At 34.1% G+C, this 42,086-nt stretch carries 37 protein-coding genes and 1 pseudogene; 11 read left to right on the forward strand and 27 right to left on the reverse strand.

What is annotated here, in order from left to right; translation table 11 throughout:
- Positions 1-382: 382 nt before the first annotated feature.
- The gene (locus BJ095_RS03255; RefSeq protein WP_107931555.1) at positions 383-799 is read left to right on the forward strand and encodes an NUDIX hydrolase; all 417 of its coding nucleotides are present in this window, start codon (positions 383-385) and stop codon (positions 797-799) included.
- A gap of 48 nt (positions 800-847) precedes the next feature.
- On the opposite strand, the gene BJ095_RS03260 is transcribed toward BJ095_RS03255, so the two are convergent.
- Entirely contained in the window at positions 848-1,843 is a 996-nt protein-coding gene (locus BJ095_RS03260) for an LLM class flavin-dependent oxidoreductase (protein ID WP_107931553.1), read from the reverse strand.
- A gap of 988 nt (positions 1,844-2,831) precedes the next feature.
- Between BJ095_RS03260 and BJ095_RS03265 the strand changes: the two genes are divergently transcribed.
- Positions 2,832-3,767: an aldo/keto reductase gene (locus BJ095_RS03265; RefSeq protein ID WP_107931552.1), complete on the forward strand. Its 936-nt coding sequence runs from the start codon at positions 2,832-2,834 to the stop codon at positions 3,765-3,767.
- 47 nt (positions 3,768-3,814) lie between these two features.
- Here BJ095_RS03265 and BJ095_RS03270 read toward each other — a convergent pair whose 3' ends face one another.
- From BJ095_RS03270 to BJ095_RS03290, 5 genes are all read right to left on the reverse strand, one after another.
- Positions 3,815-4,756, reverse strand: a complete 942-nt coding sequence (locus BJ095_RS03270; protein ID WP_107931550.1) for a ring-cleaving dioxygenase — start codon at positions 4,754-4,756, stop codon at positions 3,815-3,817.
- 153 nt (positions 4,757-4,909) lie between these two features.
- Entirely contained in the window at positions 4,910-5,821 is a 912-nt protein-coding gene (locus tag BJ095_RS03275) for a 1,4-dihydroxy-2-naphthoate polyprenyltransferase (protein WP_107931548.1), read from the reverse strand.
- Positions 5,822-6,096: 275 nt separating this feature from the next.
- On the reverse strand, positions 6,097-6,975 hold the full coding sequence (locus BJ095_RS03280; RefSeq protein WP_107931546.1) for a GNAT family N-acetyltransferase: 879 nt from the start codon (positions 6,973-6,975) through the stop codon (positions 6,097-6,099).
- Positions 6,976-7,078: 103 nt separating this feature from the next.
- Positions 7,079-8,908 carry an ABC transporter ATP-binding protein gene (locus BJ095_RS03285; RefSeq protein WP_107931544.1) on the reverse strand — a complete coding sequence of 610 codons (1,830 nt, stop codon included), beginning with the start codon at positions 8,906-8,908 and terminating at the stop codon, positions 7,079-7,081.
- The gene (locus BJ095_RS03290) at positions 8,908-10,641 is read right to left on the reverse strand and encodes an ABC transporter ATP-binding protein (RefSeq protein WP_107931542.1); all 1,734 of its coding nucleotides are present in this window, start codon (positions 10,639-10,641) and stop codon (positions 8,908-8,910) included. Before BJ095_RS03290 ends, BJ095_RS03285 begins: the two co-directional genes overlap by 1 nt.
- A 433-nt stretch (positions 10,642-11,074) precedes the next feature.
- Here BJ095_RS03290 and BJ095_RS03295 point away from each other — a divergent pair, with 433 nt between their 5' ends.
- Positions 11,075-13,102, forward strand: coding sequence for a GGDEF domain-containing phosphodiesterase (locus tag BJ095_RS03295; RefSeq protein ID WP_107931540.1), 2,028 nt, complete (start codon positions 11,075-11,077; stop codon positions 13,100-13,102).
- A 57-nt stretch (positions 13,103-13,159) separates the two neighbouring features.
- On the opposite strand, the gene BJ095_RS03300 is transcribed toward BJ095_RS03295, so the two are convergent.
- The 3 genes from BJ095_RS03300 to BJ095_RS03310 all read right to left on the reverse strand — a co-directional run bounded on the left by BJ095_RS03300 (position 13,160) and on the right by BJ095_RS03310 (position 15,848).
- Positions 13,160-13,642 carry a threonine/serine exporter family protein gene (locus BJ095_RS03300; protein WP_107931538.1) on the reverse strand — a complete coding sequence of 161 codons (483 nt, stop codon included), beginning with the start codon at positions 13,640-13,642 and terminating at the stop codon, positions 13,160-13,162.
- 10 nt (positions 13,643-13,652) lie between these two features.
- Complete coding sequence (locus BJ095_RS03305) at positions 13,653-14,402, reverse strand: threonine/serine exporter family protein (protein WP_107931536.1); 750 nt, start codon at positions 14,400-14,402, stop codon at positions 13,653-13,655.
- Positions 14,403-14,591: 189 nt separating this feature from the next.
- Positions 14,592-15,848 carry a beta-propeller domain-containing protein gene (locus tag BJ095_RS03310; protein WP_181417946.1) on the reverse strand — a complete coding sequence of 419 codons (1,257 nt, stop codon included), beginning with the start codon at positions 15,846-15,848 and terminating at the stop codon, positions 14,592-14,594.
- Positions 15,849-16,609: 761 nt separating this feature from the next.
- On the opposite strand from BJ095_RS03310, the gene BJ095_RS03315 reads away from it, so the two are divergent.
- The 4 genes from BJ095_RS03315 to BJ095_RS03330 are packed head-to-tail and all read left to right on the forward strand — an operon-like array spanning position 16,610 to position 23,040.
- The gene (locus tag BJ095_RS03315; protein ID WP_052126317.1) at positions 16,610-17,926 is read left to right on the forward strand and encodes a hypothetical protein; all 1,317 of its coding nucleotides are present in this window, start codon (positions 16,610-16,612) and stop codon (positions 17,924-17,926) included.
- The gene (locus tag BJ095_RS03320) at positions 17,923-20,601 is read left to right on the forward strand and encodes a hypothetical protein (RefSeq protein ID WP_036180258.1); all 2,679 of its coding nucleotides are present in this window, start codon (positions 17,923-17,925) and stop codon (positions 20,599-20,601) included. Before BJ095_RS03315 ends, BJ095_RS03320 begins: the two co-directional genes overlap by 4 nt.
- On the forward strand, positions 20,601-22,349 hold the full coding sequence (locus tag BJ095_RS03325) for a site-specific integrase (RefSeq protein WP_036180261.1): 1,749 nt from the start codon (positions 20,601-20,603) through the stop codon (positions 22,347-22,349). The genes BJ095_RS03320 and BJ095_RS03325 overlap by 1 nt, the downstream gene beginning before the upstream one ends.
- The gene (locus tag BJ095_RS03330; RefSeq protein WP_052126318.1) at positions 22,300-23,040 is read left to right on the forward strand and encodes a hypothetical protein; all 741 of its coding nucleotides are present in this window, start codon (positions 22,300-22,302) and stop codon (positions 23,038-23,040) included. The genes BJ095_RS03325 and BJ095_RS03330 overlap by 50 nt, the downstream gene beginning before the upstream one ends.
- 128 nt (positions 23,041-23,168) lie before the next feature.
- On the opposite strand, the gene BJ095_RS18945 is transcribed toward BJ095_RS03330, so the two are convergent.
- The 8 genes from BJ095_RS18945 to BJ095_RS03365 form a co-directional block, all read right to left on the reverse strand.
- Positions 23,169-23,312, reverse strand: a complete 144-nt coding sequence (locus BJ095_RS18945; protein ID WP_156962317.1) for a hypothetical protein — start codon at positions 23,310-23,312, stop codon at positions 23,169-23,171.
- A 221-nt stretch (positions 23,313-23,533) separates the two neighbouring features.
- The gene (locus BJ095_RS03335; RefSeq protein WP_181417947.1) at positions 23,534-25,426 is read right to left on the reverse strand and encodes an ATP-binding protein; all 1,893 of its coding nucleotides are present in this window, start codon (positions 25,424-25,426) and stop codon (positions 23,534-23,536) included.
- 395 nt (positions 25,427-25,821) lie between these two features.
- Positions 25,822-26,151 carry a DUF6678 family protein gene (locus BJ095_RS03340; RefSeq protein ID WP_036179376.1) on the reverse strand — a complete coding sequence of 110 codons (330 nt, stop codon included), beginning with the start codon at positions 26,149-26,151 and terminating at the stop codon, positions 25,822-25,824.
- Positions 26,152-26,307: 156 nt separating this feature from the next.
- Complete coding sequence (locus tag BJ095_RS03345) at positions 26,308-26,604, reverse strand: hypothetical protein (protein WP_036179374.1); 297 nt, start codon at positions 26,602-26,604, stop codon at positions 26,308-26,310.
- A 124-nt stretch (positions 26,605-26,728) separates the two neighbouring features.
- On the reverse strand, positions 26,729-27,085 hold the full coding sequence (locus BJ095_RS03350; RefSeq protein WP_036179372.1) for a hypothetical protein: 357 nt from the start codon (positions 27,083-27,085) through the stop codon (positions 26,729-26,731).
- 379 nt (positions 27,086-27,464) lie between these two features.
- Positions 27,465-28,472, reverse strand: coding sequence for an LCP family protein (locus tag BJ095_RS03355; RefSeq protein ID WP_036179369.1), 1,008 nt, complete (start codon positions 28,470-28,472; stop codon positions 27,465-27,467).
- Positions 28,462-28,989, reverse strand: a complete 528-nt coding sequence (locus BJ095_RS03360) for a sigma-70 family RNA polymerase sigma factor (protein ID WP_036179365.1) — start codon at positions 28,987-28,989, stop codon at positions 28,462-28,464. The genes BJ095_RS03355 and BJ095_RS03360 overlap by 11 nt, the downstream gene beginning before the upstream one ends.
- A 470-nt stretch (positions 28,990-29,459) precedes the next feature.
- On the reverse strand, positions 29,460-30,062 hold the full coding sequence (locus BJ095_RS03365; protein ID WP_036179362.1) for a hypothetical protein: 603 nt from the start codon (positions 30,060-30,062) through the stop codon (positions 29,460-29,462).
- A 369-nt stretch (positions 30,063-30,431) separates the two neighbouring features.
- Between BJ095_RS03365 and BJ095_RS18950 the strand changes: the two genes are divergently transcribed.
- Together BJ095_RS18950 and BJ095_RS18955 are read left to right on the forward strand one after the other, a co-directional pair.
- The gene (locus BJ095_RS18950) at positions 30,432-30,575 is read left to right on the forward strand and encodes a hypothetical protein (protein ID WP_156962315.1); all 144 of its coding nucleotides are present in this window, start codon (positions 30,432-30,434) and stop codon (positions 30,573-30,575) included.
- Positions 30,576-30,697: 122 nt separating this feature from the next.
- On the forward strand, positions 30,698-30,835 hold the full coding sequence (locus BJ095_RS18955; RefSeq protein ID WP_170215869.1) for a hypothetical protein: 138 nt from the start codon (positions 30,698-30,700) through the stop codon (positions 30,833-30,835).
- 5 nt (positions 30,836-30,840) lie between these two features.
- Here BJ095_RS18955 and BJ095_RS03370 read toward each other — a convergent pair whose 3' ends face one another.
- The 4 genes from BJ095_RS03370 to BJ095_RS03385 all read right to left on the reverse strand — a co-directional run bounded on the left by BJ095_RS03370 (position 30,841) and on the right by BJ095_RS03385 (position 33,175).
- Complete coding sequence (locus BJ095_RS03370; protein WP_141096071.1) at positions 30,841-31,158, reverse strand: hypothetical protein; 318 nt, start codon at positions 31,156-31,158, stop codon at positions 30,841-30,843.
- Complete coding sequence (gene xerA, locus BJ095_RS03375) at positions 31,155-31,997, reverse strand: site-specific tyrosine recombinase/integron integrase (RefSeq protein WP_036179355.1); 843 nt, start codon at positions 31,995-31,997, stop codon at positions 31,155-31,157. Before xerA ends, BJ095_RS03370 begins: the two co-directional genes overlap by 4 nt.
- Before the next feature lie 201 nt (positions 31,998-32,198).
- On the reverse strand, positions 32,199-32,612 hold the full coding sequence (locus BJ095_RS03380) for a hypothetical protein (protein WP_036179352.1): 414 nt from the start codon (positions 32,610-32,612) through the stop codon (positions 32,199-32,201).
- 242 nt (positions 32,613-32,854) lie between these two features.
- Positions 32,855-33,175 carry a hypothetical protein gene (locus BJ095_RS03385; protein ID WP_036179349.1) on the reverse strand — a complete coding sequence of 107 codons (321 nt, stop codon included), beginning with the start codon at positions 33,173-33,175 and terminating at the stop codon, positions 32,855-32,857.
- 410 nt (positions 33,176-33,585) lie between these two features.
- On the opposite strand from BJ095_RS03385, the gene BJ095_RS03390 reads away from it, so the two are divergent.
- Positions 33,586-34,821, forward strand: coding sequence for an IS110 family RNA-guided transposase (locus BJ095_RS03390; protein ID WP_036179346.1), 1,236 nt, complete (start codon positions 33,586-33,588; stop codon positions 34,819-34,821).
- 316 nt (positions 34,822-35,137) lie between these two features.
- Here BJ095_RS03390 and BJ095_RS03395 read toward each other — a convergent pair whose 3' ends face one another.
- The 6 genes and pseudogenes from BJ095_RS03395 to BJ095_RS03420 all read right to left on the reverse strand — a co-directional run bounded on the left by BJ095_RS03395 (position 35,138) and on the right by BJ095_RS03420 (position 41,301).
- Positions 35,138-35,488: a thiol reductase thioredoxin gene (locus BJ095_RS03395; protein WP_036179343.1), complete on the reverse strand. Its 351-nt coding sequence runs from the start codon at positions 35,486-35,488 to the stop codon at positions 35,138-35,140.
- 391 nt (positions 35,489-35,879) lie between these two features.
- A complete protein-coding gene (gshAB, locus tag BJ095_RS03400; RefSeq protein WP_036179340.1) occupies positions 35,880-38,144 on the reverse strand; it encodes a bifunctional glutamate--cysteine ligase GshA/glutathione synthetase GshB in 2,265 nt (754 codons plus the stop codon).
- A gap of 60 nt (positions 38,145-38,204) precedes the next feature.
- Positions 38,205-38,627: pseudogene (locus BJ095_RS19205) on the reverse strand (alpha/beta hydrolase-fold protein); the annotation flags it as partial.
- A 111-nt stretch (positions 38,628-38,738) separates the two neighbouring features.
- A complete protein-coding gene (gfa, locus tag BJ095_RS03410; RefSeq protein ID WP_036179337.1) occupies positions 38,739-39,320 on the reverse strand; it encodes an S-(hydroxymethyl)glutathione synthase in 582 nt (193 codons plus the stop codon).
- A 21-nt stretch (positions 39,321-39,341) separates the two neighbouring features.
- On the reverse strand, positions 39,342-40,181 hold the full coding sequence (fghA, locus tag BJ095_RS03415; protein WP_036179334.1) for an S-formylglutathione hydrolase: 840 nt from the start codon (positions 40,179-40,181) through the stop codon (positions 39,342-39,344).
- 4 nt (positions 40,182-40,185) lie between these two features.
- A complete protein-coding gene (locus BJ095_RS03420; RefSeq protein WP_036179331.1) occupies positions 40,186-41,301 on the reverse strand; it encodes an S-(hydroxymethyl)glutathione dehydrogenase/class III alcohol dehydrogenase in 1,116 nt (371 codons plus the stop codon).
- A 125-nt stretch (positions 41,302-41,426) separates the two neighbouring features.
- Between BJ095_RS03420 and BJ095_RS03425 the strand changes: the two genes are divergently transcribed.
- Positions 41,427-41,795, forward strand: coding sequence for a winged helix-turn-helix transcriptional regulator (locus BJ095_RS03425; protein ID WP_036179328.1), 369 nt, complete (start codon positions 41,427-41,429; stop codon positions 41,793-41,795).
- The last annotated feature ends 291 nt before the right edge of the window (positions 41,796-42,086 follow it).

Raw genomic sequence — 42,086 nt, forward strand, 5'->3', positions numbered from 1 at the left:
CTTTCTATAACTTATGCCGATCCTTCCCCCTAGTTGCAACTCCATATTCATAGATACTTTCTTACTAAACTATATTTTCATATACGATTTCCAAACCACACCTTTTCAGCCTTGATATTATCACTCCACCCTGCGAAATTTTTGTCAACCTAGTTCACGAAATCGGTATCTTTCTATAGCTTTTCCCGGCCTTTACCACCTAAATTACTCTCTCCTAGGGGCTGGCATTAAACCACTTGACTCTAATTCCTATTTCTTCACCCTTTTAAAACCGATTGACATTTAATATCAATTTATATAAAAATTAATCCTAGTGAAGTAATCCTCCTAGATTAGTAATTTCATAGAAAACTTTCACATTCTAAATAGGACGGTACTCTAAATGACAAACACTATAGTGGTTGCACTTAAAGGTTTCATTCTCAATAACGGTAGGGCTTTGTTTGTTCAGCGGGCTGCAGACGATGAAATTGGGGCTGGAAGCTGGGAATGTGTTGGGGGACAAATCGAATTTGGGGAAGATTTAGAAACTGCACTTTTACGTGAGATTCATGAAGAGGTTGGTCTTCTTGTTACAATAGAGCAGCTTTTATACGCAACGACTTTCCAAACTACTCCAACAAGACAGGTTGTAATTATCACTTATCTTTGCAGTAGCAGCAATCAAAATGTTGTTTTATCAAATGAGCACTCAAATTATATTTGGGCTAATAAGGACCAAGCGAGATTCTTATTGCCTCAAGACATTATTCGAGATTTCGAGAAAAATAATGTTTTTGCTTTAGAAGCTTTAAAATAACCCAAAGAAACACCTGGATTTAATATTATCCAAGTGTTTCAATTCTCTTTATATTAATTCCTTTGCTAACAAACGATAGACGTTCAATCGTGCATCCTGTGAATGCGGAATTGAACAAATCATCGCTTCATCAAATCCATATTCTTCTTGTTCAGCTAGTAGTAAATCTGCTACTTCTTTAGGAGTCCCAACGAAATGCTGGCTTCTATTTTCTTCAATCCATATGCGATCCATTTCTGTTAATGGGTAATCCTTTGCTTCCTCTGGTGTCATTCGAAGCAAATCTACCTGTCCTCTATTAAATAAAAGACGTGCGATATCAGCTGGTTTTGCTTGATATTCAGCCTCTTCCTTACTTTCGGCAACCGTTACAAAATAGGAAATCATTATCTCAGGCTTCTCCATAAATGGCGAAGGAATAAAGTTCGACCGATAAGCATCAAAGACCTTTTTATTCATATAGCCATTGAAGAATTGAGCATAGGAATAACCCATTCCCATCTTACCTGCCTGTACAGCACTATTGCCACTCGAGCCAAGCAGCCAGCTTTGTGGAAGAGCTATATCATATGGTGAGGCAATTACTCTTTGGTAGTACGGATTTTGAGGTGCTTGCTCATTCATGAAATCCAGTGTCCATTGCAGCTTCTCATACAAATTATTCACTTGGGGTTGCCGTCCCTCAGATAAAGCATACATGGCATAATTATCACCACCAGGAGCTCTTCCAGCACCAAAATCTATTCTTCCAGGCGCTAATGCACTTAAAGTTTTAAACACCTCAGCTATTTTGTAGGGTGAATAGTGCATAATCATCGTCCCGCCCGTTCCTACACGGATTCGATTTGTTTTTGCCGCAATATAGGAAGCTGTTATTTCAGGGGCTGAGCTTGCAAACCCCTTTGTGTTATGATGTTCAGCCATCCAAATTCGTTCATATCCCAGCTCTTCAGCCAAAACTGCTAATTCAACAGCTTTTCGCAAAGCATCTGGAGCAGTATTTCCCTCTGTAATCGGCGCTTGATCTAATACACTTAACTTCATTTTTGAAGACTCCCTTCTTCTCTATAAGCATCCCCAATTATGATTGATTCATAAAACATATCAAGGTTATCGGAATTAGTTATATTTTATAGAACGAAGACCAATAAATCTAATTTCATGCCTAAGCTATACAATCAATTTAAATGTCGAATTGTTCTTAATAACTTGATTTCCAATAGAAATAACCATTTCAAATGACACTGAACGACACACTACTATGACCTATATACTTTTTTCGTGAACCAGGTTGACAAAAATTTCGGTACCTCAGGTTATATTACCAATCCCAAATGAGACTGTTTTGAATTTCACATTTCAATTTTTATTATGCTAATAAATTAATAAATCCATTTCCTTTTCTCGACAATTTCATTTTCTAATATAGCCGAAACGTCAACCAAGGTTGACAAAGATTTCGGCACCTCCCCTGATTAGAAAAACGCTAATTAGCCTTGATTTGAAAAAGGACTATTTCAAATAGCTATAGTAGGAGACTTTTTACACCTCCTCCTTAAATCGACATCTATATTTTTATGAAATAGCTATATCGTCAACCATGGTTGACATAAATTCCAGACCCTCGTGCTTTAATAAATATACTTGAGGATAGCTCATTTGAATTTTCTTTATTTCAAATTACTTTCTCAATAAAATATCAAATTCCATTAATCTTCTCGACAAATAACGATCTGCTTACTCGCCTAATCGTCAACCTAGGTTGACAAAGATTTGGGTACCTCGGGTTATAGCACCAACCTCTATTCGTCCTCAAAAATTCAGCAAGGTAAATTACTAGCCTTTATTTGCAGCATTTTAAATACCTATCATATATCAACTAAAATCGACAATTACATAAGCTTAACCACTTTATAGCAGTCCGAATTAGTTTATTTATTGGTATTAAATATATAAAATTAAACTTGTAATCTCTCACTCTACTTCCATGACCTACTTGATGATAAAAACTTTTAGAAAGAAGGATGCCATCTTGTTAAACAAAGTTCAGCTTGGAAAATCAGAGCTCCATGTTAACCCTATTGGTTTAGGAGCAAATGCTGTTGGAGGACATAATTTATATCCTAATTTAAATGAAGAGGTAGGCAAGGATTTGGTTCGTACAGCCATTGATAATGGAATGAACTTTATCGATACAGCTTTTAGTTATGGTCCTGAACGTTCAGAGGAATTGATTGCCGAGGTTTTGAAGGAAAATGGAAGAAGAAATGACGTTATTATAGGAACTAAGATTGCACAAAAGTTTGTGGATGGAAAAACAATTATCGATAACTCTCCCTCCTTTTTACGTAGCGAGGTCGAGAAAAGCTTAAAACGGCTTCAAACTGATTATATCGATTTATTGTATATTCATTACCCTGACAAAGCTACACCTAAGGATGAAGCAATTGGAGCTCTTAAACAATTGAAGGATGAGGGGAAAATCCGTGCTATAGGGGTTTCGAATTTCACGCCTGAGCAGTTAAAAGAAGCAAATAGGGATGGATATGTGGATGTAGTACAAGGAGAATATAATTTATTTAGTCGAGCAGCTGAATCAACGTACTTCCCTTATACAACACAAAATAATATTTCTTTCATTCCCTACTTCCCATTAGCTTCAGGTCTGCTAACCGGAAAGTATACTAAGGAATCTACCTTCAATGATTTCCGTACAAGACTTCCCTATTTCCAGGAAGAAGTTTTTGCAGCTAATTTAGAAAAGGTAGAACAGCTGCGAGCTATTGCCAATGCAAAGGACGTTGACGTTGCTCATGTTGTTTTAGCATGGTACCTGACACACGAAGCTGTAACGGCTGTCATTCCAGGTGCTAAAAACGGCGAGCAGGTGCTAAACAATTTAAAAACTCTTGATGTACAACTTACAAATGATGAAATTCTAGCAATTGATCAGCTATTTAAGGCTTAAATTAAAAAGGGTGACCCTAACTTTTTGTTAAGGTTACCCTTTATCTATTAATCTAATGGCTCTAATCTATTTTCGATTTCCTGTCTTCGCTCCTCTAAAAATGGAGGTAAATCCAGCTTTTCACCTAACGTTTTTACATCTGCATCAACCGTAAATCCTGGACCATCTGTGGCAATTTCAAATAGAATGCCATTTGATTCTCTGAAATATAAACTCTTAAAGTAAAAGCGATCGACAACTCCAGAAGAATGGAATCCACGCTGTTTCACTTGTTCATCCCAATAGGCTAATTCCTCGTCGTCTTTTGCGCGTAACGCTAGATGGTGTATGCTTCCACGACCTGGCTTTTCACTTGGTCCATCTAATTCCTTTACTAAGATCTCACCAAACCCTTGCCCTTCGATTGATTGTAGAAGAATTTGTTCCTCATTGCGTTCCCTCACAACAAAACCAAAAATCTCCGTTAATGTTTTCACAAGCTTCCCAGCATTTTTCACCGTTATTTCAATGGTACCCATCCCTAAAATCTGATGTTCAATAGGTACATTGGAGTTATCCCAAGTCGTCCAAAAGTTTGGAACCTCTTCCCCATCGCTGTTTAATAGAATCATTCGCAGCCCCTCTGGATCCTCGAAGGCAAGTGCCTCTCTACCTGCGTAACGCGAGATTTCATTATGCTTTACGTTCAATTCTTCAAAACGATTTTTCCAGTAAACTAAACTATCAACCGATGGCACAAAAAGTCCGATAAGAGTTATTGCATTCGTTCCTCTATGAGTTCTTCCCACCATTGGGATTTCAAAGAATGTTAACCCTGTTCCAGGACTTCCGACTAAGTCTCCAAAGAACAGATGGTACATCGAAGGATCATCCTGATTGACCGACTTCTTAACTCTGCGTAACCCTAGTGTTTCTCTATAAAACTCATCATTTTTCTTGGCGTTTTTTGAAATCATAGAAATATGATGATGACCTAAAATAGTTGCCATTTCCCTTCCCCCGTTTCTGATTATCTTGCTATCATTTTATCTCGAATTCGAGATAAAATCAATCTATTGATAAATGTGATGCTGTTATTGTGAGCATTTCCCTTTCTTCTATACTTAAAAACGCCTCCCCACATTCGTAGAGAGACGTTTGTTTTAAAACAAATAGCTTATTAACAACCCAATTGATAATAAAAATGAGAAAAGTGTATTGGTGATTGCCGTTGATTTCATAGCAATTCGCATAAATTGCGGCTCTTTTTCACCCTTTTTAAATCCTTGAATTGCGGAAATCGGTTTTTTCACACTTAGTAATACAACTAATGCCCAAGGACTAACAATGCCAGCGAACACTAGAACAATTATCCATAGATATGAGATAACAAAGGCAATTGCTAGAGAAAGTACAGCTTTATCTCGCCCAAGAAGAATCGCTAATGTTTTGCGTCCACCCTTCGTATCCTCTTCAATATCACGGATATTATTGGCCATATTGATGCCGCCAACTAAAATCCCCACTGGAATAGAAATTAACAATGCAGTTAGTGATACATCGCCAGCTTGAATAAAGTAAGCAATTAACACAAAGCCTGTCCCCATTAACGCTCCAGCAAATAATTCTCCAAATGGTGTATAAGCAATCGGCATCGGTCCGCCTGTGTAGAAATAACCTACTGCCATACCGAATAATCCAATCACCACTAACCACCAGCTACTACTTGAGCAAATATATACACCGATAATAGCAGCTAAAATGTACAGGAGAATCGCTACACTTAGTACATTTTTAGGCTTTAAGCCATGACGCACGATTCCTCCACCAATTCCAACTGAATCAGCAGTGTCTAAGCCGCGCTTGAAATCGTAATATTCATTAAATAAATTTGTCGCAATTTGTAGCGCTAAACATGCTACCATCATAGCGATAAATAATAGCCAATGAATTTGAGTATCGAATAAAGCGATTACTGTTCCTAAAATTACAGGAGCAAACGTCGCCGTTAATGTATGTGGTCGAGTCATTTTCCACATTAATTTTGCGGGACTCATATTTTTTTCATTTTCCATGAATCTATTCAACTAACCTCTCTGTTATAGTTTTTCACATTCCTTCATTATATCAAATTCACGAGAATGCTCAATGACGACTTGTTGGGAGAGTGGCTTCGAATTAAATGTAGATTGATAATTTTGATGATTTATGGTGCACATTAAATTTTACCAGACAATTTTTCTAATTTACCAGACACATTCACGCAAATACCGGACACTCTACCTTACTCCCCCAACTCTAACAAAAAAAAACACCCACAAATCACTTAAGATTTATGGGTATCCCCTATTTACTGACCTGTATAAATAAAGTAATCTACTTGCATTGATTTGATAAATCCAGCTTTTTCATAAACTGCTAGTGCTCGCTCGTTTTCTAGCTCGACGTCTAGCATGACATTTGTATCGCCATTTCGCATAGCAAAATCTTTTATCCACTTTAACAGAGCCGTTCCAATACCTAGACCTTGTTTATCTGGATGAACGGCTAATGCCGAAATAGATTGGGCGTTTCCATCCTTAGAGGAGGTTACTGTCCCAACGATTTCTCCATCCAATTCAGCAACCCATAATACTCTACCTTCTGACATCGTATTATAGTGAATTAGCTCAATAGATTCTTCACGTAAATCACCAAATGCGTTGCTGAAAATTTCAATCAACGCCTCCTGATCTGTACCCTCTAAATAAGGACGAATGTGAATAGACTCAAGTGATTCCATTTCTTCTGGCTGAGCTTCTAATGTTGCTTCTGAAAAACTATAGGAATAACCATACTTCTCTACAAATTTGCGGCGAGATGTATCATTTTCGATTACTAATGCCAGTTCTCCCTCAGCGCCTCTTTGATGCAAGCCATCACCAATCACCTTCAATAATGCTTCATCTAAGCCAATATCGCGGTACATTGGAGATACTAAAATGGCCCATTCATACGTATTTAACGCTATTTGGTCAGTAGCACTCGCTACGCCTACCAACTCATCCTGCTCATTATCATAGGCAAGGACGAAAAAGCCTTTAACATTAAAATTAAGAGAATCCTGTAAATTTAAAACAGAACTATAATTGTAATTATCTGATAGCAATGCAGCTTCACATAATGATTTGATCTCACTATAAGTTTCCGGATCAATCGGAAACGACTGTGTAATAATTGAAAGGTTCATTTATAAAACTCTCCGATTCTTAAAACTTATGCTTTTCATTTTAGATGAACCCTCATACAGTCGCAAGGTCATTTCAGGAATTACATGTAATTACCTAGTACAATCATTTAATACCAGATTGACTAAGCATATTAGCATAAATACCATTGTGCTCCATTAATTCCTTTTGAGTTCCCGATTCCATTACTTCCCCTTGCTGCATAACAAATACAACATTGGCATTGCGAATCGTATTTAGACGATGGGCGATTACGAAGCTCGTTCTTCCCTTCATCAATTCCTCAAGAGCTTGTTGGATCTTCACCTCTGTAACTGTATCGATACTACTTGTAGCCTCATCTAGTAATAAAATGACCGGATCTGCTACAAAGGCTCTCGCAATGGAAAGCAGCTGCTTTTGTCCTTGAGAGATCTCACTTCCGTCAGCAGTTAAAATCGTTTCATAGCCATTCGGTAGCTTCATAATAAAGTCATGGGCATTGGCCTTCTTACAAGCCTCTATAATCTCTCCATTTGTGGCATCTAGTCTGCCATATCGAATATTTTCATAGACACTTGCCTCGAACAGGAACGAATCCTGTAAAACAAAAGCCATTTGGTTTCTTAATGTTTGCCTTTTAATGTCCTTTATATTTACACCATCAAAAAGCACTTCGCCACTTTCCACATCGTAAAATCGAGAAATCAGTTGCATAATCGTTGTTTTCCCAGCACCCGTAGCTCCTATTAAAGCTGCCGTTTGACCTGGCTTTACACTAAAGCTTACATTTTTTAAAGTGTAAGCTTCTTCGGCAGATTCATATTTGAATGAAACATCACAGAATTCAACTTCACCCGAAAGCTTATGCTCACCAGCTACTTTCCCTTCGTCCTCTTCCTTCGTTTCATCCATGATTGAAAATACACGCTCTGCCCCTGCAATAGCTGATAAAACGGTATTCATCTGGTTTGCTAAATCATTTAATGGACGCGTAAATTGGCGAGAGTACTCCGTAAAAATAACGATGGTTCCTATCGATACATGACCGTTAAAGGCTAGAATTCCACCGATACCTGCAATAATCGCAAAGCTGATATTATTTAATAGGTTCATAACTTTAGGGATGAACCCTGAATAAGTAAATGCCCAAAATCCAGTTCTGCGATATCTCGCACTTTTTTCACGGAATTCGTCCTTTACTCGTTCCTCCTGAGAAAAGGCTTTTACAACCCGTTGACCAGAAATTGTTTCCTCAATCATTCCATTTAAAGCACCAATCGCAGCCTGCTGTTCCTTAAATAGCTTTCCTGTTCGTTTTGTAATCCAACGAGTTGCCATAAGCATTAAAGGAATAATCAGCATCGTCAGCAATGTTAATAACGGGCTTAATGTTAGCATTACAATGACTGTACCTGTTAACGTCAATATGCTTGAAAACACTTGAATAAAGGAAGTATTTAAAGTAGCACTAACCGTTTCGATATCATTTGTTGCCCGACTCATTAATTCACCGTGTTGTCGCTTATCGAAAAAGGTAACTGGAAGGTGTAACAAATGATGAAACACTCCCGTACGCATATGATAGATAGTTTCTTGAGCAATCCCGATCATCCAGAAGTTTTGGAAGAAGAGCGATAGAGCCAATGCAACATAGATAAATACTAACCCAATAATCATCGGAAGCATGCCATCAAACTGCTGCTTTAATACATATTCATCAATCATATGACCAATTAGATATGGACCTAAAAGTGCCATTGCCGAACTTACAACAACCAAAAGTAAAACAGCAATTAGTAAAGCTCTTCTTTCATCAACAATTTTCCAAATTCGCAGCAATGTATTTTTCCAATTGCTCGCTCGAGGTCCCTTCTCCTTTTTAATAGCAGGACCCTTCAGATCTTCCTTTGTTAAAACTGGTTCATAGCCAAACGGTTTTCGTATGAATTTCATCACGCTTCACCCTCTTGCTCTTGTTGTGACATAACAATCTGATTATAACGAGCATTTGTCTCAAGAAGTTCTTCGTGTGTTCCATAACCAATCATCTGTCCTTCATCTAGCAGTAGAATTCGATCAGCACCCTTTGCCGTTCGAATCTTTTGAGTTACCACAAGCATTGTCGCGCGCTCCTGCTCAATTGCATCCCAGAAGGCAGTTTCTGTTTTTACATCCAATGCACTTGTACTATCATCTAATATAAGGATGGAGGCGTTTCTTATTAAAGCTCTCGCTATACTTAAACGCTGCTTCTGCCCACCCGAAAGATTAACTCCTTTTTGGCCAACTCTTGTTTCATAGCTGTTTGGGAAGCTCTCTACTGTTTGGTGAATTTGAGCGTTTGTGGTTGCTAGCACAACTTCATTCATTGATGCATCCTGTTTACCCCAGCTTACATTTTCATAGATAGTGCCTGTAAATAACATGGAGCTTTGAGGAACATAACCCATAATTGCTCTTAGCTCTTCTAAGGACCAATCCTGAATAGCGCGTCCATTGACATAGATAGTACCCTTAGTCGTGTCATAAAGTCTCGGCAGTAAGTTTAGAAGTGACGACTTACCTGCTCCCGTTGCTCCCATAATCGCTAGTTTTTCACCTGGTTCAACCGAGAAGGAAATATCCTGGAGAACACTCTTTTTCGTATTTGGATATTGGAAACTTACATTTTCAAAGCGAATTGCTTCATTATTAACTGAATTTAAGTTAAACGGACGAGAAGAAGGCTCATACGTCTCTGTCCCCTTTTCAATAAGTAAGATTTCCTCCATTCGTTCTGAGGAAGCCTTTGCACGTGAAAGAGCAATGATGATAAAGGCAAACATTGAGAAGGAGCCAGTCATTCTTAAGGCATAGTTGACAACTGCTACTAGTTCTCCAACCTGTGCATCCCCGTTTCGAACATCCATTGAGCCATACCATAGTGCCGCTAATAAACTAAGATTCATGACAAATAATAGTACCGGTTGAATAAGCTCCATAATTCGAAGGGCCTTCACCGTATCAAGCTGCAAATTGGTTGACACCTTTTCAAAACGCTCTGTTTCATATTTTCCACGCATATAGGCTTTTACTAAACGAATCGCTTGTAAATTTTCCTGAAGTACACGGTTTACACGATCGAGTCTACTTTGAACCTCACTAAATAGATGGACACCTTTTTTCGCTATGAACACTAAAAAGACAATTAAAATTGGTGTACCAATTAGTAAAAACATCGCCATTTTAGGATTAACGATAAATGCCATCACCAAGCTCCCAAGTGCAGATAGTGGAGCACGCAGCATTATTCGCAAGCTCATAAATAAGACTGATTGTACCTGCTGTACATCACTAGTAAGTCTAGTAATCAGACCCGATGTAGGGAAGCGCAAATAAGTTGCCATTGTAAAGGATTGAATTTTACTAAACAAAGCATTTCGCAAATCAAAGGCAAAGCTTTGTGCAACATGTGCCGCAAAATAGGAATTTATAATACCACTAGCAAAAGCAGCGAAGGCTAATACTAGCAGGATAATTCCCCAATAGCCAATTATCCCGATATCCCTTGTTACAATCCCATTATCAATAATTTTGGCAATGATTAGTGGCTGAATAAGCTCCACAACTAACTCGGTTAACATTAAAAATAATGCAAATAATGCCGGCCATTTGTACGGCTTTACATAGGAAAAAACTGTTTTCAAAACCTACACCCCTAACCCGCATTCCATTATGAACAAAACCAAAATCTAGATGCCATTCTTGTTTGTTAAAGCGATCACAATGTCAATTCTCACTTTTATTTCGTAATCCGTAATATATATAAGAATAACTCAAACCCTAAATTTTGCCAACCTCCTAAAGTCGTAAGTGAATCAAACAAATTAGAAAAACAGCATTTATAAGCCTTAAGTCTCAACGGTTTTTAATTAAACATATATAAACCATTTATATCATCTAAAAACAATACGATTCGTCCACAAATTTCATTACATTACATATTTTATCTTTTTAACATTACTTTTTACCCTCATATTTTATAAACAAAAACTTCCCAATACTTTAATAGTGACTATTTGCCATAAAATCTTTATAATAAATAGTATGAATTTACGGCTATTTAGGAGTGAGAAATAAATGAACCAAGAGAAAACAAACATGGTTGTCGATGAGACACTGGTGAATTTGTCTCCTTTCCCTTCTTTTGTACTAAATCGAGATGGACAAGTAATTATATGGAACGATTTAAGCAAGAGATATTTTGGTTATGAGATGGAGGACTTTTTGATTACGCCCTCAGCTATTAAGACTGGGTTACTATCTTCACTATCAACAGAGGCATACCAAAACATCCTACTAGGAAAAGAGTCTTTGCTTTTTGAAAAAGCACAACTTTTAACAAAAGTAGATACAATGATTGATTCAACAATTATCACATCTAATGTCACTATAAATAATGAACCCGCTACTTTAGTTACCTGCATCTTAGAGAATTCCTATACTCGAATGGATGATTCCATGCAGGGATTAAAGGATTTAATGAACGGCCTATACTCTTCATATATGGTAGTAACAGTGGATGCAGAGGGACTAATTATCAATTGTAACCCGAACTTCTTAGCAATTAGTCACTGGACTCCTAAACGCGTTTTAGGAAAAACATTCTGGCAGCTGTTCCCTGATAATGAAAGCAACATGAAAGTAACGGATACTATCTGGAAAACCATCAACTCAGGTCAAATTTGGGAAGGTGAGGTAGAAAAGATTACAAAGGATGGCTCTCCATATTGGGTGTATTTAACTGCTATTCCGACGTACTCACCAGCTACGAAAAACTATGAATTCGTTCTTTTTGAAAAAGATATTACAAACGAAAGAAAAATGAAGCATCAGCTTGAGAAAATTGCTTACATCGACCCTGAAACCGGCCTTATGAACGCTCACCGTCTAGAGCAGGTAGTGAATGATATGATCGAAGAAAAGCGTCACTTCTCTTTCGTATATATTAGTATCGATAAATATTACACAATCAAAGAACTGCACAATAGTCAAAGAGAAGATAATTTAATTACCGAATTTACAAAGCGTATGAAGATTTACTTCCAGGACAGTGAAATGGCCCGCATCAACGAGCATGAATTTGTGGTTATTACACCTCTTGGGGAATGGTTTACTCAAGGCTTCTTAACTTATCTAAAACAAAATCCAATTTACTCCGGCAATGTGGCAGTACCAATTTCCATTAGTGGAGGCATTACCCGCTCTCCTCAGGATCAATCCACATTCCCTCACCTTATGAAGGCATCCCTTGCTACAATTGCCAACGTTCGTGAAGCCGGTGGAGATAATATTGTGTCGTTATCAAATGCAACTCATAAAGCGATTAATCGTAAATCGATTATCGAAAAACGCTTATTGCTTGCCCTTGACCAACAGAATCTAAAAGTATTTTACCAACCACAAGTGGATATTCACACAGGAAAGTTTTTAGCAGTTGAAGCATTAGTACGTTGGGAAGACGATGAAATCGGCGTAGTAAAGCCGGAAGAATTGATTCCTATCGCTGAGGAAACTGGGCTAATCAATAACATCGGTTCCTTCGTGATTGAAGAAGCCTGTAAGCAAGCTGTGAAATGGCATAAAGCAGGTCTTGATTTAAAGGTTACGATTAACTTATCTGTTCGCGAGTTCCGTGACAAAAATATGGCCAAATCCATATTATCGACTTTAGAAAGCACAAACTGTCCAGCTAACTTAATACAAATTGAAATTACAGAGAAATTTGCATTAGAGGCAGAAGCAGAAACGTCGATTATTAAACAAATGCGCCAGCTAGAGGAAGAAGGAATTGTCTTTATCCTTGATGACTTCGGTACAGGCTATGCATCCTTCCGTTACATGCAGCTTTTACCTATTGAAACTTTAAAAATTGACCAAACGTTTATTCACTCTCTTCTTCAGTCTGAAAAAACACAACGATTGATTCACGGTATGGTTCAATTCGGTAAATCCATGAACTTAAATGTACTTGCTGAGGGTGTAGAAACGAAGGAGCAGCAAAAGCTTCTACAGGAATATGGCTGCGATGCTATTCAAGGCTATTTAATCAGCAAGCCAGTATCCGAAAAAATAATAACTCAGCTAGCATTAAATTCAATTAAATAAACCTATATAAAAAGGCTACTCGGCGAAGAGTAGCCTTTCTTTTGTATATCGAGAGATCTATTTCAATCTCCTCTTTGCACGGGCAAAGGATTGCATCGAGGTTAAACCGGTTTTAAAAAACTTCATCATTAATTGAATAATAACCTCGGCAAACACGAGTCCCATCGCGATGGCACCAGAAATCATGAAGGCTCTCATCCCATTTTGAATGCCCATAGTATAGTCTAGCTCCACAATATTGCGCATAGTATTATAAGCGATTCCACCTGGAACCAACGGAATAATCCCCGACACATTAAATATAATCATCGGCATTTTAAAACGGCGGGCAAAAATTTGTGCGACAATCGCTACAACAAAGGCCCCTATAAAGGATGCCTGCACTTCTGTTACATTGATTTGTATAAGCATATAATAGATAATCCATCCAATAGCACCTACAAAACCACAATAAGGTATTGCTTTTGTCGGTGCATTGAAAATTATGCCAAAGCAAGCTGTAAATATAAAACTAAAGATTAATTGTATGATTAACTCCATATCCACTCTCCTAAAAGGCGACAATAACTGCAATGCCAGCACCAATTGCAAAGGCTGTTAAAAATGCTTCAGCCCCTTTTGCAATGCCGGCTGTAAAGTGTCCCGCCATTAAATCTCGAACTGCATTTGTAATGATTAACCCAGGAACAAGTGGCATTACTGCACCAACAATTATTTTATCCATTTCAATCCCTAAACCAAAATGAACTGCAAGAGAAGCAATTAGCCCTACTACTAACGCAGCAAGAAATTCTGAGAAAAATTTTACCCTCGTCATTTCTTGTGTAATTGTTACCACAGCAAACCCCACTCCCCCTGCTACAAAGGCAGCAGGCATATCGGACCAATACCCATTAAACAAAACTAAAAAGCAACTACTAGCAACAGAGGCGGCTAACAATTGTATGTGAATAGGTAAGAAATAATTTGTCTTTTGTATTCTCTTTAACTCTTCATAGGCTTCTTCTAATGTAATCATTTGTCCTGAAAGCTTACGAGAGACGCTATTGACTTTAGCAATCTTATGCAAATCAGTAATCCTTGCTGGAATTGAAGATATTTTAGTAATTTGTCTTTTACCTAGTGAAAGGATAATCCCCGTTGGTGTCACATAGCTTTGTGCATCTTCAATATTTTGTGACCTAGCCATACGAAGCATCGTATCCTCTACACGATAGGTTTCGGCTCCACTTTCCATCATGAGCTGACCAGCTAATAATAAGCAATCAAGAGCTAATTCATATTGTTGTTCATTATTCATAAATTTTTCGTTATTCTCCTTTTTTCTCCATGCTCATATTATCGAACAGTTTCATTAATCTCAATACATATTTTTGTTTATTTTTAATTAACTAGGATAATTTTGTAAACTATTTCGTTTGAAACAACCCTAAAACGAAAAATAGCGATGAAAAATAACCCTTTTTCATCGCCTTAGTTTTATTTTATTTTATTTTATTTTTACACTACTTATTTCTTTAAAGCTATGCAAATCATAGCTCTTCACTTCTTCTCTGGACACCGTGTAAAGGGTATCATCGATATAAAGTAAACGTGAAATTAGCGCATCCCAATCCTCGTATTGCTCACCTTCTTTAGCAGGGACTACTAAATCACTTTTTAATTTAATGCCATTTTCTGCTGTAATTTCATATACAACTGCACCTGAGCCTTTGTATTCTACGTCATACTCACCCTTCCCTTCATAAACAATGATAGGGAAACCAAAATAGCTATTTTGTTCATTTCTGAATAAGGCTTTATGGTTATATTCAACCTCTGAATGAGTACCGCGTCCCCCAATGACAACCGTATCTTGTTCCTTTGGATTAGCGTAGTCTGTTATATCAAACAAGGAAATTTTAATGCCCGTAGTTGTTGTAAACGGCTCTTTTGTGATATCATCTACTCGATTTTCTGTATCATATCCAATCCCTATTAAATGATTTTCATCTAAAGGATGCAGATAATTACTAAAGCCAGGAATTTTCAATTCGCCTAGTACTACCGGCTTTTCTGGATTTTTTAGGTCGATTACAAATAAAGGATCGACCTGTTTAAAGGTTACGATATAGGCTTTATCCCCCATAAACCTTGCAGAATAGATTTTTTCTCCCTTCGCAAGATCTGTTACCTCGCCTACTTTTTCCAGGTTTTCATTATAGATAAACAAATGGTTTTTAGTCGGTTCATCTCCTTCTAAAAAAGCATTTCCCTCTGTTGTGGCTACACGGAAATAACCATTATGCTCATCCATCGAAAATTGGTTCAGTATGGAGCCCTTAATGGAGGTAGTCGCTTTAAATTCTACATCGGTACCATCTATAGCAAATTTATAAATGTCAGTATCAGTTGCACTTATAGGCATTATCGCCATGTCTGCAGCGATTTTCGTTGAAGCATTCCCTTCAAATGTTGTGATTGGCAAATAATTCACAGCTGTTAAATATAATGCCTCTTGTGACATATAAAGAGCCGTACTCCCACCTAAGAACCCCTTCGTTTCTACTTTAGAGCTTTCAAAATTAGCTAAATCAATAGCTGTAATAATTGTATAGTTTGGTTCGCTTGAGCCCGGCAGAATCGTCAGCTTATCAATTTCCATCGGCTCAAGCTCCTCGCCCTCTTCACTATCATAAGTGAATGGTCGAAGCTCTACATCTGTCTGCTCTGCTAGTAACCAGTAATCCGGCGTTTTGTTTGTCACGATTATATCCCCAATTCCATGCGAATAAATGGATAATTATAAAATCAGAGTAAAAAAGGCTCTATATAAACATTTATAACCTTCCCCATTTTGACAAACTTTACAAAAGTTGTGTGGAAATAATTCCCTACACAGTTTATAATTAGATGTATATTTGTTGTATAATTTTTACTTTAAACTTTTATTAGATCTCTAATACAACATCTAAATATTGTTTGTTGTTTTAGACCAAAGGTGGAATGTATAATGGATTACTTTCTCTTTGTTAAAGAGGTAGCAGAAAACTACAAAAAGTGATGAAACTATCGGACGATGGCTTCCAACGGGAAAATTACTAACGCTCTCAAAAAGAATGACAACAAGGATGGAAAATTCCTCATCAAGACCTTCAAAATTTATCTTTACACACTCAACCTCAAAACCGATTCACCAAATACTTCACTCCATGATGATAACATCAAAAAATTATTGACTTTGCTGATCTGGCAGTCACATTGACTTCACTTACAAATAAAATTCTTAATTTATTGAGTTATGTTGGCATTAATCGGGATTTGATTAAATTTTCCTTATTATATAACAATTAACAAAGTGGTTAAAAAAACAGAAGGATTTTTAAAAACAGCAATTTCTGGGGATTGGATCCCTACTACATTACCAATCAAAAAGAATGGAATGTCAGAATTTTCAAACCCCATATCGACATATCAACAACGAACAACGAACTGTACCCTTCTACAATATGCCTGAGGAGGATTAAAATGAATTTCCAATTTATAGTAAGACAGTTGAAAATACAGGAAGTAAAATCGGGAGAACCTTATGAATCAATTAAAACCTTTCTATGCATTCAAGATAAAATAACTGGCATTATATACCCTCACCCACTAACTAACTTTATAAAAGGGAATTTTATAAATAAACCTACTGCCCTCACTACACAAAATAGATATACCGGGGATATTTGTAAGTTTCTTAATTTCATATTGGATAATATCAATGAAGAAGATGAAGAGTTTTTACCGTTAGAGAAGAATGGATTAAAAGAATTAAAATTAATTCACGGTGCTAAATATCTAAACTTTCTTAAAGATAGAGTAGATTTAGGAGAATTAAAACCTAACTACATATATGATATAGAACGTTTACTGACAAAGTTTTATGTGTGGCTAATTGAAAGTAATATCATACATGAAAAGACAAACGTTATTTATGATAAAAAGAAAATTAAAGGTAAAGAAATATACGTTGCTCGTTCCCTTTTTAAACAAATAGATCTTGGTGTTGAATTTCCTGCTTCAGAAAGTGAGGAAGCCATTAAAGCAAGAAAACTCCATGATTTCGGTAACGGAAGATTAGACTTAGTTAACAACTTCCTTAGAGTGGCAGAACTTATAGCCCCAGAAATAGCATTAGGAATAGCCTTTCAATTCTATGGAGGATTAAGAAGAGGCGATGTTGTCAATTTGACGAAAAGCAGTATAAAGAGACCTAAAAAAGATGGTTCTGGTGCGCTTATCCTTGATATAACAGATAACTGGAGGAGACTCTTCCCTAACAAGTTAATTTCACTCTCGGAACAAGTTAAAAAGCCAAGAACACAAGCAGTTTTCAAAACTGATATAGTTATGGAACTTTTAAAAAATCACGATGAAAGGCTTCATCGCTTAGAGAAACTAGGAAAACTAAAGAATGAACAGGCCTATTTCGTATCAAACAATGGGAACCCCATTTCAGGTAAAGAATATTGGAAACGATTTACAAAGGTACGAGAGAAATTTTTAGAAATAATAAGTGTCCATAATGATGATGATTATCTGTTTATCACCTCAAAACCTTGGTCTACCCATATAGGAAGAGGTGTTTACACCAATATGCTTACGTTTTTGCTTGGATGGAGTGCCGAAGAAGTCGCTATTGCAAGAGGAGATAATCAAATCGAATCAGCAAAAAGATATATCGAACAAATAAATGTAATAAAAAAGACAGAAGAATCATTGGAATTACTTGGACAAGCCGCCTTTGAAGCTGAAAGAAAAAGCAAAATAACGATTGAAGATTTGAGGGGGATAAATTGATAGGCTACGTAACATATCATGAACTAAACCAACTCTATGATTTAAAAAAATATGGATTATTTAGAAATAATGACAAACTCCGTAAACTTCTAGACGTTGGTGAGTTTGATGGAATCATTCAAGACAATGTAATACTAATTTCAATCGACTCATTTGAGAAATATATTAATAAAATAGATATAATCTATAAGGATTATATCGCTATTCACGATTTCCTTAAAGATCTTGCTGGAATTGATTATAAATCGGCTAGGCTATATCTTAAACACACCAAACAATTGGTCAATAATACTTGTTTAGAGTTAATAGAATTAAAAGTTCCCATTAATGTAGATAAAAAATATTTTATCAATAAAGAAAGTTACAATAAATTTAAGAAGGATTACATATCCATTTCAGAAGCATACAAAAAAACCCACTATAAATCAGCACCAGTCTTTCTAAAAGTGTTAAGACAAAGGAAAGAGGAAATTATAACATTCATACAAAAACATGAGTTTATGTATATCGAAAAAGAAAAATTAAAGCTTTTTGATGAAATAAACAATGGTATTAATGTAAATGACGCTATGGTTCAGTTAGAACTTAAAAATGATTTGTTTTATAAAGTCCTAGAAGAATACAATATTAAATCTTGGACTGGTGACGCTTATTTTCGTTTTTTGTTAAGAGAAGATTTCGAAACTCTCATCTCTAAACAAAGGGAAATCTATGAAGAACTTGATAGAGATTATTACACATTACAAGAAATACAAGATATAAATAACAGAATTGGGAATATTAGTTTAAATACTCAATTAAAATCTCGAAGGTGGAAAAAGCACAAGGGTATTCCTACTATTGTACGAAAAGGTAAATTTAAAGGAAAGCAAACGCTATATTTAAAATCCGAAGTGGATTCTTATTACTCTAGCTTCGAATTGGATAAAGAAAGAATTTTACTATACGATAGGACTACTTCTAATTATTACGGTTTATACGAACAAGTCCTGCAAATTGAAAATATCCATTTTTCACAAAATGCTAAAAAAACAAAAGAGTTATGGTTTCAGTTTGTAAAAATAAAATTGGCAAAGCAATATGGGTCACATGTTACCCGAACCTCAAGAATCACACAATACAAAAAAGTTACCTGTTTATTAGTAAATACAACGATGGAAAAGGAGATTTTTGAATTTAAGGAGAAAGAATTAAATCTCATTTTTTTTAACAATTCCGTCCCCAAGATACACCAAAGAGAGATTTATTCTTTTCTCTATAACATAAATCAGTCCTTTGAAACCTATGGAAAAAAAATATTTGATTTTAAAAAACTGGACTGTAATCCTTATGAACAGGGTCAACCTAAAGAGAAGGAAATATACTCAATTGATGAATATTTATCATTACACAACTTTGTTGGCGACTTTGAAAAACATAAAAGATTGGCAATTGAAGATGTAAAAATAGCACTTAAAAATAAATCTAAATCTAAGAAATACGACTCAATGTGGTTATATGTTCTATTTCATATGAATAACGGATGGAGGAAGTCAGATATAATTGCATTTCCAAGATATCTTTCTAATATATTTGACAAGTACAATTTAAACAGTATTGATTCACTAATTAATCTACAACTAACCTATAATGAAGCTAATAAAATTGTGAATCATTATAAACTCCAATGGTTTAAACACAATAAAAATAATGAAAAAGCCTTTTTTTATTGTTCAAGCCATTTAACTCTACCAATGGCATATGCCTTACTAATCTGTGAGTTTAGATGCCGAATGCTACATCCGCACGATGAAGGCAATTTAATTCATTTTTACACAAAACGAAATACCATAGGTATGTCTACACACGATACTTTCTTTAATTGCTTTATGGATGGGTTTAAATTTGAATCAAGGAAAATGAATCGTACGGTTCTCTCCCTTACCTCTTCAGTTACTAATCAAGATATTGGCGATCCTATTGAAATTGCTCGCCATTTAAGAGGACATGCATCAAGTGAGACCTCAAACATATACATTCATATACCACAAGAGCATTTAGATTTTATAACAAGGAACTTATTTGACACAGGATTTTTCGGCTACATTTATGACCAATTAGGAAAATCTTTATTAGGAGAGCCTCCTGAAGTTCGATTAGTTCGAACGGATAGATCAATCAAAATCAGAGAGCTATTGGGAGATATTGTGAAGTTAGAGGATACTGCTATCTACCTGAAACAATTGTCACAAGAACGCGAAGATTTAGGGAAATTATTGGAGGATATTCCAAAGGAAGAGTTACAGAGAAAAATGAATTTAATTCAATTGGGGCTTTCCCCTGGTAAAGAAGAAAATTATCAATGTTTCTTTTCAGATTGCATCGCAAAAACTATGGGTTGTGAAAATTGTCCGTTCTCAATACCTCACTTTTACGCTTTATCTTCTATTTGTAATCGCATATTACGAACATTATCAAAGTATCAAGTGGCAATAAAAAATAAAAATGTACCCGAAGGATATATATCTAAACTTATCCAACTATTTTTATATGATTATGACAAAATCCTCGGGGCAATCAACACCTTTGGAGAAGATATAGTGGAAATGTTCATGGAAATGGAATATCAAGAGTTCGATGTCATGATAAATCTATTAACCGAACCACAAACAGTAGGAATTGGAGGGGAATTATAGTGTTTGATAATTTAGCTGAAGAATTTTTAATTGATTTGGAAGAGTTCAGTGAATCAATGTTTGATTTAGAGAATTCAGTTGAAGAAGCTAAAAATATCCTCCAAGAAAAAATGAACGAGTCACCTATAAATCAATGTAATTTTGAAGATAATATATGGTATTTGCATTATAAAACTACAAGTAATCGAAGAATTATTAACTTTGATCAAATAAAAGAACTGTCTGTATTTAATACTGAATTAAGAGATATGGAGTTTCTTACTATTATAAAATGTTGGGTATCAAACTTGCTCAATTCCTATTCAGTTCCTTTAGTCTCGACCTATACACTGGGAATAATGAAGTTCTTAAAAATCACAAAGGGATTAACAAATATAAATATAGAAGATATTTCAGATGACTTCTCAACGTTAAATGAAGGAACTAAGGCGGTCATTGTTCTTTCATCATTAAATCTATTAGACTATTTTTCCGATTTGGAAAAATATGAAGAGATTTTGTCACTGCTATATGAACTAAAAAAACAATATAACATTGAAAAAAAGGTTCGTATTTTACCATCTTCAAGAGATATATTAGTTTTCTCTCGAATAGTGGAAGATTTCTTTTCTAAAGAACTGACAGAGAAACAATATTTAAGATGGTTTCCTATTTGGTTCTGGTGGAAAGTAACCAATCTAATACCAATGAGACCAAGTGAGTTTTGTAACATCTCACGGGACTCTCTTAAAGAATTAAACGGAAACTACTACATTCAGTTACCAAGAATAAAACAAAAAAAGGTAAATTCCAATAGAATTCAAATTGTTGATAAAGTTTATATTCCCCACGATTTTTATCAAAAATTAGAAGAATACAAACAGATTACGGAAAAATTCGGATTCACAGATACGTTTATCACTTACGAATCCATACCTCTAAACAGTAATAATAAATACAATAAAATAGATAGAACAAAGTTTAGCTACGCTATACTTAATTATACTTTAGCTTCCTTTTATGAACATATAGTTTTCGGAGAATATCATATTCAATTTAATCCAAATAACTCAGAGGAAACAGAATTTCAGTATATCACTCGTAAATTGCGATTAAATGATACCCGCCATCTTGCCTTCATCAATATGAAAAGACAAGGGTATCATCCTGTTGAAATTGCACGTATGGGCGGTCATACATCAATACGTTCACAAGAACATTACTTTAACCATATCCAAAATTACGTTGATTTAGAAATACTAGAGCTTATTACAAATACAGATTTGGACAGTTACTCAAACCTTATAAAGGATAAATCAATTTCACTGGGAATGGACTTTATTAATAAATACGTTCTTAGACCCACTAACACAGGTTTCCAAAGAATCATGACTGAAGGGTATTGTACAGACAAAGAACAAAGATGTATGGATGAAGACTGTTGGGGGTGTGATCATTGGAGAATTTCAATGGAGGAATTCATCCAAAAGCAACATATCTTAGAGCAAAAAATGAAAGAAAGGAAATCCTACCTCAATGAAACCATTGATAATTTAAAAAAACTATACAAGGCTATTTATGAGAATATAGGTAAGGATGAATATTATACCTCTGAGAATGTAGAAATTAAAAAACAACTAATTAATCATTCTAAGTATATTGAAAAAGCAGTTCATAAGTATATCAATCTATACAAGGTAAAAGAGAGGATAGATAACAGTGGAGACAAGGGGTCGAAAACCAAAAATCTTCCCACAGGAAGAAATTAATAAAATTATTTATCAGTTTACTCAAGAAGAAAAAGTGTCAGGATGGCTAAAATATTCAGAAGTCTATCGTTATTCTAAAAAGCTTTATGAGAACGAGACAATTCCCTACCAATTAAGTGAAGACTATTGGAGAAGAGATGGAAGACAAGGAAAAGAAACAATTGATAAGATAAATAAGGCTTATGAAGCTGCCCTCGTCAACAAAAAGACCACTGAATCTGATGTTTACATAGATACCCAAGAATGTGTAGATAAATTTTTTACAGGCAAACCTTCCGACAAAAGAAGGCTTATTGAAGCACTAAAATTAAACGAAAAGAAAGCAAAAAACTACAATGAACTCTTAGGAAAGATGAATACCTTAAAAGGTACAATGAAGGCTTTAAAACAAGAAAATAAGGAATTGGAAGAATTACTTCAACAATATCAAACAGTTTTGTTTTCATGGTTCAATGCCAGTATCAAGTCAGATGTTCCATTAATTAATTTAATGGCAACAGGAAAAACCAGGCACCCAATTGTGGATTTCTTTTTTGATACAAGCTTTTCTAACCCAACAGAAGGATACGAAAAATTTGAGGAGTTTAGAAAGAGACTCAAAGGGGTACATGAGGAACCAACAATAAACAACAATGTTTTGCCACTATCACAAGGTATTGAATCCCTTAGGCAAAAGCATAAAAAAGAATAATTTAATTGGCATTAACGGGGTCCCTTTGAGGTGGAAAATATACGTTTTGTACATATATTTCAAAATGGAACCCGTTATATTTTCTATAATGAATTGAGTTAAGTAAAGAAAATGAACTCCTACTATCCTTAGTTACATTGTTCAGTTAAATTGCAAAATGTTACAACTTCTTTTACGTTACATACATTCATTACAAGCTCTAAATACAAAACAGAATATTCCTTCGGTAAGTTTCCACCTTTATTAACAATAATCGTTATTCTCCACAACATTTAGCGGTACACGAATGCGCCTTTTAATAGAATTCTAAATTTCAAAGTGATCAAAAATATTTATTCTATCTGTTTATTTTCATGACAATGAGTTCTTAAATTTAGAATAATCTATTCAATCGCTCCTTTTGTCTAATTTTCATACGGTTTATTTAATTTATTTTTAATATAGACGGTAAATAGACAAAAATAAAACGTTGGATTAGAAGTTAGGACTATGCTTATACTTCGATTAAATCTACTGCTAGTAGTCTAGCGGCTTCTTTGAACCATTTTTCTATTTCATTATAGCAATCACTATTTTTTAATTGTTTTTCAGAAACCTCAAAAATTAATTCATTGTTAATTCTATTCTTAGCATTTCCCTTTTTATTCTTTTTCTTTTCATCTTTTAATTCTTCCCAGCTTTTACTACTACTAGGATCCGATTCGTGAGTTATTTTAGCAATCAACTCTGGAATATCTAATGTCGTCCAATCTGTGGTACTTTTATCAAAGCATTTTGGATATTTTTCTAATACGTATTCCGGTGTTAAGTAATTTTCAAATTCCCTCATTGACGTTTCAAATCCAATGCTATTTGCCCGAGTATTAATAATATCAATATACTTTTTATATTTATGAGGAACATTAGATCCAACATCACTATCATAGATATGCAATTGAGCTAATTTAAGTTTTTCAAGGTAATTATCATTTACCCAAAATTGTAAAGTACTACCACCCATAGGTATTATTATTATTTGTGGGTCATTTAAATCAATAATTTTTTTAAATGAAAGAATATTATTATTTATGTTTCTTAAAAAATTAATATCATTTTTTCCTTCTACACAAATGGCGAGTTTAACTCGATTGACATTATCCAACTCAATATTTGGTAAAATACCTAAGTTATCAGCGATATCTGATAACATATCATCACTAGTTTCTCTGATTATTGTATCTCCTGCATAATTTTTAGTAATCAGTCTTAACGATTCAATTGGTAACATCTTTGCTATAGCTGGGCTATGTGTAGTTAAAATAACTTGGTTAACATCCGAATTGGCTAAGTCCTTAAATGCTTCAATTAACATTTTTGGATGATTAGGATGCTGTGAAGTTTCAGGCTCTTCAAATGCATAGATAACATTTGGAACATTACGTTCATTTCGCCTTCTTTCTGCCTCTGCTCTAAAAAAGTTAAGTAAAATTAATCTTCTAACCCCACTCCCCCTTTTATTAACAGCTATACCTTGATCAGTTTCTAAGGTAAATTTGAATACTTTTTCCCAGGCAGGATCTTCAAAATTGGCAGATAACTCTTTTGCGATGTCAGGGTTCATTTCAGAAAGTTTTTCAATAGTTTGTTCAGCTAATTTCTTGGACTCCTTTACAATTTTTTCATAAACTTGCTGTAAAGGTTCTAATATAGTTTCATCTCTCATTAATTCTTTAATAAGTAATTTCATGGGGTTTTGTATTTCACTATCTTGATCCTGATTTTTCCTATCTGATTGAAAAAGTTCATAAAGTGGTATGTAGTCTTTTAAACCATTCCAAATTTGCTTTGCTCCTTCTTGGTCAACCGGTATTCGTATCTCTTCTAAAACCGGGTTCTTAATTGAATTTAAAATTGCTTTCCTAAACAAAGATGATTTTCTTTTATCATCTATTGTTAGTCCTAATTTTTCCGCCGTTATTTTTAATTCGGGTGTTTTTCTGATATGTAAATCTTTACATATTTCTGAATTGGGGAAATTAGCGATTAAAAATGTTTCTTTAAGAGAGCCATTTTTATAAACTTTATGTATTTCTAATTCAAGATTTTGATTTAACAAATACTCATCTTTTAAGGAAGTAGGAACACTACTATCAACAATTATTTCCTCAGGATAACCTATGAAACTTACACCGATTACAGTTTCTATTGAATCAGAGTCAACATTTATATCTGACTTTTCCATTTTAACGATGTTCTTCCCATCATTAAAAAATATGTCTAGAGCTTCAAGTAATGTTGATTTTCCAGCATCATTTTGTCCTACAAAAGCTGTTAAATTGTTTAAGGTAGTTTTTGTTTCTTGTTTATAGCCACGGAAATTTTTAATATAAATACTACTAATTTGCAATTCAATCACTCCTTTATTATAAAATAATTATACATTATTGGGCATAACTTACATTATACTATCAACATTTTACTATTATGGGTTTCGTCGGCATTTTGACAATTCACATGTTAATGGTACAAACATTGTTATATCAAGGTTTAGGAGGGTCTTATCAATAGAGCCTCAATCTATAGATATTGGAGTTAATAATTGTAGCTTTGAAATAAAGTTTGTTCAAAATATCCAACAAATCAGCATTTAACGGTAAATAAAAAGAATCCATTTTGAAAAAAAGATTGATCAAAATGGATTCCTTTTCAGCAGATTTAAGTTTTGTTTTTATAAAATGTTTGATTATCTTCTAACTACTATGATCTTCAATAATAGCGCCCGATAGTGGAAAATCGGAATAATTAAAGATAGTCAATATATCTTCCAGTTTCAACATAGCCATAAACTCTAATTACATTATCAAAAACCTCTCCAGGAACGTGAATTTTATTAAGTATTTTTAATACATCATTCCTTATCTCATCGGTTTCTGCTTTAATCTCCAACCATTCAATTGTTTCAAATTCGCCCAACTTAAAATGATAATACCATTCCCCATCCCATGGGCAAATGTAGCCTGTTTCAATGTCTTTTGTTCTCCATAGTTGATCGATTGGATAATTAAACATAGCTTCCCTAATTTCTTCCCACTTTGTATTAGTCATTACTTGCAGGTATTGATTATATTGCATTCATTTAACCTCACTACTTTAAACAATTTTATAATTTATTATAGGTATTCTTCTTCCAATAAACCGCTTTGATTGTATTATTTCATTAAATGAACCTTTAAAAAAAGAAGGAGCACAATTCTTGCTGCAGAATTGCGCCCGATTACTGAATAACGATCAATTCTGTTCCCATCTTAAATAGGCCCAAAACTGTAACATTTCCATTTTTAAAGGGTGTCTATAATTTAAATATTCCTCTTTAACGTCCTTAATTATGGGAAAATCAGCTATTACTTCAGTACAGGCAACGTTTAATATTTCTTTTTCTTCCTCAGTTGGTTCACCATCAAAATAGCATTTCCAATACAACGTTTCGTTTTCTAATTTTACTGTTAATCCTCTTAATTTGTTTGGTATAGAACCTAAAAGGGAGTAATGAGAACTAATAATCAATTCATTCAAAGTTGGAACCATATTAACACCTCTATTTATCCATTCATGAAGAAAAAGTACCAATTCTGCTGCGGAAATGCGCCCAATTGTTGAAGACTATTAATTTAACCTTATTAGAAAAGCACATAATAGTACAATTAAAAATCTATTTAAAAACCAAATAATCTCCATTATCTTGTTTGGCTAAAACAATATCTGGATTCCCTTCTACTGAATAAATTTCAGTTCCATAATCTAAAAAATTTGAAGTAAGTTCAACAGTTGGTCGCTTTTCTACATCTGTTTTCTCTTTGACTGTACCAATGAGTTCTCCAACTTCAAGCCCCAATTCATTAGCTATTTCAAAACCAGTGTTCAACACCTCACCGCTAACAAATATTTTTGCAACATATGAACTGTTTGAACTCGTTTTTACGGCCGTTGTATGATTATTACTATTCGTTTCTGTTGAACAACCAGTTATTAAAAGTAGAATAAAAAACACTAAAGTAGCTTTTATCATTTTTATTTAAAACCCTCCTTTTAGTTGAATTTATCTTGAATTTTTTAGTAATACTACTTTTAAATTAGTCTGATAAAATGTAAAAATGTTACAGTTTTTCTTAAACATCTGACCCTTTCAAGTAAAAAAGCGCAAATCCATCTTCATTGCTATCAGATTAATAAATTCAAAGTGTAATAGACAAGTCCTTTTTTAGAGTTTAGCCAAAGTTTTCTACTAGAACAAAGCATTTCTCTTAAATATCTAATGCCTTTAAGTTGTTGATTAGAGAACATCCCAAGTGAAAATTTAATTACACCAAACATTTATATATTGATCTACAACTCTTGCGTTTACGATACGGTAACGATTTTTGATGTGAATTTTTTTATATTTCCGTTTAGTTAAATGTTGTTAATTCCTCTGAAACTGAATTTAAAAAATCTTTTTCAAACTTAATAAAGTAAGCCCCATTTATACTTATGTCTTTCCCTCCATCGATTAATGATACCGATTGGATCAATTGAATTTCCATTTTATTTTCTAACAAATTTTCAATTGGAAGATTTCCTTCTATTTTAGTAGTAAATTGTTTTAATTGTTTTTGTGGTAATACGTTTATTGCTTGGTCTATAACTGCATTAATGAGGTTTACTTGATCTTCTCCATCCAAGCTTCTTCCATATGTAGCATCCATCATTAATGCCAGAACCTCTTCTCCATTCAAACGATTCTTCCCCTTTTTGAATTCAAATGCCACTTGAGATATAGCCCTTACTTGAATATCTTCTTCCAAGTCGTATTCTATACCATTCACTGAATCAATCATTGTTGAAAAGGTATCTAAATCAATGGCTGCATAATAATCAATTGGTAAATCAAATAGCTTAGAAACTGTTGCTCTTACACTTTCACCTCCAGCTCCTCCCGAACCGTAAACATAAGCATGTGTCAACTTATCATATGAAGTAGTTCCATCATTAACCAATATCGGTGCATACGTATCACGAGGAATCGATAGAACTTTCATCATCTTTTTATCTTTACTATAAGTAAGTAAAAGGTTAATAGGTATTCTATTATTCTCATCTTTCACCGTAAATAGAGTGGTAAAATATTCGTCTTCTTGAGATACTACTTCACTAGCATTACTTTCGTTGTTTCCGTTATTAGAATTACCATGAAGAATCGAGGGAATAAACAAAAATATACACAAGCCAACCACTGCTAAAGAAGCTGTAAGAATGGAGAATTGTTTTGAAATAGAAAAAGGAGATTTCTTTTGTGCATGATGATTATTCTCCAAATTATTAATTTGTTCAAACACTTCATTACGGTCTTCTTTCGTAAATCTTAATTCTTGTTTAGACATGTTATTAAATTGATCTTTTATCCGTTTATCTTCCATTAAACTCCGCCTCCTTTATCATCGACTCCAATCTTTGTTTTGCTCTTCTTAATCGAGTTTTCACTGTATTAACTGGAATATCTAAAACGTTAGCAATTTCCTCAGTATTTAATGAATCATAGTAGTATAGATAAATCACTTCCCGATACACTTTCGGAAGAGAAAAGATATTCTCTTTCATTTCTTCGTTAGTATATTTATCGATAACTGTTTTTTCTGTTGATGGTAATATTGACCTTGCTGTTTCACTTATAAAACTTCTAACTTGTACCTTTTTATAATTCCAACTTTTCAAATAATCTTTACATTCGTTAATGGTTATACGGTAGAGCCATGTTTTTATTTGTGCATCAAATCGAAACGTATCCAGGTTTTTATAGCATTTGATAAACGTATTTTGAACCATATCCTTAGCAATTCCTGCATCTTTCACATAAGTAAATGCCAATCGTACTAACTCATTACCATATTCGATCATTATTTTTTCTAATATAAAATCTTTTTCTTCTCTGTCCAATCTACTACCCTCCCTTTCAATCAACTTCAAATTCTGCTATTAGACGATTATCAGTTCATACTAGGTTCAATTTTAAAAAATTTTATTTTAATAAAGATTCTCTTCTAATCGGCACTTAACATTTAATTGATTTTTATTAATAGCTCGTATAAATGCATCCATACAATTATAATTGAAATACAAAACCTGTATCTTAGATTATTAATTAATCATAGATACAGGTTATTGTTTAATAATTATTCCTTTTTCCGCTAAAATGACCCTACTATACAGTATTGACTTTCTACCATAACCAACAGTTAGCAAAGATACTAAAAGTTCCAGTTTTATTCTTAGTAGAAGTATTAAATACAGGTAATCGTTATCTACCGTTACATAGAACAATGATAAAAGGTTAAATACATCAATGTTTTATTGCTGATACTGTACACAAGCCCCGTTACTCAATCTTTTTTCAAAGTGGAGGGATGTCACTTAATAAAATCTGCTTTTAATAGATATACAACGTCATATTTCTCTAATTCATTAATATGACCATCAACATCTTGATAAAAATCGGCGGTAAGCGAATTCATAATTCCATCTTTCGAATAACAAATACTTCCTAATACTACTTCTCCTTCAATAAAAGTGTTCTCTCTTTGAAAGGGAGCCCACACACTTGACATATCATCTAAATCTAAACCATTTAAGTTTGGATCAAAGGCACTTTCCGAACTAACGCCCCCCTTACTGCTAATTGCAATATTAAATGTAGGTTGCTTTTGGATATAGTTTGTTTTGGAAGTGGTAAAGATAATAGAGCCATCTCCCTCTACCTGCATCGTTAAATCGCTTATTTTATCCTCAACCAAATTTCCTAATTCATATTTTTCTATCCATACAGTTACTTCTTCGTATTCTTTGTCTATATTGAAATCAAATACAAATGATCCGCCTGAACTACTCGAAAGAATTGCATTTTCTCTGTCTGTTAATTCAGCAACAGAAATTGTATTTGAATTATTACCTTCACAAGCACTTAAAATAAATAACAACAGAGCAGATATTAGTATTGTAAGTGTTCTTTTCATTTATATTCCCCCCTAGTTGCTTTTTAACATTCCTTATTAATCTTTTTATATTTTAACATAAATATCCAATTCCCTTTATAGGTTGCTCCACAATATGACCCGATTGCGAAATATTATCACTTTTGTTTGTCCTAAAGGTCTGCTAACAAGCACATCGATGCTGAAGCATCGTGTCATTGTTGCATCTCGCTTCCCTCTAAATTCCAAGCGAACGATAGTATTCTATTAAACCTATTAAAATATAAAAATATCTACATATTGTATATGCAAAAAATCTACCCACAATATGTTGTGTTATTTATTTATAGGCTTTATAATGAAATCAGGGGAATTTTTACTAGAAAAATATAATAGAAAGGAGAGCTGTGTATGGTGAAAGGTTTTAGTAAAGCAAAATTAAATAGTGAAATTCGTCGTGCCGAGAATAAAATGAAAACAGAATTAAATAAGGCACAACGTGAAATCAATAGAGAAATTAATAAGTTCGAAAGACAAATAAAAAAGGGATTCTAATGTGCAGCAACACATAGAACCCCAAGAAATTATTGTATGACTTTATCATAACCGTATTCAATTTGAAATAATAGAGTATATATGTTCTAATTTCCCCTAATAGTGAAATGGAGTGAGGTTAAATGGCTAAATCTAGTTCTCGTAAAACTTCAAGTGCAAAACTAGCTACAAAAGCTTCTAAAGTACTTCAAAGTAAAAGCTCCAGTAAAGTAGCAAGATCTTTAGCTGGTAGTGTATTAGCACAAGCAAAATCCAAATAAGAAGTTTAGTATTTAACAAAAAAGTATGTTTTGATATTCAAAACATACTTTTTTACCGCATCCTCTGATATCAAACTTGCACTTTCTGAAGTTCTTGTACTCTGTTTACCATTTCCAGAGTTATAGTAATAGACAACATATTTCTCTTGATTGTGTTTAAAAGTTTCTTTTTCTTTAACTACTACATAGTAAGAATACTGTGTACGTGTAGAATCATAATACCCATTTAAAGAAGTTGTTAATAATGCATTATAAACACCTACACCTAGAGAAGTTAATAATACTCCAACTGCTACGATAGGCGCTCCCCATACCATAGTCAAAAGTATTTACTATAAAAATCCTGTCTTAGTTTTCCGCTTAGTTGAGCATATATTTTTGTCGTCTCACTCTTTTCATGACCCAGTAAACTTTGGATCACATCAATAGGCGCACCGTTATTAATCATTTGAGTTGCATAACTATGTCGTAATTGATGGGGATGTATACTCTTTTTTATCCCTGCTCGATTTGAAATGCGTTTTATAATGTATCTTAGATTATCAATACTCATACGCCTTTTCGGCCTTCTGTCCGTAATAAATAAGTAAGGATCTTTATCATCTCGTTCGTCTAAATACCTTTTTAACCAAATTGAACAACGAGTATTAAAGTAAACTTCTCTTTCTTTATCACCTTTTCCATGTACAATAACTGAATTCGTTCGAAAATCAATATCATCGCGATTTAATTTTGCAACTTCCCCAATACGGCAGCCAGTCGAATACATAAACTCAAATAGCGCATTCTCCATTGTTGTTTGACAAGCTTCCCTTAGATGTTCTATCTCTAATTCTGAGAGAAACTTTGGAATCCTTTTACCTAATTTTGGCTCTTTCAATTTAGCTGCAGGATTTTTTAGAATATAACCCTCTTCATGTGACCATCTAAATAGTGATTTTACACAACGGATCCTGTGGCCTAAACTGGAAGGCTTTAAATGAACTCCTGACTGTATTAAATATTCTTTTAATTTCTCCGTAGTAAATGCGTTCATATCAATATCCCCAAAAAAGCGCAATAAGAGATTATATTGAAAACGATATGTTTTTAATGTAAGTGATGAATATCCCTCGATTTTTTTATCTAGTTGATATTTTTTCCACGCTTCAGATAATAACATACGACTATCACTCTCCTATTATTTAAATCTATTAATCTAAATTCTATTATGTTCAAGGATAGTCTTTTTCATACGAAGTTATATTCAATAATCTAAGATATTAATAAGTTTCTGAACTCTAAGTAACCCTAAAACATTAGAAAAAAAGCCCTTTCCTTGTTTCCTGAAAAGCGCCCTTTTGTTGAGTAATGGTAATAATTCTTATGAAGATAAATGTTTGTAATCTAAAATTTTAATTTCAAATTGATGATTACATTTCTGCTTATTAATCTTCTCACTATCACAGGATGGCGATATTCTTACCTTAACTAAATCTTCTTTGACATCATCATTAAGGTTTTTCGGAGGGATCTCAATTCTTACAATCACATCATAGGAATGATTGTCATTGTAAGTAATACCAATAATCCTTTTCCATTGCCAGTCAAAAAGATTCTCTCCGCCATACTCTTTGATTACTCTTTTATCAATAGTTGGGAATATGATGTCTAAGATAATGTCCTCTGCTGTGACATACATATCTTCTGCTTCTGGATTAGTTTCTGATTTAACAATTTGCGTAGGAATAAGAATAATAAATACAAATCCTAGTAAGACTAAGTATTGCTTAATCATCGAGTTTCACCTCAGAATTTTGTTTAATTCTTATTCTTTGCATATTGTAATTTTTTATTAATTTAACTTTGTCCTTTAATGAAACCAGACGTATTTCTTAGAGAAACGCGCCCGATTGTAGTTTAACTAAAATAGTGTCTCAGTCTTTAAAATTAATTTATTCTTCTTTCACTAAAGCACCAGTGGAAACAACTATAAGTGGCAGTCTGTTGATTTATACAAAATTAAAAATAGAATTTGTTCTATGAGGTAGAACAAATTTGGGCTTCAACTATTTCAACTTTCCCTTCTTTATTAACGCTATCTTTCCCACGTTCACAGTTATCTTTTATTTCCCATTCTATGTAGTATTTATTATTCTTCAATTCAACTGAAAGTATTTCGGTTTTACCATTATGGCTATAATGATTATCTAACACAATTTGTTTTGCTTCATCTTCTGAAATTACATTTCGAATATTAGTACAGGCTCCTAATAATATGACCGAGATTATGACAAATACTCTAAAATACACTCCAACACCTCTACGATTCTGCCTCATTACTTCAACTCTTGATTCCATATTCCATTAGGCTTTGAACACCCGAATACTTTCTGTTTCAGTTTCCACATAAACTCACTTAAATTTTAACAAAAATATCCCGATTCCTTTATTGATCGTTATTCAAGATAATGATCCTTAAAAGCCAAAAGAACGCTGATTCCTCAAGAATCGCGCCCGATCGTATTATAAGGTCAGCCAGAAAATATTTCTGGTTGACCATTTTTTATATCGATATATGATAACTGTAGCCGGGGTAGAACGTTTGCGCCCGTGGGGCTACGACCCCGTCCGCAAAACAGTTCGCCCCCTACTTGTAGAAACATGTTTGAGGCTGGTTGGGACATTGATCTCGTATAACAAGCGAAGCTATGACACTACAAAGAGGATTTAGGGGTTACCGGCAAGTTCATTTTGAAGGAGGAATTATAATGAATCCAGTCATTGGTCTGGATGTAGCGAAAGGTGAAAGTCAGGTTCAAGCATACTTGGAAAGAAAGAAGCCCTACAAGAAAAGTTTCAAAGTAAAACATGATCTTGATGGGTTAGCTAGTTTATTAGATTTCATTAAAGAATTAGAAGATATTTCAGGAGAACGTCCCCCTCTTGTTCTGGAATCAACGGGGCATTATCACACACCAGTTGTTCAATATTTTGAGGACAAAGGCTATTTAATCATTATCGTAAACCCACTCATCTCTTATAAAGCAAAAAGTTCTAGTTTGCGAAAGGTAAAAACAGATATTATTGATGCCAATCACCTCTGCGAGCTGTATTATAAGGAGGATTTAGAGCCTTATAAAAAGCGTGGTATCCAACTAACGAACTTACGTCATCTTACGAGACAGCACGATAATGTTACAGGCATGTTTGTACAAACTAAACTACAATTCCAGGCGGTTTTAGATCAAGTTTTCCCTGAATATACTAATGTTTTTGGAGACCTATATTCGGATGTTTCTTTGAAAATACTACATGCATTTCCTACTTCAGAGGATATATTAAAAGCCAATATCGAAGTATTAGCAACTAAAATAAAAGAATTCTGTAATTCTCGATCTTTAGAATGGGCAAACAAACAGGCTGAAAAGCTAATGACTGCAGCAGCTCAAAACCCTTTTCAGAAGGCCCTGTATTCTAGTCTTTCCCTAAGCTTAGATATGTATATTAATATGCTCTTTGAATATAAAAAACATCTATCCATGCTTGAAAATGAGATAGATGCTTTAGCAAATAGTATTGAGGAATCAAAGATTATCCGATCAATTCCCGGTATCGGCGAAAAAATCGCTGCCACAATAGTTTCTGAAATTGGGGAAATTGAAAGGTTTAATCATCCTAAGAAACTAGTCGCATTTGCCGGTATTGATCCAAGTGTCTTTGAATCTGGTACATTCAAAGGTACTTATAATCGAATAACCAAAAGAGGCTCTAGCAGACTACGGCAAGCTTTGTATATGGCCGTTAAATGTGCTATTCGTGACTGTCGAAAGCAGAAAACAACGGATGAAATCCTTCCTCGTAATAAGAAATTAAGGGCTTTTTATGATAAAAAGCGGGAAGAAGGAAAACCATTTAGAGTAGCTGTAATAGCTTGTGCAAACAAACTCTTACATTGGATATATGCACTATTAAAAAGCAAAACTGCTTTCCAAGACTTAGCTTGATTTAACAGATTAACCAAGTGACCCTGAACTTTCCAAATCTAATTTGGACGGTTATTTGGTATGCACAAATTTAGTATAACATGATAATTTTATTATTTTTAATGAAAATTATTGACAACTATTAGCTGGTTTAATGAAATTGGGCGCATTCCTTATTATAGAAATGCGCCCTATCCTGGAATAACGGCCAGCTTCTATTAGCTGGTTTAATTGAATAACACTATTTATCTAATTAGATTTTCAAATCAATATATGGCTTGGTAGTTAAAAATGTTTCCAGCACATTGCTGCAGACACTTGTTACTTTGGAATTGAATTATTTATTCATAAAAGCTGTGATTTCTTCTTCTGGCACGGATGAATCGCATTTCACGTTTACTGTGTCACCATTAGTATAGATAAAACCAGGAACCGTTGGAATGTCGTATTCATTACGAAAGGCAGCAATACCTTCCATATCAGATTCTTCCACACTATTAACGTAATAGATATGAGTATCAGTTTCTTCAGCAACTTTTTTTAGTTTTTTAACAAATTTTTGACAATAAGGGCATACAGACTTGCCAATATAGATAACGGCTTCTCCTTCCCCTTTTATCAATTCCTGTGCTTTTGCGGAATCAATTTTTTCAAAACTAGCTACAATTTCTTCATAAGTAGAAATCATCTCTCAATCTCCTTTCTCAAATGTCATTATTATGCAACGGTGTGTAATTCCTCAAATAAATTACGCTTACATGTTTGAATGTTGAACCTTATCATAAATAGATGTAAAACACAAAATTAAATCTTAATCAAATTATTAAGAGACTGAAAACGTAAAAATATAAATTCTTTCGCTTATTGTGGAGAAATATATAGATTCAAACGATTTTATATCTATATTTTAAGCGTCAGAAAATATATACATAATATTTTAACAATATTATTTTAACCACGTCCTTACTCAACGGGGTTATGCATGTTTAAGATTTGAACAGTAAATAACTTTATTGTCATTCAATAGCTTACTGTTGTAAATCAAAGTTTTGGAAGGGGTACCCCTAATTTATTGACTCCTAACTTTGTAATAGTTCAGGGAATAAATAATGTATGATATGCATAGTTAAACGTCGAGATTTTCCTTTATATGGATAAATATGCATATACATTGATGGATTAAAGTTCGCTTCAATAATTCCATAAGCGTTTTTATTCGTCGCAGGAACATTTGTATCTTCAATAATCAAATCGATCCCACAAATTTTAGCTCCAAGTGCAGCTACTGCATCCACTGCGATTTTTTTATAATCATCCGGAATTTGATCGGTCACATCAATCGAGTCTCCACCTGTACTAATATTGGAGTTTTCACGCAGAAAGATGATTTCATCCTTTTTAGGAATCGAATCGATTTGATATCCTTGACCTTTAAGCATAAGTTTCTCCAATTCACCTAACTGGATCCTTTCTAAAGGTGTCCGATGGTCGCTTCCTCTTAATGAATCGTTATTTTTTTGATTGACTAACTCTTGGATTGTATGTTTACCGTCACCTTTAACATTCGCAGGAATTCGTAATAAAACAGCATAAACTTGATCATTTATCACAAAAAATCGATATTCTGTTCCTTTAATAAATTCTTCTATTAATATAGTATTGTCTTCTTTAAATGCTAAGGTGATTGCTTTATGATAATCTTCTTCATTTGCGCCTTCTTTGAAGATCGATATTCCTAACCCATAGTTTGTTGTTTTCGGCTTCACAACAAAAGGTTTAGTGGAAAAGAAATCATAGGAACGTAAAGCTTGTTCGATTGTTTGAAACTCCTCACCCTTAGGCACTCGGAATGCATGTTGGTGAAGAATTTTCTTTGTTACTGTTTTATTCTCCATAATTAAAGTGGATACATAATTATCTACACTTGTCATATTTCCATTTTTTACATATTCAACATGATCTTTTAATTTCAGCTTCAAAAATTGATCCTGTCGATCCAAAATTTCCACTTGGATTCCTTGTTGAATCGCATCAAACATTAAAATCTGAGTCGACAACTCCATATCAGTAAATCCTGTTAATTGATAGGGCTTATCCCATGATTTTTTATAATTTTCTTTAGCAATTGACGTAGCCACTTGACATTGACTGCTTTTTCCACTTTCTTTATAAAGTCTTCCCGCTAAAGTCTTACTTGGGTCCATTAGCATTTCTCTCAGATGAATAAATAACGTATCTGAAATTGGCAAATCTAAGATTTGTACTAAATGTTCCATCTCATCAATCATATTTTCAGCATCTTTTTTAAACTTTGTATGCTCTAATGGGTGTTCAAGAGCCACTACATCATTGTAGTAATCGCCCATTTTTACCCACTCATCACAATTTTCTCCTTCATCTTTCCATAGTAAATAAATTAAGAAAAGATGTAGAAATTCTGCTTGTTCATAGCTAACTCCATACGTTTCAAAAGGATTTAAATCTATATTTCGCAATTCAATATAATTAATACCGTGAACCGCTAAATCTGAAACCTGTTGTCCGCCTCTTAAACGGACAGGTGAATAAAATTCTTTTTCTTTTGATAGAAGCCCTCTTTTAACCATTAATGAAAGATCGGATAGATAGTTCTGTATACTGCTATATGAGACTTCAACACCAGCAGAATTTGTATAACCATACTTACTGTTTCTAATGCTTCTTACTGGTCCATTCAAAGAATCTTCTTCAAAAAAATTTTTTTCACTACTAGGAGAAGCTCCATAAAAATATGTGACTAACCATCGATAGTGTATGTAGTTTCTTGTGGCTTTTAGATAAATCTCTGTTTTAAAATGGTGAAAATCTTTAATCTCTGATTGAGCGTTAAATAATGCTCGAATGAGCTCATCGCCAAATTCAAAGTTAAAATGAACACCACAAATCATTTGTTTACGACGGCCATAAGTATCGGATAAAGTTTGGCGATATAAAACATTTTCAACATTTTTCAATTTTGCAATCACTATATTTTCTTCTTTTTCTGGTAACTGTGGCGGCATGCTTAATGGCCAAAGCATTTCATTTTTACCCATAGATCGATAAGCAACATCATGGATCGCTGCTAAGTAATTAAACAGTTCCTCTAATGTGTTAGAAACAGGTGTGATGATTTCCATCTGTAATTCTGAAAAATCCCGCTGAATATACGGATGTTCATCTCGCAGCGAAATACTTTTAGGATGATCCGTTTTAGCTAAATTTCCGGATAAGTCAACCCTATTACTTTCTTTTTCAATCCCATATCGGGCATTTAATAAGTATGGTTTAACATGGTCATTGACTAACATTTTTTTAATATCCATAGTAATTATCCCTCCCAACCTAATTATTTTTATAACTATTTCTTAATTTTTGTTAATAAATTACCTTAAGTACTTCATATGGAAAGCGAAATGTTCATTTAGAAAAATAGCAATAAAGAAATAGCTATGATTATAACCTTCCATTTTCTGATAATTTATTGTTTGATTATTTTCCCCTAAATAAGAGGTAAAAGCTTTTATTCCCCATAGGACTTGGCAGGGACTTTAAATAGGAGAAAAGGCAGAAATTGCTTTGAATCGCGACGTATTTTTCATGCCACTCACTAAAGCAACATGGACCGCTCATTGAGTGGTCCATGTTGCTTTCTTCTCCTAAAAATTTAGTACTAAAGTTGACGCAATGGCATCTACTAAATACGTATACATTTTATAATACTTTGCCCATGGGTCTTGTGTAGCATTTAAATAAAAACCTGCGCCTTTTCCAAGATTCCATGCTTCATCTTCTTGAAGGCATCTTCCGAATGTTTTCTTATATTAATATAGGACTATGGAAGAATGCAAAAAAATAAGCTTGTTTTTATTTGAGATCAATTTCCGAATAGGGTTTTCTTGAAATTTATTACATATAGCTTAATCTCTATAAGTCCCTTTTAATTTAGCTACTTGGATTGAAATTAAATCCATTAACTCAGGTGACAAAACATCATAAGTAGGCAGGCCTAGATCATCGTGTAAAGTGTTTCTAATTTCACTCATTTTTGAAGCTGGTGTTCCTGTTTCAATTATTGAAGAAACAAACGCTGCAAATTTAGGTGCTGACCAACCTTTTTTGTCAGATAATTCTGTGTGTACAAAATCTAATCCATTAAATGCGTGGTCCTTATTTTCGACTCTTCCAAATAAGTGAACCCCACAATCTTTACATTCATGACGTTGGATTAGCGTTGATTCATCGACAATTTGTAATTTATCTTCATTTTTTAAAACTTTAACATTTTCACTACCGACAACGGCTACAAGAGAAAAAATCGCACCTTCTGGTTTCCAACATTTAGAACAGCCGCACGCATGGTTGTGCATAGTTTGTGCCTCAACGGCTACTTCTACAGGATTATTTTCACATAAACATTTTAATGTTCCACCAGAAAAATTGGAGTCTTCTTCATAACGATATCCATTATCTAATCTTGGGTGAAGGGAAATTTTTGACATAAAATACATCTACCTTTCTTGTTAGTACTTATTTAAATAGTTTTTATGAAATTTAATATGATCTTCAATAAATGATGCAATCGTAAAGTAGCTATGATCATAACCTTCAACTTTTTGATAATTCACTTCTTGATTATTTTCTTTAGCATTATTTAAGAAAATAGTTTCTTTCAATTGTTCTGGATAAAACTCGTCTTGAGTTCCTTGCATAATGAGAATAGGTGGAACGCTAGTTTCTTTGACCAGTTCTGAAGCATCCCATTCTTTCCAGGAATTTTTGTCTTCACCTAAATAAGAGGAGAAAGCTTTTATCCCCCATGGAACTTGACTAGGGCTTAAAATAGGAGAAAAGGCAGAAATTGCTTTGAATCTCGTCGGATTTTTCATGCCTATCACTAAAGCACCGTGGCCACCCATTGAGTGGCCCATTATGCTTTCTTCTCCTGAAAAATTTGGTACTAAAGTTGTCGCAATGGCTGTTAATTCATCTACTAAATACGTATACATTTTATAATGCTTTGCCCATGGTTCTTGTGTAGCATTTAAATAAAAACCCGCACCTTGTCCAAGATCCCATGCTTTATCATCAGCAACATTTTCTCCACGCGGTGAAGTATCTGGAATAACGACTGCCACTTGATATTTTTCAGCATATCTTTGAAATCCACTTTTTTGACTAAAATTATCGTCTGTACAAGTTAAGCCAGATAACCACCAAATAAGAGGGATTTTTTTCATTTCTTTATTTGATGGCAAATAGATACTAAATATCATATCACATTGTAAGACTTCCGAGTAATGGCTGTACTTACAATGTTCTCCGCCGAAAGAGCGATGTTTTTCAATAAGTTTAAGACTCACTTTCTCACTCTCCATATGTTAAAATCGTACGAATCGACTCGCCCTTATGAAGTAAATCAAACGCTTCATTTATGTCCTTAAAGCCTAAGTGGTGTGTGATATAAGGATCTAAATCAATTTTACCATCCATAAACTCTTCAACCATTCCAGGTAGTTGAGTTCTTCCTTTCACTCCACCAAAGGCAGATCCACGCCATACTCGACCTGTTACTAATTGGAATGGACGAGTGTGAATCTCTTTTCCTGCGCCAGCTACACCGATAATCGTACTTTCGCCCCAGCCTTTATGACAGCATTCAAGAGCAGATCTCATTACTTCAACATTTCCAATACACTCGAAGCTATAATCGACTCCTCCATCCGTCATTTCAACGATGACTTCTTGGACTGGTTTATCAAACTTAGCAGGATTTACAAAGTCAGTTGCTCCCATTTGTTTAGCTAATTCAAACTTATCCTCATTTAAGTCCACAGCAATAATTCGGCTTGCTTTTGCTTGAACCAACCCTTGAATTACAGCTAATCCAATAGCACCTAAACCAAATACGGCTGCCACAGCTCCTTCTTCAACTTTTGCTGTGTTGTGTACAGCACCAATGCCTGTAGTAACACCACAACCAAATAGGGCAACTTTATCAAGTGGGGCTTCTTGGTTAATTTTTGCTAAAGAGATTTCAGGAACAACAGTATATTCACTAAATGTACTTGTTCCCATGTAATGATAAATAGGCTCTCCATTGTAGGAGAAACGTGTTGTTCCATCAGGCATTAAACCTTTACCTTGAGTTTCTCTTACGGCACTACATAAGTTTGTTTTACCGGAACGACAGAATTTACATTCTCCACATTCAGCCGTGTATAGCGGAATAACATGATCACCTGGTTTTACTGAAGTCACTTCATCGCCTACAGCAACGACAACACCCGCACCTTCATGACCTAGTACAGCAGGAAATACGCCTTCTGGATCATCACCTGATAATGTGAAAGCATCTGTATGACAGACTGATGTATACAGTATTTTTACTAATACCTCTTTTGCTTTTGGTTCTTCTACATCGATTTCAACGATTTGAAGTGGTTCTCCTGGTTTAAATGCAACAGCAGCTTTACTTTTCAATTGAATACCTTCTTTCTTTTGTTTTCTAATTTACTTTAACCATAATTACATATTATAATTCACTGAACAATACTGACGTTTTTGTCACTATAAACAAAATAACAACAGAGAAGGGATCATAATATATGGAAACCCAATATAAAGAAAAAACTTTTTTTACTAGCAAAGATTTGGCTTTATCAGTGATAGGTGGACGATGGAAAATAGCGATCATATGGTGTCTGCTCCAACAATCCCCATTAAGGTTAAGCGAAATACAAAAATACCTTCCAGATGTCAATCAACGTATGTTAATTAGACAATTAAGGGAATTAGAAGAGGATAAAATAATTACTAGATATGTTTACCCGGTTGTCCCTCCTAAAGTGGAATATGAACTAGGTGAAATTGGTTTACTTCTCGAACCCGTGGTAACTTCCATTTGTGATTGGGGAGATAATTTTAGAGAATATTTAGAAAAAGACGTGAATAAAAATCAATTGAATAAAATTTAAGTCGATTTTGATTAGTTATGACTAGTAAAAACTCCGCATTCAGTTTATTCAGCACTTTACTATTATATTTTAAGCAAATATGCAAAAGTCTATACAAAGACTGCTATCAATCCATCTCCTTGAAAATCGATAAAATTGTTAGGATAACGGAAGGAATCGAATAATAATACGCTAATTTCTTATGTATACGCTATACTGTTTATGGCATCATAAAAATGTAAGCTATGGCATTTAATTTGTGCAGAAGGGCCGTAGGCCCTGCACAAATTAAAAAACCACTTGTCAACATTC

The organism is Ureibacillus chungkukjangi (genome assembly GCF_003217295.1).
Classification (GTDB): Bacteria; Bacillota; Bacilli; order Bacillales_A; family Planococcaceae; genus Ureibacillus; species Ureibacillus chungkukjangi.

Coding starts and splice junctions, on each gene's coding strand:
- BJ095_RS03295 (WP_107931540.1), top strand. CDS start 11,075: ATGAACCAAGAGAAAACAAACATGGTTGTCGATGAGACACTGGTGAAT.
- BJ095_RS03305 (WP_107931536.1), bottom strand. CDS start 14,402: ATGAATAATGAACAACAATATGAATTAGCTCTTGATTGCTTATTATTA.
- BJ095_RS03255 (WP_107931555.1), top strand. CDS start 383: ATGACAAACACTATAGTGGTTGCACTTAAAGGTTTCATTCTCAATAAC.
- BJ095_RS03380 (WP_036179352.1), bottom strand. CDS start 32,612: ATGATTAAGCAATACTTAGTCTTACTAGGATTTGTATTTATTATTCTT.
- BJ095_RS18945 (WP_156962317.1), bottom strand. CDS start 23,312: ATGTTGTGGAGAATAACGATTATTGTTAATAAAGGTGGAAACTTACCG.
- BJ095_RS03395 (WP_036179343.1), bottom strand. CDS start 35,488: ATGATTTCTACTTATGAAGAAATTGTAGCTAGTTTTGAAAAAATTGAT.
- BJ095_RS03385 (WP_036179349.1), bottom strand. CDS start 33,175: ATGGAATCAAGAGTTGAAGTAATGAGGCAGAATCGTAGAGGTGTTGGA.
- BJ095_RS03260 (WP_107931553.1), bottom strand. CDS start 1,843: ATGAAGTTAAGTGTATTAGATCAAGCGCCGATTACAGAGGGAAATACT.
- BJ095_RS18955 (WP_170215869.1), top strand. CDS start 30,698: ATGGCTAAATCTAGTTCTCGTAAAACTTCAAGTGCAAAACTAGCTACA.
- gfa (WP_036179337.1), bottom strand. CDS start 39,320: ATGTCAAAAATTTCCCTTCACCCAAGATTAGATAATGGATATCGTTAT.
- BJ095_RS03350 (WP_036179372.1), bottom strand. CDS start 27,085: ATGATAAAAGCTACTTTAGTGTTTTTTATTCTACTTTTAATAACTGGT.
- xerA (WP_036179355.1), bottom strand. CDS start 31,997: ATGTTATTATCTGAAGCGTGGAAAAAATATCAACTAGATAAAAAAATC.
- BJ095_RS03280 (WP_107931546.1), bottom strand. CDS start 6,975: ATGAACCTTTCAATTATTACACAGTCGTTTCCGATTGATCCGGAAACT.
- BJ095_RS03345 (WP_036179374.1), bottom strand. CDS start 26,604: ATGGTTCCAACTTTGAATGAATTGATTATTAGTTCTCATTACTCCCTT.
- BJ095_RS03425 (WP_036179328.1), top strand. CDS start 41,427: ATGGAAACCCAATATAAAGAAAAAACTTTTTTTACTAGCAAAGATTTG.
- BJ095_RS18950 (WP_156962315.1), top strand. CDS start 30,432: ATGGTGAAAGGTTTTAGTAAAGCAAAATTAAATAGTGAAATTCGTCGT.
- BJ095_RS03355 (WP_036179369.1), bottom strand. CDS start 28,472: ATGGAAGATAAACGGATAAAAGATCAATTTAATAACATGTCTAAACAA.
- gshAB (WP_036179340.1), bottom strand. CDS start 38,144: ATGGATATTAAAAAAATGTTAGTCAATGACCATGTTAAACCATACTTA.
- BJ095_RS03285 (WP_107931544.1), bottom strand. CDS start 8,908: ATGAAATTCATACGAAAACCGTTTGGCTATGAACCAGTTTTAACAAAG.
- BJ095_RS03390 (WP_036179346.1), top strand. CDS start 33,586: ATGAATCCAGTCATTGGTCTGGATGTAGCGAAAGGTGAAAGTCAGGTT.
- BJ095_RS03315 (WP_052126317.1), top strand. CDS start 16,610: ATGAATTTCCAATTTATAGTAAGACAGTTGAAAATACAGGAAGTAAAA.
- BJ095_RS03300 (WP_107931538.1), bottom strand. CDS start 13,642: ATGGAGTTAATCATACAATTAATCTTTAGTTTTATATTTACAGCTTGC.
- BJ095_RS03275 (WP_107931548.1), bottom strand. CDS start 5,821: ATGGAAAATGAAAAAAATATGAGTCCCGCAAAATTAATGTGGAAAATG.
- BJ095_RS03340 (WP_036179376.1), bottom strand. CDS start 26,151: ATGCAATATAATCAATACCTGCAAGTAATGACTAATACAAAGTGGGAA.
- BJ095_RS03365 (WP_036179362.1), bottom strand. CDS start 30,062: ATGAAAAGAACACTTACAATACTAATATCTGCTCTGTTGTTATTTATT.
- BJ095_RS03270 (WP_107931550.1), bottom strand. CDS start 4,756: ATGGCAACTATTTTAGGTCATCATCATATTTCTATGATTTCAAAAAAC.